The sequence below is a fragment of the Halioxenophilus sp. WMMB6 genome (genome assembly GCF_033283405.1).
Classification (GTDB): domain Bacteria; phylum Pseudomonadota; class Gammaproteobacteria; order Pseudomonadales; family Cellvibrionaceae; genus Halioxenophilus.
Genome location: NZ_JAWMQR010000008.1, coordinates 1 through 57,671 on the forward strand (window position 1 = coordinate 1; position 57,671 = coordinate 57,671).

Genomic DNA, 57,671 nt, shown 5'->3' on the forward strand with positions numbered 1-57,671 from the left:
CAGTCTTTGATTAGGGTTCTTTCTGAATAGGTAAGGTGTTTGTAGCTCATAAAGTAGTTCCGCTGTATAAGACCAGTTGATTACAAAGCTACAGGATAAGGTGGTGCACTTGATTTTAGAAATCGGAAGTACCAGAGCCGTGGGGTCAAGAGGGTCAGGCCTAACATTTTACACTAACTGTCAAATGTAAGGCTTGACCCTATGACCTCCGATCGGCAATAAGTCCCGCAATGTAGTGGAATTACCGGTTAAAAAGTAAATGCATAACAATTGTAGGCACCACCACAGTTGTGCAGGTGCCACATGCGTTATGCTAGGAGTTTCACCGTTAAATATGCGTAGAAAAGACCATAAATTAAAGGAAGATCGCCGCCTATTAATAAGCGCTTCTGGGCTCGAAAATCTTCCCAAGTCGCAACTGAAGTTATTAATACACCGGCTTGCTCGTCGCGAAACAGAGGCAACTCTCAAAGGTGATAGATTTTATCTTTGGCGAGTTAGGAGATTAAGAGCAGCGGATATATATGAGAAGAGGTTTGGTGGAAATCCGGATAAATTTAAATCTAGGAAATATCCGATGCCGATGTTTTACGCCATTAAAAACAGAGTTTATTTGTCGCATCGTCGCCAGCACTTTCAGAGCGAAATAAAAAGCTAACAAATTGCTCCATTTGGCCCAGTTAAATTTACCTTTAGTAAGCCCAAATAACATCCCCGCGCACCATGGCATTAAGCATTGTAATTAGTTTACGCATACCCCCCAGCGCTATATCCACCTTGGCTTTCAACTAACCGCCATTCCCATTGATGAGCCCAGTCAGGCGATACGACTTTTCTTTCTGGATATCCACATCAATCCCATTTTCAAACCACTCCATTCTTTCTCGAGTGGCTTGAAAATGCACTTGAGAGTTGCCGCTTAGGCCTCCCCACCATTTGACTACCGATCTTCTCTTGCACAAGCAGGTCAATCGGCAGCCCAGGGCGAGCGCTTAGCTCTTTGACCATGGGCATTTCGCAAACTAAGGGATAGCTCGGTCTTCAAAAAAGCAATTTTGGATCCAACTTAAGATGGCTTTCCAGTATAGGGTACCTCACCTTTACGGGTATGGCGGCTTGCCAGTGATGCCAAAAAGATGTGCCGTGACCAGGGAAGCATGCATTGTTGCTTGGGTTTCGGGCGGTGTACTGGCCTTAGGCTAGGTGATAGCATGTCGGCCGTCGCAGTAAGCCTAAAGCGCTCGGATGGCTCCTGCGGCAATGGCCACTAGCCATCGCACATGCCCAATAATATCAAGTGGCTTATAACACCAGACTGCTGCATGGCTATAATAATGGCTTACCTCCGGTAGAATACGTTTAATAAAACCGGTGTCGTCTAGTTAACGAACTTTAATTCTGAGAGACAATTGGTTTGATACTCTGTGTATCATAATTTGTGATGGGTGCTTCTATGTGGTTCAGGCACAAAGCGAAAGGCTGTGTTGTTACGCCGGAAATTCCTGTGGGGAGCAGTGATGCCTACAGACAACAATAGGCAAGGTATCCGCATACCAGTCAGCGATATTTCGTCTCTTGCCGGGCTGATTGAAAAAGCGAAACTGTCGATGGCCGATATTTTGGGGCCGCTGGGGTTACCTCAAGATCTATTTGTTGAACCCAAGGAAGCGACTATTTGGCTGTCGGATTACTTTCGTATTCTAGCCCGATTAGCCAAGGTGGCAGGGGACGAAACCTTCCATTTTACCTCCCGCCGGTTGATGCCTGGCAGTACCGATCTGATTATGAGTAGTGCCCTGGGCTGTGCCAATATGCTGGAGGCGGTCAAGGTGATCGCCAAATCCAATAATCTCCTGCATGGTGAAGACTACAACCGCGTTAATAAGCGAGGCAGGCGCCTTCACTATATTATTGACGACCACGACATCAGTTACGCCCTGGATAATCAGTTATACAACTATGTGACCATGGAAGCGGTTACGCTATATATCTTTGGGATGCTTAATTTCCTATCGGGTGACCAGTCGGTACCGTTGCTGAAGGAGGTGCACTCACGTCGTCCGCAATACGATCCAAGCCGGGATGTTCTCTCCTGTTTGGGGGTACCGGTTCATTACAATGCATCGAGCTATATGCTCACCTTCAGTGAAGATTTGGGCTCCATGCCTGTCGCCGGTGTGCCAACCGATGGCATCTCCAAAGAGGTGGCAAGATTTGTAATCAACATGGTTGACCATAATAGCATTCAGCCTGCGGCTCAAAATAAGAGCGCCTCGGCAAGGGTTAAACAAGCCTTAACGCAGGGCTTGGTTGACCAGCAGGATGTGGCAGACTATTGCCATATGAGTGTGGCCACCCTAAAGCGCCATTTACAGCGTGAAGGCACCAGCTTCCGAGCACTGAAAGATCAGGCCCGTAATGAGCAGGCAAAGAAGATGTTGGCCAAGAATTATAATGTGAATGAAGTGGCTGAACTGCTTGGTTTTTCAGAGCCGAGAAGCTTCTATAGAGCCTTCAAAAGCTGGAATGGGTTATCGCCACACGCCTATCAGCAGCAATCGCAGAGTTCTCGTTCGTAGCTCCTCCCCCCTTGCCCTTACGCTTCTGAGCTAATTTGTGCCCTCTTTGATCCGTGTTGTCATGGGGGAAGGACGAGCCGTTTGTTAGCGTTGCTCAAAAAGCTCTCTAGGAGCCGAAGATGGGCAGATCACACTTAATAACAACCCGAGGCATCACCATTGCCTACGAATCCTTTGGCAGGGCCAGCGATGTACCGGTGTTACTGATTATGGGGTTCGCAGGCCAGCTGATTCATTGGCCACTGAGTTTGTGTGAAGAGCTGGCAGCGCGCGGCTGCTTCGTTATTCGTTACGATCATCGGGATTGTGGGCTGTCGACCATTATGGATGATCTGGGCGTGCCTAACTTACTCGACAGCCCGCTCACGCCACCCTATACCCTCGAAGAGATGGCGGCTGACGCTATCGGGCTATTGGACGTACTGGAGATTCCCGCAGCCCATATGGTGGGTGCCTCTATGGGGGGCATGATTGCTCAGTTGCTGGCGATTCACTTTCCAGAACGCTGCCTCTCATTAACGTCGATTATGTCTACAACCGGCGACCCACAGCTTCCTTCGGCAGATCCACAAGCGTTACAAGAGTTAACTCAACCGGTATCGACACCTGGCGACGAGGCCGCCATTATCGAACGCGGCGTGCGCGTTAGTCAGTGCCTGATGAGCCCCGCTTACCCCACCAGCGATGAGGCATTGTACCAACTCGCTGCCGCAGCCACCCGCCGGTGTTATACCGCTGGTGGCCGACTGCGTCAGCTGGCGGCGCTGATGGTGGCCGGTGATAGAACCGGCGCCTTAAGGCAGGTTGATACCCCGGCGGCGGTTATTCATGGCAAGGCGGACAGGTTGTTCCCAGTTGAATGTGGTGTAGCCACAGCGAATGCCATTGCCGGCGCCGATCTGCACTTAATAGAAGGTATGGGGCATGACTTCCCGGAACAGCTAATGCCTCTGTTTGCCGATACGGTCATGTCATTAGTTGAGCGAACACGAGCGCCTATCAACAGCTAAATTGCGGTGAGCTATTTTGCACACCATGAATGACCCTTACGGTCCTCGGCTGAATTAGAGGCTTTGAGTAATCTGGCCATATTGAAGAATGGTTAATCGAATATCGGTTAGAAATCAGTTCTTCAATCTGAATACAAAATAAAAATAAGTGGAGAGGTGGTCATGAACAAAGAGCAAAATCCCCCCCTGAACAACTCATATAAATTGGTGCACAAGGCCGCGTCGCTATCGATTCTGGCCGCTGCCATCAGTTCAACTATTCCTATGCAAACTCAAGCGGCCGATTCATCAGGGTTGGTGCTGGAAGAGATTGTCGTAACAGCACAGCGCCGCAGTGAAAACGTTCAGGATGTACCCATTGCAATCACTGCCGTCAGTGGTGACAGACTCGAGCAGTTGGAAATGGGTACGCCGGTGGATATTTTTGCGCAGGCTCCTAACGTAACGTCACAACTGCCAACCGGGGGCACAGGCTTTCCAATTTTTAATATTCGTGGCGTGACCATGTTGGACTTTACCGACACCAATGAGGCCTCCGTGGCCAGTTATGTCGACGATATTTATCTGGGCAGCCCGGCTATTCAGAATGGCCAGCTGTTTGATATTGATCGGGTGGAAATTCTACGGGGACCACAGGGTACATTGTATGGGCGCAATGCAACGGGTGGCCTGGTGCATTTTATTACTCGTCGCCCGACCGAGGAGTTTAACGCGTATATCTCCGCCGGCATGGGCTCCTATGACGAAATGCGAGTGGAAGGTGCGATTTCCGGCCCTCTGACCGATTCAACCCGCGGTCGTTTGGCGCTCGTTACCAGCCAGCGTGACGGCTGGCAAAAGAACCGGGTAACCGGTGGTGACTTTGGTGATGTCGATCAAAATACCGCCGTTCGCATGACCCTTGAAAGTGACCTGACGGAGGCATTGTCTGTGACAGGCAACCTGCACTATGGCCGTTATGAAGGTGAGACCGATCAACGGGCATTCTTCGGTAAGGGCGAGCCGCCTGTAGGCAGTGGCGGCGTGTGCAGCATCAACGACATTATGGCTTCCAAGTGTGTCGATTATTCCACTGGCCATAGTGATCCAAACCCAGATCCAGAGGTGGTTTATTCTGATCTGAAGGAAGCGCCAATCACCAATGAAAATATGGGTGGCTGGCTGAATGTCGACTGGGATATTGGCGGGATGACGCTAACCTCGATTACCAGTTACGACCAAGTGGATAAAAGCCAGATTATGGATCTGGATAACTCGCCGGCTCCCCTCTACAAAATGTATTTTACGGTCGACCATGAGCAGATGAGCCAGGAGTTTCGCCTGGCCGGCGACACCGACACCATGAATTGGGTGACTGGCCTCTACTACTATCAGGATGATCGCTTCTTCACTGTCGGCTTTCCACAGCTAGGGGGTTATGGCACCTATGCAGAACAGGAAATCAGCACGTCGGCCGCGTTTGCGCAGGCGACCTGGAGCCTGAGTGAGACGGTTAATTTAACCTTGGGCGGCCGTTATACCCGCGACAGCCGCGATCTGACCAGCCTTGCTACCGGCTTGTTCGCTGGGCCAGGCAGCAAACAAGGGCTTGAGTTTTTCAATGTTTCCCGCTCGCTGGATGCCAATAAGTTTACTTGGCGTGCAGCACTGGATTGGCACTTCAGCAAGAGCCACATGTTGTACACGAGTGTCTCCACAGGCTTCAAGAGTGGTGCGTTTAACGCCTTGTATCCGGCATCGGCCGACAATGTCACCACAGCCGACCCTGAAGAGACCACCACTTATGAACTGGGCGTGAAGGGCAATATTGATTCCATTCCCTTGAGCTACAACATTGCTGCCTTCTATAACAACTACGAAAGCGTCCAGGCTCAGGGCTCACTGGTAGTGGATGGTACACCACAGTCGGCCTTGGCGACGGTGGCTGATGCCAAGATCCAGGGCCTGGAGGCAGAGCTGACAGCGATGCCATTAGCAGGGCTGATCGTGACTCTGGGTATGGGTTATCTGGATGCGGAATACGACGCTCCCGCAGATGCACTGTTCAATGGCGTATTGATTGATGGTAATCGCCCGGTGATGACACCCGAATTCAGCTACAGCGGATCTATTCGCTATGAGATGGAATTAGCCAATGCCGGCACCGCCAATGTGATGATGGATTTTCAGTGGGCGGATAAAGTCTATTTCGGCCCGGATAACCTGCCCACAGAAAGGCAAGAGAGCTATGGTTTGATTAACTTGCATGCCGGCTGGGAATCAACGGAAGGAGCTTGGCAGGTAAGTCTGTTTGTCAAAAATGCTACTGATGAAGAGTACTTCACCCACGGCGTAGACCCCGCCATTGCTGCACCCAACCAAACCTCCTTTACCTGGGGAATGCCTCGCACCTGGGGCGCGAAGATCAAACGCTCCTTCTAAGTTGTACCGGCAGGCCCATTGCGGCCTGCCTAATTCCCTGTTTGTTTCTGTAAAGGAGGCTTGTCGTGCTAAAGCCAGCCGAATCTCATCTGGCGGTAAAGAAAGGTTACATCCTGGCCATTCTGGTTGCTGTTTATACCCTCAATTTTGTCGATCGCCAAATTCTCTCCATTTTGCTTGAACCCATTAAAAATGAGATGGGGTTTTCTGATAGCGCGCTTGGCTTTTTAACCGGCTTCGGGTTTGCGCTGTTTTACGCAACGCTGGGGATACCCATGGCGATGTGGGCAGATCGCAGTAACCGACGCAACATTGTTGCCTTGTCGCTCGCCATCTGGAGTGCGATGACGGCGCTGTCTGGCCTGGTACAAAACTTTTGGCAGTTGGCCATTGCCCGCATTGGTGTCGGCGTCGGTGAGGCGGGTTGCAGCCCAGCTTCCCACTCCATGATCGCCGACCTCTATTCGCGGGAGACACGCGCCACGGCACTTGGGTTTTATGCGTTGGGTATTCCTCTGGGTGTGTTATTTGGTTTTATAACCGGCGGTTGGATTAACCAATATTTCGGTTGGCGGGCGGCTTTCTTTGTGGTGGGCCTGCCCGGAATTCTGCTGGCACTGATGGTCCGCTGGACGGTGGCAGAACCTCAGCGGGGCCAATCTGATCAATTGACTGAAGGCAAAGCAGCTGTCGGTGACAGTGAGCCTGCGCCAACGGTGATTCAAGTTGTTAACACCTTGATGCAGAAAAAAGCCTTTGTGCACATGGCACTGGGCGGGTCTCTGACGGCATTTGTCGGTTACGGCGTTTTCAGTTGGGTGCCCTCATTTTTAATACGGTCACATGCAATGGCGACCGGGGAGATAGGCACTTGGCTCGGCTTGATCTTGGGCATTCCTGGGGGCGTTGGTATTTTGCTGGGCGGTTACCTGGCGGATAAGTTAGGTAAGAGAGATACCCGTTGGTACCTGTGGATTGTCTCTGCCGCATTAGTGCTCGCCTTTCCCTTTTCATTGGGCGTCTATAGCGCTGATTCGAAGTGGTTGTGCCTGACGTTTCTCATTGCCCCAGTTGTATTGGGTAATTTTTATCAGGCCACGACCTTTGCTCAAACCCAGGGGATGGTGCCATTGCGCATGCGCGCAACCGCAGCGGCAATTCTGTTGTTTATTTTCAATATCATTGGCTTGGGTTTAGGGCCGCAATTGATTGGTGTGGTCAGTGATATGTTAGCGGCCAGATTTGAAGATGAATCGTTACGCTACAGTCTGTTGCTGTTCTCCAGCTTCAATCTTTGGGCTGCGTATCACTATTTTCAAGCAGGTAAATTACTACCTCTTGAATCATCAATCACTAAAAAGATTGATCTGGAAGACAGATCAAACCTTGCACTGAAAAGTTCGTAGGGAGCCCAATTATGGATTTAGCGATAAGTCAGGCAGATTCCCTGTTCCGGGATGAGGTCCGAGAGTTTATAAATGCTAATCTCTCGCCGAATCTAAAGCGCGCCGGTTTGCGCATGACCAGTATATTTTCCGATTTTGACGCAGCGATGGAGTGGCAAGCAATCCTCTATAGGCAAGGGTGGCTGGTACCCGAGTGGCCCGAGGCGTGGGGCGGGAATAACTGGAGCCTCATGCAGCGCAGTATCTTTCAGGAGGAGAGCAAATTGGCGGGGGCGCCCACCCTGCTGCCCATGGGCATTCAGATGTTGGGCCCTATCCTGCTGAAGTATGGCACCGCCGAACAGAAAGCTGCTCTGCTGCCGCGTATCTTGAGCGGAGAAGATATCTGGTGTCAGGGCTACTCCGAACCAAATGCCGGGTCTGATTTAGCCTCTCTGTCGATGAAGGCTGAGCGCGAGGGTGACAGTTATATTTTAAATGGCACCAAGATATGGACAAGTTTTGCCCATCGGGCTAATAAAATATTTTGTTTGGTCCGTACCGCTAGAGAGGGTAAGCCACAGGCGGGAATCAGTTTTGTGCTGGTTGATATGACGCTGCCTGGTGTCACAGTAGCACCGATTGTATCGCTCGATGGCGAGGTTGAGCAGTGCCAGGTCTTTTTTGAAGATGTCCGGATTCCGGCCTCTTGCCTGGTTGGCCAGGAGAACCAAGGCTGGGAAGTGGCGAAATATCTGCTCGAATTTGAGCGGGGTGGTTACAGTTACTACGTCATGCTCGACAAGCAGCTGGGGCAGATTAGGCAATTGGCTGCACAAACGCTCTGCACCGATGACAAAAACTATTTAGAGGATGAGCTGTTTTCCAATCGCCTGGCGGAGTTGGAAATTGACAAGCTGGCGCTGGAGTATGTGGAGCACAGAATAAAGTCTGCCAGCAGAGAAAATAGCGCTCCTGGCGTGCTCTCCTCAATGGCTAAGGTGGTTGGCACGGAATTGAGTCAACAGCTGGATTTACTCGCTTTGGAGCTGCGCGGGTGCTATCTGGCGCCGGCACAGAATCAGGTGCTGGCTCCGGATTACACTGGCTCCACGGTTGGCCCGGAACAAGGGGCAACGGTGATGAATGCCTATTTAAATAACCGGGCTTCCACTATTTATGGTGGCACCGCTCAGGTGCAGAGAAATATTATCGCCAAGCAGGTGTTAGGTTTATAACGGGGCGCAGCTAATATGAATTTCAGCTTTAGCGAAGATCAGAACCTGTTTAATGACAGCGTCTGTAAGTATTTAAATGATCACTACAATTTTGAAAGCCGCCGCTTACTGTTGGCATCTGATGCGGGCTTCAGTCACAAAGTGTGGAGCCAATGTGCCGAGATGGGTTGGCTGCATCTGCCATTTAGTGAGGCTCAAGGCGGGCTATCCGGCACAGCCGTTGATTCAATAATTCTGTTTGAGTCATTGGGGCGTCATCTGGTGGTTGAGCCATTTTTGGAAACATTGATAACCTTTGGCGGCGTGCTTCGCCGAGTTAATTCAGATGCGGCCAGTGGCTGCATTGGCCCGTTGATGGCTGGCGAATTACAGGGTGCCTTTGCGCACTTTGAAGCCGCCAGCCGAGGGCGAGTTGAACACATTGAAACTCTGGCTCATCCCTGTGCCTCTGGCTACCGATTAACTGGTAAAAAAGCGGTGGTTTATAATGCGCCCAATGCCGACTATTTAATTGTTTCGGCACGCTCGGCCGAGGATGGCGAAATTATGCTGTTTCTTGTTCCGTCAGATACCATTGGCCTCACCAAGGTCTGTTATGCGACGGTGGATGGCCACCAGGCTGCCGAAGTTGAGTTGCAAGGTGCCGAAGTTACTACTCTACTGGCCAAAGGGGACGCGGCGGAATCCATTTTAAGGCTTGTGGTTGATGAAGCCCTAGTGATGATGACGGCTGAGCTGGTTGGCGCGATGGATATTCTGGTGAATATTACCGTTGACTATGCCAAGCAACGCAAACAGTTCGGTGTTGCCATTGCCAAGTTTCAGGCGTTACAGCACCAGATGAGCGATATGTTTATGGCATTGGAGCTCTCCCGGTCGTTGATGTATGCCGCAGCCATTAAATTACGCGACAATGACCGCAACGCATCTAAATTTGTTGCAGCCGCAAAAGTCAAGGCGGATAAGTGCGCGCAACAGGTGGCACATTCTGCCATTCAGATTCATGGTGGTATCGCGACTACCGATGAGCTGAGTGTTGGCCACTACTTAAAACGAATTACAATTTTATCCAACCTGTTCGGCAGTAGCCGCCACCACCTGCAGCGATTCAATGTTTTATCAAATGCACAACCACAATAAGTTAATGATAGAGATTCACCATGAATTCTGTTGCCGATGTAATTAGAGCCCACGCGGCCACACAGCCCGATAATTCCGCAATGATTTTCGGATCAAGAGTGACAAGCTATGCCCGGTTGGACACCTATTCCAATCAAGTGGCAAATGGGCTATTAACTCTGTCGGCGGGTGCGGGCGAACGCATCGCCTATCTTGGTAAAAACAGTGATCACTACTACGAGATCTTCTTTGGTGCGGCAAAAAGTCAGCAGGTATTAGTAGCGATTAATTGGCGCCTGGCCAAACAGGAAGTTGAATATATTATCAACGATTCTAACGTGGGCATCTTGTTTGCCGACTCTGAGTTCCAAGCGCAGGCAGAATCGAGCCTTAAAAATTGTGATTCGCTTTTTCGTATTATTTACGTTGATCAGATAGATGAATCAGGCTTTGAAGCTTGGCGAGACTCACAAGCGGTGAGTGACCCATGCATGCCCGTCAGTAGCCAGGACCCCTGTATACAGATGTATACCAGCGGTACCACGGGTATGCCGAAAGGCGTCGTCCTGCCACACAAAAGCTTCTTCTCACAGCGGCAGTCTGAGCGCAACGTCGGGCAGTGGGCCGATTGGCATAGTGATGAAGTCAACTTGGTTGCTATGCCCATTTTCCATATTGGCGGTACTGGCTGGGGCTTTATTGCTTTTTATCATGGGGCAACCAACATAATCCACCAGACTCCGGATGCCGTGCGTATCGCACACGACATCGTCGCCTTCCAGATCAATCGAATGTTTATTGTCCCGTCCGTATTGCAGCAGATTGTCGAATATGCCCTGGATAATGCGCTCGATTGTCGCTCGGTGAAGTCTGTGGTTTATGGCGCATCGCCCATTTCCGAGCAGCTACTCAAGTCTTCTCTGGCTCTGTTCGGTTGCGATTTTGTACAGCAATACGGCATGACTGAGACCGCCGGTGCAGTGAGCTACCTACCAGCCGAAGATCACGATGTGAACGGCAGTAAAAGGATGTCCTCTTGCGGGATTCCTTTTCCCGGCATTCAAATAAAGATTTGTGATCAGGTTGGGAAGACGCTAACAGCAGGCGAAGTAGGTGAAATTTGTATTAAGTCGCCAGCAATCATGCTGGGTTACTGGAACAACGAAGCTGCCACCAAAGAGGCGATTGTTGATGGTTGGTATCGATCTGGTGATGCAGGCTATCTGGATGAGGATGGCTACCTATTTCTCCAGGATCGTATCAAGGACATGATTGTTTCCGGCGCTGAAAATATTTATCCCGCCGAGATAGAAAAGGCCATGCTTGCCTGTGAGGCGATAAAAGATGTGGCGGTTATTGGTGTGCCGGACCAGCGCTGGGGTGAAGCGGTGAAAGCGCTGGTGGTATTGCGAGAAAATCATACGCTGGATGTTGCAGCGCTGCAGGCGTTTCTTCGCCAACGAATTGCTGGTTACAAAATCCCTAAAAGCATAGAAGCGATTGACACTATTCCAAGGACGGCATCCGGAAAAGTGATGAAGCACATACTCCGGGAACCTTATTGGAAAGGTTATTTACGACACGTTAATTAATTATCAGTCTATAGGTTGTGTATATGTCTGCTGATCAATATCCAATCCATGAAGGCCTATTTATCTGGCCTGATGCATCGCCCTCGCTATTGGGCAGCCGGTGTGAATCTTGTGGTGAGTATTTCTTCCCCTGCCAGCGCGGTTGTTCCAACTGCTCGTCGGATCAGCTTAAAACGGTTGAACTGGGCAATAGTGGCATCCTATGGAGCTGGACGGTGCAATCCTTTATGCCTAAAGAGCCTTACAAAAGTGGCGAAGACAAGGAGTCATTTACACCCTATGGTGTTGGTTATATCGAGATGCCGTGTGGCTTAAGAGTCGAATCGAGACTGACCGAAAATGATCCACAGAAACTACGTATCGGCATGCCCGTGAAATTAAAAATTGAACAATTTCGTACCGATGAGCATGGCAAGGGCGTTATGAGTTACGCCTTCAGCCCAATAGAACCGGAGGACGCGAGATGAGTGATGTAGCAATTATCGGCATTGGTTTGCACAATTTCGGCCGGCACCCGCAATTAAGTGGTCTTGATCAAGGTGTGTTGGCGGTACGAGAGGCGCTGCAAGATGCCGGCCTCGACTGGAAGGATGTCGACGTCGCCTTCGGCGGTAGCCAGGATGCCGGTAATGCCGATGCAATTTGTAACCAACTGGGGCTGACCACGCTGCAATTTACCAATATCTGGAATGGCTGTGCCACGGGTGGGAGCTCATTGAATGCCGCCTGTAATGCCATTCAAGCGGGCGCTGCCGATGTGGCACTGGCTGTAGGCTTTGATAAACATGAGCCCGGTGCATTCAATGCCGAGCCCAGCGATTGGGGCTTGGATGACTGGTATGGGGAAGTGGGGTTGATGCTGACCACCCAATTCTTTGCGATGAAAATACAGCGCTACATGCATGATTATGGTATTTCAGAAGACACTCTCGCCCGTGTCGCACAGAAAGCATTTTACAATGGCTCTTTGAATCCTCGCGCGTGGCGTCGTCAAGCCTTGTCCAAGGATGAGATAATGGCGTCGACCATGGTCAATCATCCCCTGCGCAAGTATATGTTCTGCAGTCCATCAGAAGGTGGTACCGCACTCTTGTTGTGTCGATCCGATCATGCCCATCGCTACACCCGTAAACCGGTCTTTTTAAAGGCCGCGGTCGTTCGCAGCCGCGCTTACGGATCCTTTGAGGTATTTAGCCCCTGTCGCAGTAAAACCGAAGGCAAAAGTGCAACTGAGATTGCCTCGACGGTGGCGTTTGAGCTCGCCGGTGTCGGCCCAAAAGATATGGATGTGCTTCAACTGCAAGATACTGAATCCGGGGCAGAAGTTATTCATATGGCCGAAAATGGATTTTGTGAGCATGGCGAACAGGAATTTCTCATTCAGGGCGGTGCCACAAACATCAACGGCCGCATGCCGGTAAATACCGATGGTGGTTGCCTGGCCAATGGCGAACCAGTGGGAGCCTCGGGGCTAAGGCAGGTTTATGAAATTTGCTTGCAGCTTCGCGGCCAGGCGGGATCTCGTCAGGTACAGAATAGCCCCAAGCTCGGTTACACCCATGTCTATGGCGCGCCCGGTGTTAGTGGGGTCAATATTTTACAGGTGTAGTTTAACGGTTGCTGAGCAACCGACTCGTTTCGATTTGTCTCTATCACTCGTTGAGTGCTTTGCCCAACACATAAAGTCTTATGTGTCGGGCTTTTTTATATAGCTTTTTTGTAAAATCAGCGATGGTAACGGCTGCCAGCATACTGCCGTACTGGCAGGTAAGCTGGCAGGTAAAGGGCGGCATTAAGAGAATCTAGATGGCGTTTAACCAATCCATAATTTGGGCCGTGGCCGAGTGGCGCCAGCCGAGGGTTAGATGATTAAGCGCAAATACAGTACCGCCGCCATTATTGGCAACACCCGTCGTATCGGTGCAGCTATCCAGGAAAATAACACCGTCGGACAGACCGGTATGTTCGTTATGAAAAAGCGGGATGTCAGCCGATGTGCCGCATAGCGTGTGCACGCGCACCGATGACGGAATACCGGCTTGCTGAACCGTATCAACCAGTGACTCACCCATATAAGCATCAATGCCATTCGAATGAGAATAGGCTCCCCAGCCACCATAGTAGGTGGAGTACCAATCAACCTCTGTAGCCAAAAAACCATACTTGTTATCCCACCGTTTGAGCATTTGAGCGGCACCAGGGAAGTAAGAAGAGCTGAAAGTCCACTCGGGCCGGTGGTATAGCCAGCCGTAGCAGGTCATGTAGTCGTGTGCGGTAGGGCCATTGATGACGCCACCACATTCGGAATAGACGCTGACAGAAGAGGTGGTTCCGTGACGGAAGGAACTGTCAAAGCCGCCGTTTGGCCCACCGATTAAAATTAGTCGGCGAACATCGTTCTGGTAGGGAGTACCCCAAGGTTCAGTAACCGACGATACATACATTCGCGCACTGAAGGTTCCCTTGGACCAGGCAACAATATCCACTTCAGACGCGCCTGTAACTGCTTTAATGTGACTGATTGCATCTGCAATTTGCTGTGCCCAAAAGTAGTTGTCACCATTTTTGTGGGGCATTGAAATCGCAAAGACCTTGAAGTCATCGGCTACCAACTCCTGCATAAGCCCAGTACTCGGGCACAGGGTTTTACCGCAGCCATAGGGTCCTGCTTCATTGGGATTGGCCCAGGCAATGTCTGCATTGTGGTTAGAGCCGTGTACGAGTAAGACGGGTACCGATTTGCTGCTGGTCGACCAGTTCGGTGCGTAGTACAACAGATATTTTGATGAATGCGGGGTGGGGTCGTTACCGAAGAAAGTAACACGCTGCCCATCCTGGTCACCGCGCCCATCCGCAGGGAAGCCCTCCTGTATAAAGGCACTGTCTGTGTCTTTCCAGCGTTCCACCTTAACCCAGCCATTGCTAATGCCACTGGTATAGGTTTGTTCAAGCACGGTGCCGGCAAGAGATGGTGGAGCAATGCCTATAGCCAAAACTGCTGTTATGACTAAGGTTGTGATTGAAGATAACATCGATAGGAGATTTTTAATTATCATTTATTTGTCCTCTTGTTTATCTATTTTGTTGTTAGAACATGGTGTCTAATTATGATTTAGGCAGGTTGGCCCTCCCCTAATGTGAGTGAACAATTATTGGATTGTCTGCCTCTACCCTACGAGGTAGATCAGGGCACGATGGGCGTCTGCGAAGAGGTGAAACTTGATACCTCCGCTGTGGGGAGGCGCGCAAATTATAGGCAGGAGGGTGTGTAGCCCGATACGACCCAAATCGTCATTTATGGTGAACATTTTAGCTCACCAAGCAGACTGCTCTTTTTACTGGCAGCTACCAATTGCGTTAACTAAGAGTTATACAATTCGCGAAGCAGCAAGGTCCTGGCTCGGGCAGTGACGCAATATATGTGCGGATGCGCAGCTAACGGACTTATCTGGCAGTTGTTTGGATCTGTTTTTGCTTAAACCAGTGGGCTGAGCTTTGTCGAAATGCCCTGACAGCAAGCCGACAGCCAAAGCGCTCTGTCGCCTCTAAAAGCGAGAGGCAACACTGAAGAGTAATGCTTCAGTCAGGCAAGGCAGTCACCCTACCAGCGTGCCTGCCCATAGGAGCTATCAGCATTACACAAAATAGGAGATTCAAGTGTTTATAGCGGTTTACGAGTTTGACGTTACGCAAGGAAAAGAAGACGATTTTCGACACTACTGGCGAATGGTTACTCAGGCAATCTATAACGAGTGTGGAAGCCTTGGTTCGAGATTACATAAAACCAATAAACCCAACAGCTATGTGGGGTACGCCCAGTGGCCAAGCAGGAAAGCATGGAACGATAACAATCTAACCAGCGCAGAGAGTCGCATCGCACTGGCAAAGATGCGAGAATGTCTCGCTTCATCTAAAACTGTATATGAAATGGACGTAACCGATGATTATCTGCAACCCAATGCGCACAGTCGATAACCAAGGGAATCCCCTCGCTAATTTGTAGAGTTAGCATTTAAATTCATCGTATAAAAAGGAAGTAAGATGGTAGTCCTCAGAGCGATGCGACAAGAAGAGTACCCGGCTTATTGTCACTATTTTATTGACGACTACAGTCGGGAAATCGCTACCAATTATGGCCATCCAATGGAGTTGGCTGTTGAGCTGGCGAAAAAGGATTTAGCAAGTTATTTCCCAAATGGCTTAGAGGATACCGAGCATACGCTGTTGTGCATCGATGCTGAAATTGAGGGGAAACTGAGTTTGGTTGGTTACCTATGGCATTCAGTCAATACCAGCGATAACTCAACATTTATCTACGATTTCTTTATCTCCGGCGAACACAGAAGTCGAGGATTTGGTCGACAAGCCATAGCGGAGTTAGAAAAACAGTTGCAATCCACCGGTGTAAACCAAATAAAACTGAGAGTCGCTTATCACAATGAGCGAGCACTCAAGCTGTACAAAGAGGTTGGTTTTGTCATCACTGGTTTTAACATGTCTAAAACAATATCGGCCTCGTAGCAGCAACAGAGCAAACTCAATCCGAGGACGACAAATCTCTTAACCCCATGTACGCTAGCCGCAGGCTCACATTATCTTATTACCTGCATACAGATCTTTCGTTTACTTGTTTATGCGCCATGATCAAAGCTTCCGAATCCATCTACCATTCACCGGAATTTTTGTCTAACACAGTTCGAAACTGTTGGGTATAGCCACTATCCCGTTGCTCGACGCTTCACCTCAACATAACCACTGCTATTCCACCCCCACCGCTGCGCTACCAGCGGTTGAACCGCGTAGAGCATCTACGCCATCCAATATCACCCAGCACTAATACAAGCTCGCGGATTATCAATACCAAGGGCTATTGCTCACCGCTCAACCGGTTTGTCCCTATTTATTCACGTACCACTAATTGCATGTCATTATTTGCGCGATAGAGCACATTTTCACAGGCCCAACTGTCGAGTTTAAGAGCGGGCGCCTATAGTAGTAACAGCATCTAGTTGTGGCCGCCTGCTGTTAATGAAAAATCCCCTATCGTCTCTGTTCAACCTACCCATCGCGCTGTTCGTGGTGGCGATTCTTGCTGTCTTATACGGCCCCTCTATTGCACCTTTACAGCACCTGGACCGACAGCTTTACCTGCTGGCCGGGGGCGCAAGGAGTATGCAGGCCGGGTACGGTCTTACCGTGCCCATTTGGGGTGAGCTCGCCAATATTGGGCTGTGGATGATGGGTGTTTGCCTTTGGCTATGGCTACTGCCCAGGCCTGGTCTACTTGCGGCGATATTAATCGCATGCATTAGTCTTGCCGGATATACCGGCCTGCAACTCTATGCCCAACTGCAACATCAGTTGTGGCTGCCACAGGGGGTGTTAATTCAGTATTTACTGATAAGCGTTCCGGTGGTGCTGATCAGGGCACAGCAGAAACGCACCTGGGCCGCATTGGTCGGCGAGCGCGACGCCGCGCTGCTGGAGCTGGCCGATATCAAGCTACAGGCCGGCCAACTGGACCAGGCCGCTACCCATCTGCAAACCTGCCAACCCAACCCGGCGGTTACCGAGCTGGGTTACCAGCTGGCGCTACAGCAGGAGCAGCGCCGCGCCTACCAAGCAGCCACCAAAACCTATCAGTGGTTGGCCGGACTGGATCCAAAATATAAAGATGTGTCCGAGAAGGCCAACAGCGTGCTCTCCGCCACCGTCGCCATCAACAGCGACGACCTGCTTGCCACGCAAACGCTGAACATTCCCCAGGAGCAGCAGCGCCAACCAAGATTGGGACGATACCGTATTGAGCGGGAGCTTGGTCGCGGCGCCATGGGTACCGTCTACCTGGGCGTTGACCCCAAAATTGCGCGCCGGGTTGCGATAAAAACCCTCAGCTACAAAAACGTTGCCCCCCACGAACTGGAAGGCGTTAAACAGCGATTCTTCCGCGAGGCCGAAGCGACCGGCCGGCTGTCACACCCCAATATCGTTACCGTGTTCGATGTGGGCGAAGAGCCCGACCTCTGTTACATGGCGATGGATTTTATCGAAGGCGACTCCCTGCGCGTTAATAGTACCGAGGACAACTTGCTGGCGGTAAGCACGGTGTATCAGCTGGTAGCCCAGGTCGCCGATGCCTTGCACTACGCCCACAAGAAAAACATCGTGCACCGCGACATCAAACCCGGCAACCTGTTGTACGATGAGCAGCACGAGCAAGTTAAGGTTGCCGATTTCGGCATTGCTCGCATTGTCGACAGCTCCAGCACCAAAACCGGTGATATTCTCGGCAGCCCCTTGTATATGTCACCAGAGCAACTCAAAGGCCAGAAGGTGACCGGCGCCTCAGACATTTACAGCCTCGGCGTAACCCTCTATCAACTGCTTACCGGGCAGGCCCCTTACTCCAGCGACAGTATCGCCAACCTGGCCTATCAGGTGATTAATAAAAAATGTAAAAGCGTGCGTGAGCTTCGCCCCGCCCTGCCCGCCAGTGCACCACGCATTGTGAACAAGGCCATGGCCAAAGAACCGGATAAACGCTACACCAGCGCAGGCGCTATGGCCGAGGCACTACGTAAGGCGCTGCAGAAAGATTTTGGCATCAGCTAGTTTTAAATAATGGGTATCGGCCTTACCGCCGATTACCCCATCTCTATTTTAAAGAGGAGAACGAACATGACTATTCTGGCACAACTGGTCGACGATGTAGTTGTTAATAAATTTGAACTCACCAAGCCAACCACTACCATCGGCCGTCACCCGGATTCCGATGTGCAGATCAACGATGCGGCAATCAGCGGTCAGCATGCAAAAATAGTGTTGGAACAGAGTAAATACCTGGATGGTGCCATTGAGATCTATCTGGAAGACCTCAATAGCAAAAATGGCAGCTTCGTAAACGGGTTGCAGGTAAAGGGGCGCCAGGCGTTGGGCAATAACGATATAGTCCGGTTTGGCTGGAATGAGTTTAAGCTGATGGATGCCGACCCTAAATCGCTGGAGGCCACGGCGTTAATACTGCAACAGACCCTCTCCTAAGCAAGTAAGCTACCCATCAATAGCGGCCAACACTATTTACCGGGAATAGAGGCCAATATATTCTCACCACCAGGTTGCGCGTCATCTGGTGGCCGCGCCTTCACTCTTACCCGACTAAAAGACCATCTATTGGCTAGCGATAACTGGTTTAAATTGACGGTGACCTATGAAAAACATCGCTTTTTTGCTGTCATCGTCCCTACTGCTTAGCGGTTGCGTTAACGTCACCACCTACGGCCAAAGCCCCAGGCAAGTCGCCGCTGGGCAGTATATCTTTACGCTCTATTACAATGCCTATGCCAGTGACGAGAGTATCGACGAAAAGGCCGCAGAAATTACTGAATCTATTCGTGTTAATAACCATCACACGCACTGCACCTTCAGCCGTCCTGCCAAGGTCAGCCCATGGCAGGTAAAAGAGCTGGAGATTAAAGTCGATTGTGATTAGCTAATCACCTGGCAGGCCGGATAAGATAGCCAGCTCACACCAACCGCGCGACTCTGGTATATTCTCACAGCAGCCTTCAACCCCCCCGCCCCAAAATTGGGGGAGGCAATATTGTTTTCTCGACCATTTCGTGGAGCATAGGCAAATGCCAACCTCTTTCTCTTTTGGTAGCCGCCTTAAAAGTGTCGGTTATGCCGCAGCCGGTATAGTTGAGCTGGTACTCAGCCAACACAACGCCTGGATACACCTCATTGCTACCCTTATGGTGGTGTTAGCAGGCCTATTTTTTGGGGTGAAGCAATTGGAGTGGTGTCTGTTGGTATTTGCCATAATGGCCGTTTGGTTGGCGGAAGGTTTAAACACCGCATTGGAGTTTTTATGCGATGCCGTGACTCACGACTTTCACCCATTAATTAAAAAGTCAAAAGACGTGGCGGCGGGTTCAGTTTTGCTAACCGCCATGGGTGCAGTGATCGTCGGGCTAATTATTTTCCTGCCCTACCTTTCCGCCAGCTTATAGCCACCGGCGCGTACTCTCATCGGAAGGCGGCCATCCGCTGCCGAGAACACTCCGCACTCTCCCCCGCCATTTTGTTACTATGTCGACCACCCGCCTGGCGGGCCAGGCATAAACCAATAAATACAAGGATGGAGCTTTTGAACGTTACCGACGCCATTAACCTGCGCAAATCCATTCGCGCTTTTCAGCCGGACCCCATTGCCAAGAGTGATCTACACGACCTGTTAACTACAGCGCAACGCGCACCCTCTGGCAGCAATGTGCAACCATGGCGGGTTATTGCCGTAACCGGCCAGGAACAGAAGGCGGTGACCGAACTCGCCATGCAGAGCTTTCAGTCCGGCGTTATTGCCACACGCCCCATTGAGCCGCCCTTCTCCCTCAATTACGAAGCTCTCGACCCAATCTATCTTGAGCGCTCGCAACAGATGGGAGCATTGATGACCGAGGCCGCCGGCATTGAACGCAGCGATGCAGAAGGCCGGCAGAAATTGGCTATTCGCAACTTCCACTTTTTTGATGCTCCGGTCGGGTTATTTTTTGTATTGGACAAACGCTTCAATCCAGCCCAGTGGGGGCACACCGGCATGTACCTGCAAACTATTTGTCTGCTGGCGGTGGAGCGAGGCTGGGGCACCTGCATCCAAGAGGCATGGGCCATGTTTCGGCCCGAATTACACCGCCATTTTCGCTTGCAGGAGAATGAATTGGTCTGGTGCGGAATGTCGTTGGGAGTACCCGACCAGAGCGCTAGGGCAAACAGTTATTTTACCTCCCGCGCACCGGTTGAGGAGGTGGTCTCCTTTCTCGGTTTTGAAAACCAATAGGCCCTTTGTGGGCCTATGCTTCCTTCATAACGGTTAGCGCCGCTGGCGATTAGTTCGCGGCTTTAGCGCGCCCGGCCAATAGGCCATGTAAGAGTGCCCCGATAAATATCGCCACCACAGCGATTAACAGATCGGTGTTGCCGGCCCCCAGGCCGGCCAAGGCCGGCGCCGGACAGACCCCGCAAATTCCCCAGCCGATACCAAACAGGGCGCCGCCGAGCAGGCTTTTGCGGTCCGCGTTGAAGGGGCGCTTTTCAAATTCCGCCCCCAGCAGGGCACGCTTGCGCAACCTCGGCAACAGCTGAAAGACCAACAGGTTTAAGCCGGTGGCGGCACCGAGCACAAACAACAGACCCAGGTCATCAAAGGTAAGGAAGGAGATAACCACTTCCGGGCGAATCATGGTGGCCCAGGAGAGGCCAAAACCAAACAGCACACCAGCAACCAGAGTAACAAGCAAAGCAAGACGATTGTGCATGGCTAAACTCCCCAACCCATGGCTTTCAGCAGCAGAGCGGTAGCAAAGCCGGTCGCCATAAAGGTTAATACCACGCTAATTGACCCCAGGTTGAGCGAGGCCATGCCGCAGATGCCATGGCCTGAGGTACAGCCACCACCCAAACGACCGCCGTAACCAATTAACAAGCCACCCACCGCCAACTTCCAGGCGGGCATCTGGCTGGCCGCCTGCGGCAAGCCCAGTGCCAGGTAGAGCAATCCCCCCAGAACAAAACCTATAGAGTAGACCAGCCGCCAGTTACGGCTGCCGAGAAACGCACCCTGCTGAAAGAAGGGCGTTTTTATCAGCCACGACCAGCAGGCGCTAAAAAAGGTAGAGGCGCCGCCCTGACGGCCGGTAAGCGCGAACAGAGTCGCAACACCCAAGCCGATAAAGAGACCACCTACCAAATAGTGGGCTATACCGTTGGGGAATAGAGATTCAATCACTGTGATTTCCAGACTAGCTATTAAACAGGGGCGCGATTATCGCATTTGAGGAGGGGGATGAGAAACCGGACGGCCGGAAAAAGTGAAGCGGCAGCCAGCGACGAAGAGCCAGCAGAGCGCAAAATAATAGCCATAAACCTAAAAAAACCGACCTTTACAGCAGAATAGTCTGCCAGGCCGGTGAGCGATAACGGCATCATGCTCGACACCGGCTTCTTTCGCCAGTTGCTGCTATAGGTTCATTAGCAAAAAAGGATTATTAACAAGAGGCTTGTCACAGAGGGCACTGCGGATAAACCTCACCGCTTAGCGCCGTTTGCTATCGGGTGAATCACCCTCAAATCGAGTACAGGAACGGCTGCTGCTGTCACCACCAGCCATTCCGAGATGACTTAAAACTGCAAACCCACTTCCATGCCATAGGTACGCGGCTCGGCGTAGGTGTTGATATCGAATCCGAAGGTTTCGTAAATATTGACACCATTGTAGTAGTAGCTTTCATCCAACAGGTTTTTACCCCACAGAGAAAGCAGAATGGTGGTATCCCCCGGCCCTTGAATCTCATCCAGGGTGACCTTGGCATTCCAGATGCTGTGCGCCTTTTGGGAATTGCGCTCGGGAATTTGTGCAATGAAGGTATAACCATCTTTCCACGCCCAATCCACACGCGCCCGCACATAACCAAAGCCAAGCTGTTTTTCAAAAGCGAGATTCGCTCCACCGGAGTGCTCGGGGGTATAGACAATGTTGGTGTCGTTGGAGAGATCGAAGGTTTTTGGTGAACAGTCGGGATTGGTTACACAATCGGGGTTGGGTGTGTCGTACTCTTTATACTCCGGTTTTTGATAGCCGTAATAGATACCCAACAGAAAATAGTTATTCAATTGCGCTTGCATCTCCAGCTCCAATCCGTAAGCCTGTACGATACCGGCATTGCGCACTGTGTTGCCCAAGGTTTCCGGGTCGAATTGGTTAACCCGTTTGTCGGTGTAATCACTAAACCAGAGGGCGGAGTTTACGCGCACGCGCTCGCCAATATTGGCTTTTACTCCCCACTCGTAGGCCAGTAATTTCTCTTCATCAAAACCCTTTTTGAAATTCTCCAGGTTCTGTTCGCGAACATTCATACCACCCGATTGAAAGCCGGTACTCACCTTAAAGTAAGTCATGGTATCTGGATTGATATCGTAGGCGAGGGAAACCATAGGCGAGAAGTTATCAAAACTGCGCTTGGCGGTGCCGAAGTCAACACCAGCGGTTGAGCCGCGGCGGTAGAAAATTTTGGAGAGTTCCCGGTCCTCTTCGGTGTAACGGAAGCCAACTGTCACCCTTAGGGCATCGGTAAAGTCGTAGGTTGACTGGCCAAATAGAGCCCAGTTGTCATTTTTAAAATCAGCTGTGGTGCGCTCCGGAAAACCAAAAGCATCCAGGCGCTGATCGACACTGCCCTCTTCCTCCATATAAAAGAGCCCGGCGCTGTAGTCAAAACGCTCACTCCCGCCGGTTAAACGGAACTCCTGTGTAAACTGATCATTTTTATTGGTATCCACCGTTTGAATTATCGACAGTGGTGAGCCATCGGAGTCTGCCGCACTAAAGTTGGTCAATTTACGCGAGGAGGTAATCGATTTAAAACTGAGGGTGTCGGTTAATTCAAAATCCAAATTCAGTGCCTGGCCTTCAACATCGGTTTCGGCCACTTGCGCGCCATTCACCGAAATGGCACTGGGCCGGTCGGCCCGGCCAATATTGTAGGGGGCCAATAACACACCCGCAGTTCTTGCGGGGTTAGCGGTAGTCACCCAGGGGGTATTGGGGATCTCGTCAATTTCTGTTTTATCGTAGCTGTAGCGCGCAGTGATATAGTCGGTGGGCTGCCACTGCAGGTGCACCATTACCGCTTGCCGGTCTTTGGTTTCCAGCTCGTCGGTTTGCTTACGCAGGCGGGAGTCATCATTGCCACCGGTACCAAATAGCTCGGTATTGTAGCTGGGTGAGGCATACGGGCTTGGGCCGGAATAGTTGTTTTTGGTTAAGCCATCGCGGTTAATGGTGGCCGCGGAGACACGCATGTTTAACGCACCGACTGTGCTGCTGGCCGGGACCAGGGGAATATTAAATACCCCTTTTAAATCCTGCTGGCCATAGCGGCCATAATTGGCCACCAGCTTGCCTTCGAACTGATCGGTCGGCTTTTGGGTAACAAAATTAACCGCGCCACCCATAGTATTACGGCCGTACAAGGTACCTTGCGGGCCACGTAATATTTCAATGCGCTCCATATCGACCACATCCAATATCGCGCCCACATTTTTTGAGAGCAGCACATCATCGATGTAAACACCCACCGCGGGGTCGTAGGTGACCAAGGTCTCGTTCTGGGAGATGCCGCGCATATTAATACTCATACCCGACTTGCCCCCCTGATAGGAGTTAACCACCAGGTTAGGAGCAACGTGGCCCAGATCGATACCATTACTAATACCCAGATCCTGAATATCCTGTGCCGACACCGCCGTGACTGATATTTGCGTATCCTGGAGGGAAGCCTCTTTGTGCTCCGCGGTAACCACTATCTCTTCGAGGATTTTACCGCCCTCCGCCATCGCCTGCCCCGCCAACGAGACCGACACCACCAACATCGATTTGGCAAGGTAGCTTTTTTTATTGTGTGCACAATTAGAGATCTTCATCGGTTTCACCTTTTATTGTTTATTCTTAATTTTGTTTTATGGCTACTGGTTTTGTGGCTACTGAACTACGCTGTCGTCTTTTTTAAAGGTACGAATAACCGATACTCCCACCCGCTCCGAAAACGACAAAGCCTTTAGCCAACACCGGACAACCCTGATTAGGGTGACCTAAACCAAATCGGAGGAGAGAACGGCCAAGAGAGCACAGCCAACCATGGACTATCAAACAAGGACTATCAAAAAAATACCGTGGGAGTCGATACACAGTGAGCGCCGATACCACCTTCTCTCTCTTATCTATTTTATTGATTCAGAAAATGGGTCTACTGCATGCCAAGAGATACGGGCTGTATCCATCGGATTTAAATATATTCTTGTATACTCACTAGACATGTGTCAATCTAAACTTATTGACGGCATGGGTTATAGACATAAATTGTTTAAGATGCCAAAACCAAATAACAAAAATTAATGAATCGAGCAGTCGCCAAAACCTCACCCCAACGTCCACAATGTTTAGACACCAGCGGTGTATCAGCACCGACCGGCATTTACTGAATTGCAGCAGTCTGGCAAACAGGGCTATTAAGCAGAGAGGTGTTAAGCAGAGAGGTGTTAAGCAGAGAGATGCTAGCTAGTGAGCTGTTATAGAGAGGTGTGCGATACAGAGGATGGAAGTATTGGGGCCTAAACATAGGCTCAGGGCACAATTAGTCGGCTGGTTACAGCCCCTCACGGCTGCGTGATTTACCCAGTATAGTGCTCAAGCAGACACCCGCCCAACCCTCACCATCGCAAATAAGCGGCTGTTTTTCTTGTGTTTTTCGGTCATCCAGGATCTGTTATTATCGGCCTGATGCCATTACTGGAGCCAGCAGCAGCTGTATTGTGAAACGTATGACGGCCAAGAAGCCAAACCTGCGCCAGGCGCAAAAGCAGCTAACACTTACTTTGATCTGCCAAGCCGCGCGGGAGATGATCTATAGCCAGCCCTATGACAGCATCACCATGGAGCAGATTGCCTCCGCCGCCGGAGTCAGTCGAGCCACGGTTTATCTGCACTTTGCCAATAAAAATGAGCTGCTGCTGAAGATCCTGTCGGAAAACATGGAAGAACAGATGGAGCTCTACGTTGAACTGGCAGAAATTGAGTCACCCAACCTGGATTCCATTCGAGCCTGGCTGCAGCGTTACCGGGAGTTGATGGATAAACACCACAGTGTTCGCCACCTCTTCTCCATTTTGTTTATGCAACTGCCCGACCGAAAAGATTTCGTCAGTAATCACCGGGAGCGGGTTATCGAAATTCTCGGTGAACGATTTCCCGGTTTTTCCCTGAAAGGTTTAAAAGGCAAGAGCCGGGAACGTAAGCGCATCAAATGTTATTTGATGTTGTTTGAACTGGAACACGCGGTCATCAATTTTTCCATAGTGCCCGGCATGCCGGATATTGATATCGCACTGGATCTGTTGGCCGAAGAGCTGCTACAGCTCTACCAGGGTGATAATTAACTATCACCGAGTTGATTCGGTACCGGCTGTAATTAACGCAAACTGCAACCCGTGGGTACCAAACAGAGAGTGATCGGCGGGGTGGTTATTGCTGTATTAAATCAGGGGCTTCTATCCCCCAGCATACGCCCCCAACACGCAGCAAAAAAATAGCCCAAGAAAACTGTTACAACCACAGTAACTCGAGCAACCCATAATAAAATAAATACTTGGGAATTCAACCATGGCCAACCACAATACGGCACACCCCACTGCTTTTCACGGCTGGAAAATTCTCTTTTTAGCAACCTTTGGGCAGTTGGTTTCTGTTGGTTTTACCGTCTACCTGCTCGGTCTCTACTTTGAACCCCTGGCCCAGGCATTCGCCACCACCACCGGTCAGCTGGGCTGGGCATCATCTGTTTTCCTGCTGGTTGCCGCCGGCCTGGGGCCGGTACTGGGTTATTGGGTAGACCGCGGCAAGGTTAAAATTTTAATGACCCTGGGCGCCGTCGCTTTATCCCTGGGTTTTATGCTGCTGTCGGTTTGTAGCAACCTTATTGAGGCCACACTAACCTGTATTTTTTTGATTGCACCCGGCTCGGCGATGATTGGGCTGGTTACCGCCGGCGCCATGCTAAGCCAATGGTTTGAACGGCGCCGGGGGTTGGCCTTGGGTATTGCGGCCGCGGGCATGTCGCTGGGAGGCTTTCTCATGCCGCCCATCGCCGCCTTTCTGTTTGAGACCTTTAACTGGCGCATCGGCAGCTTTATCTTCGGCCTGTTTATTTTACTAACACTCACCCCCTGCGCCTGGTTTATTGCGGTCGCCACACCGGCAGAGGTAGGCCAATACCCCGATGGGGTTCAACCCGGTATTCGCCCGGCCACCCACCAGCAAACCCGCACTGGCGAGACTTTTTTAGCGTTGCTGGCACGCTTGGATTTCTGGTTAATTGCCGTTACCGTCGGCACATTGAGCTTTGCCTCCATCTCCTTTATTACCTATCTCGTTCCCTTTTCCCGCGAGCTGGGTATCGATCTGCAAAAGAGTGCGTTTATGCTTTCGCTCTACGCCGGCACCGCGTTTTTCGGTAAATTTCTCTACGGCTGGCTGGCCGACAAATTTTCGCCCGCTAAATTGATGACCTCGGTTTCCACCGTGATGGCGCTGGGGCTACTGCCCATGCTCTATTTCAAAAGCCTGATTTTTGTGGTGGCCTCTATAGCCGTGGTCGGTATTGGTGTCGGCGGGCTGATGCCCATCTGGGCATCCATTGTGGCCAAGAACTTTGGCCCACAGGCATTCGGTAAAGTGAAAGGTGCTATGAGCTTGGTGTTAACCAGTGTCTCGGTTATTCCCGGCCCACTGGGTGGTTATATCCACGACTGGAAGGGCAGCTATGCCATGACCTTTACCGTGGTGCTTTGGGTGTTGATTTTCGGCTTGGTGGTATCACTGCTAATACCCACCAAACCAAGCACCCCGGCCGGCTTCGCCAGCCCTAAAATTACCCCCTGAAAAGACTCACCCGGGTTTCAATCGATAAACCTTTTTGGGGCGGTTTGCCATTAACGGCGGCAGGGCATAGCTAAATTTAAGCCGAGGTTAGCGCCACAACCAAACCGTTACCAGGTATCACGAAGAGAGGATGACCGTGAATAGCTCGTTAATACACCGCTCCAAATCCATGGCCGAACTGTTGGTCAGTACCCTGAACCGCGGTGGCGACCGCCCCTTGCTACAAATTGTCGATGGCCCCTGTTTGACCGTCGACCAGATACGGGATGAAACCAGCCAATTTTGCCAGGCGCTGGCCTCGCTTGGGGTTAAAGCGGGAACACGTGTGGGCCTGGTATCCCCCAACAAACCAGAGGTGCTGCACGTCAGCCATGCGGTACAACTGTTGGCCGCGGTCTATGTGCCCATGCACCCATTGAGCAGCCTGGAGGACCACCTGTTTGTACTGCAGGATTCCGGCGTTGAACTCCTGGTGTTTGATGCCGTAAGTTACGGCCCCCGCGCCCAGGAGATAGCAGCGGCACTACCCCAATTGCGTATGATCTCCTTTGGAGACACCAGCTTCAGTGAAGATATCTGCCGGCTCAGCTTGGGTTTTACACCCATGCCATTGGTGGCCCCGGCAGTAACACCCACAACCATCATGCGCCTGGGCTACACCGGCGGCACCACCGGCAAGCCCAAGGCCATTGCCAGTACCCAGCGGGCGGGCTTGGCCACTCTGCAAATTATGCTGACCGACTGGGAGTGGCCAAGTACCCCTCATATTCTCTCCTGTACACCGCTCAGCCACGCCGGCTCGGCGTTGATTCTGCCCACTCTGTTAAAAGGGGGCAGCATTATGGCCCTGCCCCGCTTCGATGCCGGCCGGGTGATGCAGCTGATTCAGGAGTATCAGATCAACTGCATCATGTTGGTCCCCACCATGATCTACGCCATTCTCGACCACCCGCACTTTGACCAGTACGACCTCTCCAGTTTGGAGACCGTCTTCTACGGCGCTTCGGCTATTTCGCCCATCCGCCTGCAAGAGGCCATTGAACGCATCGGACCGGTATTCTCACAATTTTATGGCCAGGCCGAAGCCCCCATGGTGATCACCACCTTGCGCAAGGGCGACCACGATAGTAACGACCTCAACCGCCTGGCCAGTTGCGGGTTGCCCTCCCCCTGGCTGGATGTGGAGCTGCTCGATGAACAGGGCAGACCGGTGGCCGATGGCGAACCCGGCGAGATCTGCGTGCGCGGCCCCATTGTTATCGACGGCTATCGCGATAACCCACAACAGACCGCCGACGCCTTTCGCCACGACTGGCTGCACACCGGTGATGTGGCGGTGCGCGACCCGGGCGGTTACCTGCGCATTATCGACCGCACCAAGGATATGATCGTCACCGGCGGTTTTAATGTTTACCCACGCGCGATTGAAGATGTGATCAGTGAACATGAGGCCGTAGCCCAGGTGGCTGTGTTTGGCGTGCCGCACGCAAAGTGGGGCGAAGCGGTCACCGCCAGCATTGTGTTGAAGCCGGGTTTAACCGCCGACGGCAACGACATAGCGGCGCTGGTAGCCAACCGCAAAGGGGCTTTCCAAGCCCCCAAAGTCATTGAATTTATCGATAGCATTCCACAAACCGCGGTGGGCAAACCCGATAAAAAGGCGCTGCGTGCCCGCCATATAGAAATTCAAAACCGCCAGCAACAGACGGTTTAGCCGGCAGCGCCCAAGGCGCTCCGGTTAATATCAGAAGGAGAACAACCAACGCCAAACAGCTGTCTGCTCACGGGCCGGACGCGGTAGTTTGCCGGCCCACCAGCTAAAGCTGGCAGTGGGAAACTCGGCCAGCCACACACGCTAACCGACCGCTTTATCAACGGCCTTCAAAGCGAACAGATGTCCGTTATTAGCGGCCGTTTATCGTCCCCACCCGCGAGCCACTCACTTGGCATCGACCAGCCCGTAATAGTTTGCCAAACTAAATCATTTGACCGGCGAATGACGGCGGGCATCCAGCCCGAATTGAACGGAGCGCAACAACTTGAACCCATCACAACCAGAAGCTAGTGACCGCCAGGGCCCACCCTGGATACAACCCGAGATTCAACAGCAGATCGAGTGGCGCAACGGTGACGTAATCATATCCGTTCCCGCCAAAAGTGGTACCACCTGGACCATGAATATCGTGCACCAGCTATTCGCCGGCGGCTCAGCCGATTTTGATGATATCTACGCAGAGGTGCCCTGGATTGAATTTATCAGCCACCCCGAACAACCTCAGCAGGAGGTGGTCGACCGGGTGGCGGCCATGCCAACCACACGTCCGCGAGCCTTCAAAACCCACTCCGCGCCACCTACTCTGCCATTCATTAAAGCCGGAAGCGGGCCGGATCTGAAATACATTGTTGTCTTTCGTAATCCAGAAGAGGCACTGGTCTCCTTCCGACCATTTTTCGACCAGCACGCCGATGAGTGGTACCAGATGTGGGATCTACCCAAGGCCGCGCTGTGTCGCGATGACTTTCCCAGTTTCTATTACGAGGTTGTTAACAAAGCGCAGATGCAGGGGATGTTTTTCGGCTTTCTGGCCGACTGGTGGCCACTGCGCACAGAGAAGAATGTGCTCTTCCTGCACTACAACGACATGAAACGCGACCATGAGGCAACGCTTAAAAAAATTGCCGATTTTTTAGGAATCGAGCCCACTGCAGAACAGTGGCAGGCGATCGCCACCTACACCTCATTCCCCTGGATGAAACAGCACGAAGAGAAATTTGAAGCCCGCACCGCAGGCTTGGTGCCGATTCTTAAGAGCGGCGCCATGATCCGTAAAGGTGAATCCGGCAAAGCCAAAAGTGAAGGCATGACCGAGGAGATCGCTAAGCACCTGCGTGAGGTCGGCAGTCAGATTTGTAACGACCCAGTGGCACTTGATTGGTATTACAACGGCGGTGATCTGCCCTGATCTCAAGCGTCACAAGGAGACGGCAAAATGGTGTTACGGCAGGCAACTCCGTTGCAACACCAAAGCGGTAACGGTACCGTTTAGAGTTTTATTCAACACCACCACTTGGCGGCCAGGCAATTTTTGCCGGGGAATTTTTCCACTCGGCATTAATCACTTGCGCAATGTAACAAAAGGATTAATTGGTTGTCTGGTAACCCATGTTATTCAAACAGATAATCGGGTTATCGATTTAGCGCAGCACATTTAATGACCCACATAGCACTACACTTTCTGGTACCGGCAATCATCAGCGGGCTCTTTTTCCGCAAACAGTGGCTGGCCGCCTATCTCACCATGATGGCCACCATGCTGGTCGATATCGATCACCTGCTGGCCAACCCTATCTACGACCCCAACCGCTGTAGCATTGGCTTTCACCCACTGCATCGAGCTGGATTTATTGCCCTCTACTTTGCCCTCTGTTGGCTTCCAAAATGCCGCTGGCTCGGGCTCGGGCTGGTGGTGCACATGGCACTGGATTCGGTGGATTGCAAACTTACCAACGGTATCTGGATAAGCTAGCACCGGCCCACCGAAGATATTGTTTGCGCGCTGACGGCGATACAGTATTGTGAGCAACCAATAATAATTATCTGGGTAAAACCCGGGAGGTTCACATGACATTGAAGGTAATTGGCGCGGGCTTTGGCCGCACCGGCACTATGAGCATGAAAGCCGCATTGGAGCAGCTTGGCCTGGGGCCCTGCTACCATATGGTGGAGTGCCTGCCTCAAGGGCCTGAACACTGGCAGCAGTGGGTTAACGCTCTTCAAGGCAACCCAGATTGGCCCACCCTCTTCAAGGGCTTCACCTCAACCGTCGACTTTCCAGCCAGCACCAGCTATCAGGCGCTGGCAGACTATTACCCCTCGGCCAAGGTCATTCTTACCGTGCGTGACCCAGAGCGCTGGTTTGAATCCACCCAGGAGACCATCTTCGCCCCACACTGGATCGAATATCAAAGGAAGGTGGAGATGGGCAATTTCCTGAAACTGACCATCAACGACTACTTTCAGGATCGGATGCACGATAAGACGTATCTTATTGAGCGCTTTCACGAACACGTCGACGCGGTAAAAGCAGCCATTCCCGCCGACCGGCTGTTGGTGTTCGAGGTGAAAGATGGCTGGCAGCCTTTGTGTGACTTCCTCGAAGTGCCGGTACCCGCTACCGACTTCCCCTATATCAATGACACCGAGGCGACCAAGGCCATCATTAATAAAATTATTGCCGAGGGCTTTGAGGCCGCCTTTGGTTATACCGGTGTTTAATTAACACGTAGGCAATGTTTGGCAACCAACGATCAGGAATTAACTAATCACCCTCCGCTCGAAACAGATATAAGGAGAATAAAAAATGTTTTCGATTCAAGGCAGCAAGGCATTCGTTGTTGGCGCCGCCGGCGGTATTGGCCGTGCGCTCGCGTTGGAATTTTCCCGACGCGGTGCCGAGGTTGCCGCTGCCGATATCGACGCAGCAGGTGCCGAACAAACCGCTCAACAGATCACCGAGCGGGGCGGCCGGGCAATTGCGTTGCAATGCAATCTTGCCGACCAGCAATCTTTGGCTAACGCTGTGGCCGAGGCGGAGGCATTTTTAGGGGAGATTGATATCTCGGCCAATGTGGTCGGGGTACTGTTAAGCGGCAATGCAGAGGATATTCCGCTGGCGGAGTGGGAGAGAATTTTTCAGATCAATTTTTTTGGCGCAGCGCGACTGACCGAACTGATGCTACCCAGAATGTTGGCGCGGGGTAAGGGCTACCTGGTGAATACCGCCTCTGTCGCCGGCCTCTACCCCTTTGCCATCACCCGCATTCCCTACGCCGCCTCCAAGGCAGCGTTAATCTCCATGACACAAAATCTGGCGATCTATCTTAAGCCCAAAGGGATTTCGGTCAGCTGCCTTTGCCCCGGCCCCACCGCCACGCCGATCGGCGAGAAATCCACCACCTGGACCGAGGGTGCCCCCGTGGTCGGCCCTGGCCGCGCTTACACTTTAAAAACAGCCCAGCAGGCGGCCCAGGCTTTTTGCGATGGCATGGAGTTACAGCGGGTGATCATTCCCTCGGAAGAGGCTCCAACCTTGGCCTACATGCAGCGCTACGCCAACTCACCGGATAATTTTATTTACGAACGCATCGGCCAGTACGCCTGCGCTGATTCCGGCCGGCCAATAGTCGATTTTAGCAACCCGGAAATACTCGCCATTGTGCAGGGGGTTGATGCCAGCATGCAGGAGAGACCACTACCAGGCGCTACGAAGCCCGCCAAAGACAGCTGACGGCTCCCGCTACTGCAGCCACTCCACCACCTGTTGCTCATGGGGGATTGAACCGGAGTGCACCAGCTTTTCATCAATCACCACCGCAGGCGTACGCATTACCCCGTAGGACATAATCGCCTGCGGGCTGGTCTCTTTAATTATCTGGGCGTCCACCCCCAATTTGTTCGCCACAGTGGTAATAATTTCTGCCGTTTTTACACACTTGGTGCAGCCACTACCTAACACCTTAATCTCTCTCATATCGCTCAACTCCTTCTAAATTATTCCTTACAGGAATGGGGTAAAGGCGTTAAATATCCACCCTACCAGCGTAAAGGCAAACAGCAGCAGGGCAAAGAGTATGGCCAACAAGCGCCACTGCATTACCTGCTTCAATAGAATAAACTCCGGAAAACTGGCCGCCACCGTGCTCATGCAGAAGGCCAGCGTTGTACCCACCGGCAACCCTTTGGTGATCAAGCTCTCCATTACCGGGATCACCCCGGTGGCATTGGAGTAGAGCGGAATGCCCAACAGTACCGCCGCCGGCACCGACCACCACTGGCCATTGCCGAGGTGATCCTCCAACCATCCGGCCGGCACAAAACCGTGCAGGGCCGCACCCAGTCCAACACCGATAATCACCCACTTCCAAACCCGGCTGAAAATATCGATGGTTTCATCTTTGGCAAATTGATGCCGCTGCTGCAGCGTTAACACCTCCGGCTCGCTGGCCTGGGGCTGGCCACTGCGTTGCCGGGCCTCGGCCAGTGCCTGGGCGGCAAACGAGAGCAGCCAACGCTCTGCTTTAATGGCATCCAAAAAGAGCCCAGCCAGAATTCCGACCCCCATGCCCACCACCACATAGAGCAGGGTGAATTTCCAACCCAGCAGGCTGAGCAGCAGCAGGACCGCCACCTCGTTAATGAGGGGCGAAGTCATCAGAAAGGCCATAGTAATACCTACCGGAATACCGGCCGAGGTAAAACCGAGGAACACCGGAATACTGGAACAGGAGCAGAAGGGGGTAATGGCACCAAAGCCTGAGGCCAGCAGATAACCCACCCCCCGCGCCCGGCCCGCCAGAAAATCACGCACCCGCTCCACATTAAGGGAGGCCCGAGCCAGAGCGATCAGGTAGATCATGGCCAGCAGCAGAGCATAGATCTTGGTGACATCTTCAATAAAGAAGTGGACGGCATCGGCCAACTTGCTACCCGCAGGCAGGGAGAAAAGCGTGTAGGTAAGCCAGTCGGCCAGGCGGGTGAAGATTACAAACATAGACAAACGCCGTGAAAATTGCGCACCGAAAAAAGGTGCCAGAACAGAGAGCTCGAATCTACACCGATTGCCTCCGGCCAGCCACCCCTACCAAGGTGGCGTTTGATCCGGCGAGTTGACCCAGTGGTTAATTGGAGTCGATTGCCCGCAATGGGAAGCCGCAAACATCGCCACGGGGGCAGCACATCTGCACCCCCTCCCCCGTAGGCAATTGCTCAACATTTTTGTGCTTAAAAGCCCTTAGCCGACAACACGAGAACCGCACTGGACAAGGCGTTTACTGATAGCGCCACGCGGCTGCACTGTCGTTGGTTGGCGTAGCGGCAACCAATACCTCGCGCATGATTGATCAATCGCAATCATTGGCTGTAAATGTAAAATTACCGCCAGTGCAACCGTAGATTCTGCGTGACTATGGCACAATGCCCAGGTCACTTGGCGCTTTGCCTAGGGCCTGTTAACACTAATTTAGCACCTCTGTTGAGCTTGAAATGAGCTCGATCTAGGCGCGAGCCGCGTAGTTTGGTGGGCCCAAATCAGCGGTGAGCAACAACGAGCGAGCTCATTTCAGGCTCAACCCTTCGGGCTGGGGCCAGTTTTTTGTCCAGCAGTGGTGCTAAATTAGTGTTAACAGGCCCTAGTGACCTTCGTATTCAGATACCCAGTAAATCGTGAAAGGGGGGAGTCGTTATGGGGATAATATCCTGGATAATCATGGGCTTGATCGTTGGTGTGCTGGCCAAATTCATCATGCCAGGCAGAGACCCCGGTGGCTTAATTGTCACCATTCTGATTGGTATTGCCGGGGCATTTGTCGGCGGCTTTATCGGCTCTTTTTTTGGCCTGGGCAAGGTTACCGGTTTCAACCTCGTCAGCCTGGCTCTGGCCGTGGGTGGAGCCTTAGTACTTTTAATAGTATTCCGCTTGGTCAAAAAATAGTTTTATCACGGCGGGGTTAGCGCCTACCATGGCGATTGAATTTGCATAACCGGCAGCACTACTTTCATTAACGGATTGTTTATTACACTGAGGTGAACCCATGAGCAACAAGGTGTTACTGATCATTCTCGCTATTCTTCTGCCGCCGCTTGCGGTTTTTTTAAAGAAAGGCGTGGGCGTAGACCTAATTATCAACATTGTGCTCTGTTTTGTATTTTATATACCGGCCATTATTCACGCGCTTTGGCTGGTGACCAAATAGTACGGCACTACCCTATCCACCCAACCGCTCGAAACACACCCATTTGTGGGTAATGCTCTCCACACAAATGGGTGTGCACAAACACAGCACGACCACAATGATAAAGAAACTGTTTACCGCTGATCTCTACATCAAAATCAGTATCAATAAATTTCTGATTAAAAATCTCTCTACCGGTGACGATTGGATTACCGAACACCCGGCACAGCCGTTTACCAACGATCGTCTGCTGGTGGCCAATTTTTCCGTGGCGGAGCCGGTATTACGTAATCTGCTCAAATCCTGCATTGGCGGCATGTTGCTAAAAAAGCAGGCGCGGGTGCTGATACAACCGCTGGCACTGGTTGATGGTGGCCTGTCGGAGGTGGAAGAGAAAGTACTGCGCGAGTTGGGCTTGGCGGCCGGCGCCTACAAGGTGGTACTGCATGTGGGTGATGAGCTATCCAACGAGCAGGCCCAGGCCCGATTGGAGAAAGGGTAGCGGTGGGAGAAAGGATAGCGGTGGGAGAAAGGATAGCGGTGGGAGAAAGGATAGCGGTGGGAGAAAGGATAGCGGTGGGATATAGGCCGGCTGTTCGTAGGGACTGAGCGGGCTATTTTCTATTGGATTCATCGCGAATCCGCCCCAGGCTTGGTAATCGCTCAACTGGCTGGTACCGACAGCGCCGGCTGAACCACCGCCTGTTTCGAATCAAAGCGGCAATATTGTCGGTCTCTTCCACTTCGCACCAGGGCCAAACCCAGCGGACAAAAACTGTCTACTGGCAGTCATTAACCCGGCCGCACTCTGCCGGGCCAATAATCAGTTGGCTTTCATTTTCAGCTGTACCGGCAGACTTTTCAGGCCACGCAAAATCACCAGGCTATCGCTGTAGTCGAGGTCGCTTACCGGCTGAGCCAATTCAACCGACTCCACCGCATTGATAAATTGCCGCAGTGCCGCCTTCACTTCGTTGCGTGCGAGCATAGCACCCAAACAGATATGCACACCCACACCAAAGGAGAGGTGCTGGGTGGAACCTTTGCGATCAATATTAAACTCGTTGGGATTTTCAAACCGCTCCGGGTCGCGATTGCCGGAAGCCCAGCAGAGGAACACCAGTGAATCTTTGGGAATTTTTTTGCCGCCGAGCTCGGTATCTTCCAATACCACCCTGGGCAGAGCCGGTACCGGCGCGTAGTAGCGCAGGGTCTCTTCACACAGGGCGGAGATCTCCTTGTCCTGATTTTCCGCCTGCTGCAGCCGCTGTAACAGTTCTGGCCGGGTAGCCAGGGTGTAGAGGGCGTAGGCGATGGTATTGCGTGTGGTATCAACACCGCCGGCGATGGAGACCGAAATAATCGACATCAGCTCCTGCTCGGTTAGCTGCTCGCCCTCGGGATTGTCGGCACCGCTATTCACCACCTGGGAGATCAGGTCGTTGGTCGGCGCTGTGCGACGCTGTTCGATGGCATCGCGGGCAAACTGCTGCAGCATCATGATGTTATCGGCATGCTGATAGGCCTCATCCCGCGTAGCTCCAGAGCCGGCACGGGCGACCATGGAGTCAGCCGCGCGGCGTACATCTTCGATGCGGTCCAACGGCAAGCCCAGCGCGTCACAGATCACCTTGATGGGTACCGGAATGGCGTACTCTTTTACCAGGTCGACCACGCCATCTTTGCTGAAGCTACTGAATTGAGCCTGGCAGAGCTCCGCCACCCGGTCGGCCATGGCTTCCACCGCCTGTGCGGTAAAGGCGTGTGCCACTAATCCACGGCGGCGCTTATGCAGATCGCCATCGACCTTAAAGCTGTCGGACGGGTCGAGCAGATAGAAACCTTTGCTTTTGATGTATTCGTTGGCTTCGTCCTGGTAGGGGGAACGCACCGAGGCGGCTACACGCATCTCATCCGAGAAAACAGTGGTGTTGCGAGCGGCCTCGATAATGTCTTTATGCTTGGTGACCAACCACGCGCCCAGTTTTTCGTCGAAGTGAACAGGATCTTCGTTGCGCAGGCGTTCGTAGTAGTCGTAGGGATCCTTAATATTTTCGGGATCGACAATGGTCATTTCAGCTAAAGACTTCATATTATTGTGTCCTGTTCTTATCTGGAGACAGGTTACTTGCTCACTATTAGGCAGGCAACCTTACAGCTGGCCGTGCATCAGCTAGGCAATTGTGTGTGCTGTAAGCGGCAAATTTAGCGTAATCGCAACCAAAAAGATGCGGCCAAACACGAAGAGTTTTTGACACTCGATGCCCTTTTTTCTGGGCACAGGAGGGTGAAGGCCAGCCTTGGGAAGCGGCTTGATCCAGGTAAAACGACAGCGCCTTGGAAGTGGTAGCCTCAGTAGTTTTTTGTGCCGCTGGTAGAGTGACTTTTACGCCCTGACAGCGTGCCGGAAGAAGAGGAATTGCCATTTATAAACGGTTATACGCGGCTAAAAGAGTGGTGTTTCAAAACCTGAAAAAATAGTCATCTCGCTTGGTTTTGTTCAATAAAAAATTCGGCCTGAAAACCTCTCAACTTTTTATTAGCCGCCATTTAATAGGCGTCTATTAAATTCGCTAATGCGCCTACAGGTTACTCAGAGCGCCGTATAACAACCCTTTTTCAAATACAGCTCACCACCATGGGCGTCGCCACCGAGTTGGCCGCTAGGCTTTGGTTAAAAAGTCTCGGGCATAATCAAACACGGCCTGCGCCGCCGGCGACAAATGGCTCCCCTCACGAGTGACCATAAACACCTCGACGGTGGTTTGCAGTGGGTCATCTACCACCGCCAACACCTGCAAACGGCCTGCCTCAATATCCTCCCTCACCAGCGCCGGTGACGATACCCACACGCCGTCGGTGTTGAGGGTGGTATCGCGCAGAATATGGTAGTTATCACAAACAAAGGTGGCGCGTTGGCCCTGGGGACGGCCCCGGTTGGGCTCGGCACCAATCAGGGTGGGAAAGCCTGCCAAGTCACGCAAATAGAGCTCGGCGTGGTTGGCCAGGGGGTGGCCGGCACGCACGATGTTGGCGATCGCCACGTCGCCCACTACCCGGCCACTCACCCCGGCCTTACCCGCCAGCTGGTTGGCACTGCAGAAGAGGATCTCAATGTGATCGGCCATCAGCTCCTCGTAGAGCACCGCCGCCGAACGGACTACCGCATGCAGATCCAGCTGTGGCCGCTCCTGCAAAAAGTGAACACTCAAGCCCGGCAGTAACAGGCTCGCAATCAGCGGCCCCATGCCAAAGGCAATCTGCCCCGCCTCGCCCGATTGATAGAGCTTGAAGTTGTGGTCGGTGGCGAGGGCATGCTGCAGCAGCGCCTCCGCCTCCTGCACCACCGCCCGGCCTACGGGTGTTAACGCGGCACCACCGCGGCCACGCTCAAAAATGCGAAAGCCGTAGCGCTCCTCCAGCGCGGCAATGCTGCGACTCAAGGCCGGCTGGGTCATGTGCAGCTCCTCCGCCGCCTTGGAGATGGTGCCGGTGCGCACCACGGCGAGCACCTGCTGCAAGCGCTTAAGGTCCAATTCCATTACATTTTGGCATCTTTATTCATATTTATATGCATTTTACACATAGCATCAATTCCGGCAAGCTGGCCTACGTGAACAACCATTCCACGCCAAAGGTGATACAGATGAAAGAGGGTATAGTTTGGGTGCTCGGCTTAACCGTGGCACTGCTCATAATGGAGATACTCCTCGGCCGCCATAAAGGGGTCTACCGCAAGGGCGACTTCCTCATTTTACTGGGCAGCTTCTTTGTTGGCCGCACGCTGCTGGCGCCCGTGGCGATTTTTCTAATTGCCAACCTCTACCGCTTGCTATTGCCCGCGAACTGGGCCGGCAGTCTCGCCGAAACCCCCTTTTGGATCGCCTTTCCAGCGCTGTTACTGGCCGGTGAATTTGTTTTTTATTGGGTTCACCGCTGGGCACACCAGCCGTTGCAGCACCCTATTCTCTATAAGATTCACCGCACCCACCACACCGCCAAGCACATGAATGTGTTGCTCGATTTCCGTCTTAACCTGAGCTGGTTTTTTATTATCCCCTCCGGTTGGATCAACGGCTTGGCGCTCTACCTGGGTATGACCGAAGCGGTCACCAGCTATGTATTGCTATTGATGCTCTGGAACACCATCACGCACAGTAATTTCCGCTGGGACGATGCTCTTCGGCGCCACGCGCTATTTGGCCCGCTGTTTCGCGGCCTGGAGCATGTGGTTGTCTCCCCAGGCATTCACCATACCCATCACGGCTACGGAAAAGATGGCAAAAATTACCGCAACTTCTGCACGATTCTCTCCTTCTGGGATTGGCTGTTCGGCACCCTGCACATTCCCGATGGCCGCCCCGCCCACTACGGCCTGATGATAAAAAGCCCACACTGGACGGAAGAGCTCTTCTACCCGCTGGTGCGCAAGAAGAAGCCGCAGCCGGCACCCGTCACCGAATAGGATCCACCAGGCTCTCCTTCAACCAAGGAGGAGAGCCTGTCTATTTAACCATCCGTAATTGATAGCCTGCCAACCTCATTAATACCCTTTAACACCGCGCTCCCGTCCTGCCGGGCAATTGAACCTGGCCCGCCGCCGAAAAACTTCTCGTTCGTGAATCAGCATTGCCACCACTGAGTTCTTTTTAAGAACCTTCCACTGTGGCTGGGATGAGTAGTGCCTGCACTGATAGTGCTGTGTTCAGATCGCGATGGCCCGGCAATTGGCTTTTAAGGCGATTGGTTGCCTACCATTTACAACAATCGGGCTGAAAACCACAATCGCGATAATCGCGCACCGCTATCTTGTTGCGCAGCCCAAACGAAGCACCCAGGATCAGAAATGGACATTGTTTTAGTACACGGCTTTATGGACCGTGGCCATAAATTTGACCCCCTTAACCGCGCCCTCACCGCCGCCGGCCACCGCTGTTTTGCACCGAGCCTGACTCCCAGGGATGCCCGCTTGGGTATCGTTGACTTGGCCGGCAAGCTGGAACGCTATATCGAATCCACCCTGGTTGCTGAGCAATCCTTCGCTCTGGTGGGCTTTAGCATGGGCTGTTTGATCTCCCGCTATTACCTGCAGGAGTTGGCGGGTGTTGAGCGCTGCCGGGCTTTTTTCGCCATTGCCGGTCCGCTGCAGGGCTCGCGCATGGCACACCTCTATTTTGGTCGCGGTGCCGCCGATATGCGCCCGGGCAGCCATTTTTTGCTGCAGTTGCAGGCCGGCGAACATAAGTTGGGTAACCTGCCGATTCACAGCTATCGCACGCCCTACGACCTGATGATTATCCCCTCCATAAGCTCGCATTGGCCGCGGGCGGAAAATCATATCAGCAGCGCCCTCGCCCACCCGCTGATGTTGCGCAACCGCTTGGTAACGCAACACATTCTGCAAACCCTGGCGGATCTCGCCGTTTAGCGTGACCGCGGCCATTGGCCGGTCGAGCATCGCTGCTTTTCGCTGGCCGGTTACCGCGCAACCGATTGCGGCAGACCAAAGATGCGGTCAAACGCCCAGGTAAAGACAATGGCGTAAATAAAGAAATAGGCCAGCAGGCCCATCTCCGCCAGCAGCGCAACATAAAGCGAAGTCTCCAGCCACCAGGCCGTCAGCGGCACCAGCAGGATCACCAGCCCCCCTTCAAATCCCGCACCGTGGGCAAGACGCCAGCGCCAGGAGCGATGGGCAACGGCTGCACGGCTCTCACACAGCTCGAACAACAGGTTAAAAAGATAATTCCAAGCGAGCGCAATAGCGGACATGGTCAGCGCCAACAGCGTGGTGGACGCCAGTGAGGCGGTAAAAAAGAGGCTCAACACCGGGCCGACAAAGGCCACGGCCAGGGTTTCGTAGAGCAGCGCCTGCAGAATGCGGCGGCGAGTGGGTGTGAGCGTGGTTCTGTTTGCCACTGGGCTATTGCTGTTCATCTTATTTTTACCAACGTGGCAATTGACCACGGTTTATCGCTGCCGGCAAAAATTGTAAGGGGCATTGCATCAGGCCTGTGGCGGCACAAACTGCTTGCGCGCCCGGGCCACCAGTTTGCGGGTAACACAGCCTTCGGCGTGATCATTCACCAACCCCATGGCCTGCATAAAGGCGTAGACGGTGGTGGGGCCGACAAACTTCCAACCCATTTTTTTCAGCGCCTTGGAGAGCGCCACCGACTCCGTTGAGGTACTCACGGTTTGTGGCGCGGCCTGCTCTATTGGATCGGCTTCAAACTGCCAGAAATAGGCGGCCAACGAGCCCTCCTGGTCAATCAGTTCCAGTGCCCGCTGGGCGTTGTTGATCACCGCCTCGATTTTGCCGCGGTGGCGGACAATGCCCTCATCCTGCAGCAGCCGCTCGACATCGCGCGCCTTAAAACGGGCTACTTTGGCAATTTCGAAATTGTTAAAGGCTTTACGAAAGTTTTCCCGCTTGGCCAAAATCGTGCGCCAGCTGAGCCCGGACTGAAACCCCTCCAACGAAATTTTTTCAAACAGCCGGCGATCTTCCGCCACCGGATAACCCCACTCGTTATCGTGATAGGCGACATACTCTTCCGTGGCACCGCACCAACCACAGCGGGGCTTGCCATCGACTCCAGTAAATAGATTACTCATATTAAATCTGCTCCTTGCTCAGCCGGCTTTTAAAAAGGCCAAACGGGGATCGGTCTGGTTGGGCTCCACGACCACCAGCTCGAGCGTGACCACACCTTCAGCCACAAAAGGATCCTGCCGCAGGCGTTGCTGCAATTGCGGCTCACTTTCGCCGCTCGCCAGAATAAAACCACCGGCGCCGGGTTTGATACTGCCCACCGCCAAAAAGATACCCGCGGCCAGCCCCTGCTCCAGCCACGCCTTATGCGCCGCCATTAATTCTGCGGCTCGCGCTTTCTGTTCGCCAAAGCGTAAAAATACGATAAACATCTTCTTACCCTGCCACTTATCCAATTATTTTTAAGAGCACAACCGTGGCAACGGCCTTAGCTGGCAGCCGCCAATCCCTGCACCCAGTTACACATCTCCTCAACCTCCCGCTCAACAAACTCATCATCCTGCAGGGCGTTATAGAGGGTCGCCACCCCTTGGCTCCAGGCGAGCACCTTCAACGCCCGCGGCCGAGCCTGTTGGCCCTGGCCAAGGGCGCTAAATTGCTCCGTCAGCCAATCGGCAAACAGACCAAATACCCGATTGGCCAAGGGCAACGAAGGGTGCTCCAGCTTGGCCAGCTCAGCGCACAGGGTTCCCACCGGGCAGCCATGCAGTTTTATCTGGGTGCGGTTGCTAATAACAATCTGGATATAGGCGCAGATGCGCGCGGCCGGGGATTCAGAACCGGCAGCCCAAGCCGAGAGCAGCTGCCGGGTGGCCGCTAAGCGCTGTTCAATCACCGCCTGCAACAGCTCCTCTTTGCTCTTGAAGTGGTGGTAGAAGTTGCCGCGCGAGATACCCACCTGGCTGGCGATGTCGGCAAAGGAGGTGTGATAAAACCCCGCCTCGTAAAAGAGCTGGTCGGCGACGGCAATAATCGTTGAACGTGTAGACTGGCGCATGCATGGGCCATAGTTGCACTGTTATTTTGGGCGAGATTAGGACGATTGTCCTAGCCTGTCAACCGGCCACAACCAGCAGGCAACCTCCAACCACAAACCAACAGGGTGTGGCTACAGCCAGCCGCGGTTATCGCTCAGGTTGACTCGCCCTCCCGAGCCTGCTGATATACGCCAACCCTATTCGCCACCGTTACCGAAAAGCGCCGCATTATGGATAACAACATCTACAAATCACCGGACTCCAATGTCGAGCCACCCAGCACCGGCCCCAAGGATAAGAAAGATGCGCCGGTGCTGGGCGTAGTGCTGGGGGCGGCGGTGGATATTGGCGGTACCGTCGCCTTCTCTACCTTCTTTGTCATTGGCTTTACCATTTTCGAACTGTCGCGCGGCGTGCCCAGCGCTCAGGTGGAGCAGCTCTTCGAGAGCATGAGCCCCTACTCCGGCATCAATATTTTTCTCACCCTGGTGGGCGCCTGCTTCTCGGTGGCCGGCGGTTACGTCTGCGCCAGCAAGGCCAATCGCAAGGCCGTGCAGGCCACACTCAGCTTAATGGCCATCTCCTCCGGCCTCGGCTTTCTGGTCAGCCTCGACAGCTACTCGCTACCCGCCAACCTGATCTTTTCCATCATCACCGCGGTGTTGATCTGGCTGGGCGCACTGGCCTGGTCCCGGCGCAACCGGCCAAAGTTTCTGGCTTAAAAAAGCGGGGAAATGAACGAAGGGGGAAACGCCCCCTGCACCCTTGATGGCATGCAGGGCGGCGAACGTGCGCGCTAGGCGGGGAGCTCTTCTTCGACAACCGCCAGCGGATTTTTGGCGTAGTCGCGGCCAATAAAGAGGTAGACCGCCGGCAGCACATAGAGAGTAAAGGCGGTACCGATGGTCATACCGGCGGCAATCACCAAGCCCATGGAGAAGCGTGAAATCGCCCCCGGGCCGCTGGCCACCAGCATCGGCAGCATGGCCAGCACCAGCGCCGCGGTGGTCATCAGTACCGGCCGCAGGCGAATGGCGGCCGCCTCTTCGATCGCCTGACGCTTAGAGCGCCCTTCGGACTGCAGCTTGTTGGCAAACTCCACAATCAAAATACCGTGCTTGGAGATCACCCCAATCAGAGTCAGCAGGCCGATCTGGGTATAGATGTTGAGCGTTGCCCCAGGCACCCGGAACAGCCCCAGAAAGTTCAATACCAGCAGCGCGCCACAGATCGACATGGGCACGGTCACCAGCATGATAATCGGGTCGCGGAAGGACTCGAACTGAGCCGATAACACCAGATAGATCACCACCAGCGCAAAGAAGAAGGTAACCACCAGGGCCGAGCCTTCGGTTTTGAACTGGCGCGACTGGCCGGCGTAATCGACGGTGTAGCCTTTGGGCAGCACGTCAGCGGCGATATCCTCCAACATACCCAGGGCATCGCCGTAGGCGATATTGGGCCGCGGCACGGCACCAATGGTGACACTGTTCAACTGTTGGAAGCGGCTCAACACCTGCGGCTGCACCGAATCCTTTAACGAGACGATGGTCGACAGTGGCACCAGCTCCCCGGTTTGGGTGCGGGTGTAGTACTGCTCCAGCTGCTGCGGCGTTAAACGTTCGGCCCGCTCCACCTGTGGCACCACTTTATAAGAGCGGTTATCGAGCGAGAAGCGGTTGACGTAACCGCCGGAGAGCATGGCCGACAGGTCCGCCGACAGCTGCGCCATGTCGATCCCCAGCTGCGAGGCCTTGTCCCGGTCGATCAAAATATCGGTGCGCGGTTTGTTAATTTTCACATCGGTGTTGAGGAAGATAAATTTCTTGCTGTCTTTGGCCCGGTTGACAATCTCATCGGCAAACTCCTTCACCAAGGTGGTTGGTGCGGTACTGACCACCACAAACTCAATGGGCATACCGGTACCCCCCGTGGGCAGCGCCGGTGGGATCAACGCCGCCACCTGCAGGCCACTCACCTCTGAGAAGCGCGGTGTGATCAGATCGTTGAGCACATCCTGCATGGCCACGTCACGCTCGCTCCAGGGGGCGAAGATCAAACCACCAAAGGCACCGTTGTGCGAGCCTGGCGCGGTAACACTCATACCGTTGAACTGGAAATCGCCGGCGATGGCATCGCTGGCCTGGTGTATCTCCCACGCCTCCAGCGAGAAGCGCTCCACATACTCCAGCGAAACACCCGGGTCGGCCTCGGCAATGTAGAAGGTTAGACCCACATCCTCCGTCGGCGCCAACTCGGTGGGCGACATGACAAACAGGAAGTAGCAGGAGACCAGCACAATGACTCCAAAAATGGCGATACCAAGGCGCTGATCGAGCATGACGTGCAGGTCACGCTGATAGGCATGCTGCAACTTCTCAAACTGGCGGTCGAGCCAATTCTCCAGGCCACCCTCCTTGTCATTGCGCTTGGCGCGCAGCAGTTTGGCGCACATCATGGGCGACAGGGTCAGGGCGACAATACCGGAGATGAGCACGGCACCGGCGAGGGTGAAGGCGAACTCAACAAACAGCACCCCAGTGATACCACTCAGGAAACCGATTGGCAGATAGACCGCCACCAGGGTGGTAGTCATCGCCACCACCGGCCAGGCCAGCTCGCGGGCACCGCGCAGGGCCGCCTGCTTGGGTGTCATGCCGTGCTCGATATGGCGATGGATGTTCTCCAGCACAATAATGGCGTCGTCCACCACAATACCGATGGCCAACACCATCGCCAGCAGCGTCAGCAGGTTGAGCGAGAAGCCCATCAACAGCATCAAAAACAGCGCCCCCACCAGCGACAGCGGCACTGCAACAGCGGGCACCACCACCGAGCGCATAGAGCCCAGGAAGAGGAAGATCACCACAATGACGATCAGAATTGCTTCGGAGATGGTCTGTTTCACCTCGGCGATGGAGTCGCGAATGTAAATCGAGCTGTCGTAGCTGAAATCGGCTTTCAACCCTTCCGGCAGCTGCGGCACCACTTCGTCGTCCCACACCTTGCGCAGGTTGGCGAGCACCTCCACGGCGTTGGCGTCCGGCGTCAGGTAGATGGCAAAGAAGGTCGCCTGCTTGCCGTTAAAGCGAGCCGAAGTGGCGTAGTTTTCAGAGCCCAGCTCAACCTCGGCGACATCTTCCAGGCGGATAATCGAGCCCCCCTCTGAGCGCACGATCATGCGTTTGAACTCATCGATACTGCGCAGGTCGGTGTCGGCCTTAAGATCGATCTCGAGCATCGCCCCTTTGGTAGCGCCCACAGCAGAGAGCACGTTATTACTGCGCAGAGCGTTGGCAATATCCGATGCCGTCAAACTAAAGGCGCGCAGCCGTTCCGGCTTCAGCCAAGCGCGCACCGCGAAGGTACGGCCGCCGCTGATATCCGCCCGCTGCACGCCCGGCACAGTCGACAGCCTCGGCTCCACCTCGCGAATGAGGTAGTCGGTAATCTGGTTGGTGGTGAGCGATTCACTGTAAAACGCCAGGTAGGCGTGTGCCGCCGGGTCACCCACGCGCAGTTCTATCACGGAGTTCTCAGCAGCGGCAGGCAGCTCGCCGCGCAGTTTGTTGACCTTGGCAATCACCTTGGTCAGCACCTTGTCGGGGTCGGCATCCAGGCGCACATGGGCACTAACGGTGGAGATACCCGCCACACTCGACGACACCATGTAGTTAATGCCGTCCACCGTCGCCACCAGGCGCTCAATGGGGGTTGTGATAAAGCCCTGCACCAGGTCGGCATCGGCACCGATATAGGCGGTGCTGACGTTAATGACGGCATTTTGCAGCTCGGGGAATTTGCGTACGTTCAGTTCGTTGCCGGCGCGCAAACCCAACAGCAGAATAATCAGGCTGACCACGGTGGCCAGCACCGGTTTATTAATAAAGATGTCGGTAAATTTCATCGCTCAGGCCTCAACGGTTTTCCGGAGTAGGCGCGACATTGGCGTCCGGCTGTACGCTGTTGTTGATGAAGGCGGTACCACCACTGCGCAACTTCAACAGGCCGCTGGTGGCCACCACCTCGCCCAACGCCAGGCCGGAGTCGATAGCGATCAGGTCGCCGCGCTGCTCACCGGTATGCACAAAGCGCTGCTTAACCGCCAGCAGCGGTTTGCCCTCGTCACTTTTCTCGTCGGTTCCGGTAAGTACGTAGACGGAGTTGCCGTAGGGTTTGAAGCTGATGGCCGACACCGGCACCACCAGCACATCGCGCTCCTCGCCGACATTGAGCGCGATGCGGGCAAACATACCCGGGCGCAGCAGCTGGCCGGGGTTTTCGAAGGTGGCCTGCACCTTGAAGTTGCGGGTATTGGCATCGATCTCCGGCTCGATGGCGGTGATGGCGCCACTGAATTCGGCATCGGCCAGGGCATCCATCTGCGCGTTCACCACCATGCCGACACCCACCGCCACATAGCGCTGTTCGGGCAGTGTGAAATCGACATATACCTTATCCAGCGCCTGCAGGTTGATCATCGGGTCGCCGGCACTGACAAACTGGCCAACGTTCACCCGGCGAATACCCAGGCGGCCGGCGTAGGGAGCACGCAACTGCTTTTGCGCGATGCGCGCCTGTTGCGCGGCCACCCGGGCGCGGGCCTGCTCCAGTTCGCTCTGGCGCTGGTCGTATTCAGATTTGGAGATACTCTTGCGCTGCAGCAGCTCTTGAACTCGGTCGCGCTCCAGCTCGGCGAGCCGTTCGGCGGCCTGCAGGGTTTTCAGTTCGGCAACGTCGGTGGCGGCATCCAGGGTGATGATCAGGTCGCCCTTTTTCACCTCGCTGCCACTCTCAAACAGGATCCGCTCGACAATACCACCCACCTGGGTGGTGAGGTCCGCCCCCTGCACCGGTACCACCGTACCGACCGAGGTGACTTCACTGATCCAGTGGTCAGCGGTACCCGCGCTGGTCGAGACCGCAGCCGGCGGCACCGGCATGTCGTCGAAGAACTCGTTCATCAGCTGGTTTATCACCAGCTTGCCACCAAGCACTACACCAAAAACCAGTACTGTTACAGCCAACAGTACAATCATGCGTTTACTCATTATTTTAACTTCCTGTCCTACTGGTCGCCGGGTTGGTTCTCTGTCGCCTGGCAGGCGGCAATGGGAACCTCTGGAAAAACTTCGCGCAATATGCGCTCGAGCAGCGCCTGCTGCTGATCAAAATCGTTGAGTGGCATAATCGGCTGCCAACCAAGGCCATTAAGCAAGGCGTGGGCATGTTTGATTAACAACCGGTAGGGCCTGGGCACCGAGTGGGTCTCCAGTAGACCAGAGGCGCTCACCAGTGAGTGCATACCCTCGGTCATAGCCCAAATACCACTGCACATCTCCTGGGTGGTGAGCCCAGAAGACGCCACATCACCCGACCGCATCGCCTCCTCAGCGATATCACGCACCGCCTCGCCCACCGGGCGGGAAGCCTCCAGAGCCGCCTCCCGGCGCGCCTCTGAAGCCGCCACCCAGATGGTGTGGGTAGAGACATACTGCGCCAGGCGAAAATACTCCGGGGCCCGTTGCGAGAAGATGACATCGGCCACCACCACCGCTAACATCCGATCGCGGGGGCAAGCCGCCCAGGCAGCAGCCCGCAGAAACAGCTCCAGACGATCACTGACGTTACGGGTGGCCAAAGCCACCAACAGATCTTCTTTCGAGGAGAAGTGCAGATAGAGGGTACCGACGGCGTATTCACACTCGGCCGCCAGGCGAGACATCTGCAGGTTGAGCACCCCCTCCTGCTGAATCAGAGTCCACGCTTTATCGAGAAACAGCTGCTCCCGTTCCTCCAGTTGGCGCTTTTTGCGATCTTGAATTCCCAAGCTTTTTACCTGCCAAATGAAAAGTGCGGCAGATTATGAATGAGATTCAAATTTTATCAAGCTGTCATTTTCAGGCCCCAGCAGGCGCTGCAGAGCCCGTATTAACCCCACTCTACGGCTTGGCGTTGTCGCCCAATCAAGAGCTCGCTATGCTCACCCCAACCCCCGAACAGCCCAGAGAACGGATACCAACCTATGAGTCAGCGCAAGCCCGCAGACCCGCTGCGACTGGAGATCGTCGACTACCACAATCCACACCAGGCCAATGCCCTGGTGACCCTGCTCAACAGCTACGCCCTGCACCCCATGGGCGGCGGCAAAGCCCTGGCGGAGTCTGTGCGCCGCGAGTTACCCGAGAGGCTGGCCGCCCTGCCCCACGCCTTCTCTATTCTCGCCTACCAAGATGACCAAGCCATTGGCCTGGCCAACTGCTTTGACGGCTTCTCCACCTTTAGCGCGCAACCGCTGATCAATATCCACGACCTGATCGTGGCCGAGGAGTTTCGCGGCCAGGGCGTTGCGCAACAGCTGCTGGGGAAGATAGAGGCCATCGGCCGAGCCAAAGGCTGCGGCAAGATCACACTGGAGGTGCTGAGCAACAATGCGTCAGCGCAAACGGCTTATAGGAAATTTGGCTTTCAGGGCTATGAGTTGGCGCCCGAGGCCGGGCAGGCGCTGTTTTGGCAGAAACCACTCATCTGATTAGCAACGGCCAGCGCCCTGACGGGCAATTCTGGCTGAGCCGGTTGACCGCGGCACAGACGGACTAGACCGTCGTGCCGCCATTCACCCCCAGCAGCTGGGCGGTGATGTAGGAGGCCTCTTCCGAGGCAAAAAAGGCGGTGGCCGCGGCCACCTCTTCCGGCCGCCCCATGCGCGGAATCGGGTAGCTGCCCACCATGGCATCGACATCGATACCCAATTTATTGCCTGCAATGGTGCGCCGCGCCATGGGGGTATCGATAAAACCGGGGGCAATGGTATTGACCGTGATGCCGCAGCGGCCCAACTCCATAGCCAGGGAGCGGGTCATGGCAATGATGCCGCCCTTGCTGGCGGTGTAGTGCACCATACCCGGCGCACCCACCTGGGCACCAAAGGAGGAGATATTGATAATCCGGCCATAGGCCTGGGCCAGCATATCCGGTAACACCACCTGGGTGACGATATAGGCACCCTTTAAGTTGGTGTCTATCTGCCGGTCCCAATCGTCATCGGTCAGATCCTGGAAGCGGGCAAAGTGCTCCACGCCGGCGTTGTTGACCAGCACCGAGACCGGCCCCAACTGCGCCCGCACCTGTTCGATGGCGGCCGCCACCTGCTCGCGCTGGGCGATATCGGCGGCCACCGCCAGCGCCCGGCCACCCGCTGTTGTGATTTCGGCCGCGACATCTTCCGCCGCCGCCTTGTTGATATCCAACACCGCCACGGCAAAACCATCACGGGCCAGGCGCCGGCTGGTCGCCGCGCCCATACCCACACCACCACCGGTTACCAAAGCCACTTCTGAATAGTTGGCCATCTCCGCCCCTTTATCGTTGTTATGGAGGAGGGCATGTTACTGGTTTTTATTGCCGGGGGTCACGCCTCTTCGACATAGGCTGTGAAGAGTGACACCACCGCTTCAAACTCCTGCTGTACCTCCGGCCAGTGCTGGCTGAGCTGCGCCAGATCGGCTTTTTTCGCCACCTCTTCCAGCGCTTTAAAGCCCTCCGACAGTCTCCCCAGGCTCAAATTGGCCGAGGCCCCCTTGCAGGTGTGCAGTAGCGCGGAGACCGCGGCAACATCGCCGTCGGCAATCGCCATTTCCAGCTCCTCGATACGACCGGGCATCTCCTGCAGATAGAGACGCACCAGGCGCTGTAAGCGGTCCTCCCGCTGCTTCACCCGGGCCATCAGTTTCTCTTTGTCCCAACGCAGATGAGCAGCGGCAACACCGGCCAAGCCGCCTTCGGCCGCGCGCTTGCTGGTTCGCTCGTAACTCAGCCACTGCTGCAAACAGAGCCCTAGCGCCTCGGCGTCGATGGGCTTGGTCAGGTAGTCGCTCATACCGGCCGCCAAACACCGCTCCCGGTCACCCTGCATGGCGTTGGCGGTCATGGCGATAATGGGAATGGCCTGGTAGCGATCACCCGCCCGGCCCGCGCGAATGGCGCGGGTAGCCTCATAGCCATCCATTTCCGGCATCTGGCAATCCATCAAAATGGCGGTATAGGGGTGATTCGGGCCCGAGGCCTTCAGTTTTTGCAGGGCATCCAGCCCCTGGCTGGCGATATCGGGCACCAGGCCAAAATCGGAGAGCACCAGCGCCGCCACCTCCTGATTGACGATATTGTCCTCCACCAACAGCAGTCGCTCCTTGGCATCGAAGCGCAGCTCAAAGTCGCGCTCGGCGTCGGGCTCGCAGGCCGCCGCCGCAATCAACGGCAACTGGGCCGGCCCGGCAGTCGGCGCGACGGGAAAGATCAACTTCTGCAGTTCACTCTTGCAAAGCGGTTTGGCCAGCACCAGATCAAACCCCGCCGGTGGCTCGCCGGCCACGCCAGCGCTGATCAACCCCCAGGCAGCCTTCCCGGTATCCAACCCAGCGCCCAGGGCCGGACCATCTGCCGGCGACAATCCGGCCTCAACCAGTACCGCCACAAGCGTGCCGGCAACACTGGCAACTGTGGTGGCGAGCTGATCGAGCCTGTCGCAGGCGACCACCGTCACACCCCATTGCCGCAACTGCTTCTCGAGCACCATGCGCTCGCTACCGGGCGCCATCGCCAGCACCACCCGGGGTTGATCCAACCGCGCACACGGCGGCGCGGGGTGGGGCTCTCGGCAGGCCTGGAGAAACAGATCGAAGTAGATCGCCGTGCCGCTCTGGGGTTGGCTTTCCAGCGAGATTGAGCCACCCATCAACTGGCACAAGCGCTTGCAGATAGCCAAACCCAGCCCGGTACCACCGTATTTGCGGGTGGTGGAGGCGTCGCCCTGGGTAAAAGAGCTGAATAGCAGCTTCTGCTTGGCTTGCGGTATGCCAATTCCGGTATCTTTTACCGAGGCGTAAAGCCGGTAGCCGTTGGCCTCCGGCCGCACTTCAAGGGTGACCAGCACCTCACCAGCCTCGGTAAATTTGATGGCATTGCTGATCAGGTTGGCAAAAATCTGATTGAGCCTGACCGGGTCGCCCCGCAACCAGCAGGGCTCCACCGCCGCCAGATCCAGCACCACCGCCAGCGCCTTCTCCTGAGCCCGCGATGCCTGGCTGATCACCAACGCCTCCAGGCTCTGGCAGAGATTGAAGTCAACCTCGTCCAGCTCCATCTTGCCGGCATCCACCTTGGAGAAGTCGAGAATGTCATTGAGCAGAAACAGCAGATTCTTGGCGCTGGACTCGGCTATCTGCAGCTGGTGGCGCTGCCGCTCGGCCAGATTGCCGCGGTTCAGCAGATTGAGCATACCCAAAATGCCGTTCATGGGGGTTCGGATTTCGTGACTCATAATGGCCAGAAACTCACTCTTGGCCTGGGCTGCGGTCTCCGCCGCCTCCTTGGCCTTGAGCAGCTCCGTCTCCGCCTGGCGCTTCTGACCGGCCTCCACCAGCCCAAAAATCATGGTGGCAATGGAGGTGGCAAAGGAGATCTCCGCCGACGACCACTCGCGCACGCCGCCCACATGCTCAAAACAGACCACACCCACAATGCGCCCGCCACCGGTGATGCTGGCATCCAACATGGCGGTGACACCCTGGGGCTTTAAGTAGCCCTCGGTAAACTGGTTGGTGCGGGGGTCGGCGCAGGCATCGCCGGCGGCTATAAACGTCTGCTTGGCGACAGCATCGAAGTAGCGGTCGTAGTCCTGCTTCTGCAACACCAAGCCGGCGCTGTGCACAGCCGCCGCCCGACAAAAAAGATCACAACACTGCAGTGCGGCACCGTCGTCGGCAAACAGCCAGATACCCGCTCGTTCAACCTCCAGGGCTTCACACATGCGTTCGGTCAACAGGCCCTGCGAGGCCTCCAACGAGCCGGACATTATCGGCCCGGCCACGGTCAGCTCCGCCAATATGCGGTTGTAGCGCAGCGCCTTCTGGCGCGCCACCTGGTTGAGGTGACTCTCTGTGATGTCGCTGATCATGGTCATGTAGCCCTGATTACGACCCTGCTCATCCACCAGGTTATTGCTGCTCACCGCCAGCCAGATCTCTTCGCCGGCGCAGTTCTTCATTTTAAGCTCTTCCTGAAACTGCCAATTCCCCCGGGCCGCCGACTGCACCTGCCGACGACTCTGCTGATCGACCCCCTCCCAATAGAGCAGCTCACTGGCGGGCCGCCCCTTTAAATCGTCGAGGGTGAAGCCGGTGATACGGGTGTAGCCCTCATTGAGCCACTCCACCCGGTGGTCACTGCCACACACCAGTACGCCATTACTGGTTTGGCTGGCAATCAGTGACAGCCGCTTCAACTCCGACTCCTGCGCCTTGCGCTGGGAGATATCCTGGGCGATACCCAGGTAACCGACGATGCCTCCGGCCGCATTGCGCATCACCGTCACCGTCAGCAGCGCCGCCAAGCGGCTGCCATCCTTGCGGACATAGGTCCATTCGCGGGTTTCAGACCCCGCCCGTTCGGGCACCTCCACAAAGATTCGAAAACCTGTAATTGGCCGGCCCAGCTGTTCGGACAGCTCCTGGCCGCGCTGGGCCAGCTCGGACTCCAGATGGAAGAGCACCGGTGTCTGCTGGCCCAGCACCTCCTCTGCGGTATAACCCAACATCCGTTCGGCACCGCGGTTGAAGGTGGTGATCAGGCCGTTGCCATCGCCGGAGATAATGGCCGACTCGGTGGCGGCCGCGAGCAGGTTTTGCACAAAGCGGTTGCTCTCCTGCAGCTCGAACTCATGGGACTGCAGCGCGGCCAGCATGGTGTTGAAAGCCCGCGCCAGGGTGCCCACCTCGTTGTCCTCGGCAACCACCAGTGGCGCCAACGTCTGGCCATCTGCCAGGGCCAGGGCGGCCCCCGCCAGCTGTTCGATGGGCTGAGTGATGCGCCGGGCCAGCATCCGAATCACAAACACCGCCGCCAGAGTGGTAAGCAGTAACACCACCAGGGTAATGCCGGTGATGGTACGGGCGACCTGTAGCGCCACCTTGATCTCCCGCTCGCTGACCAGCAACCAACGTGAGTTGGCCACCGCAATATTGCTGACCGCGGTCAGCACCTGTTCGCCACTCAGACCGACAGAACTTTCACGAAAGCTCTGCTCCGGGTGTATCCCGGGGCTGGCCAGCCATGCCTTGACCAACATCGAATGCGACATCTGGTCCGCCGGCGCCGGTAGCTGCTCAGGAATGTAGAGGCCGCCGCGCTCGTCCACCATATAGCGCAACTGATGAAACTCCCGAAACTGTTGCAACGTGGAGATAATCTGCGTAGGGCGATACTCCATAGCCAAGGTGCCAACCACACTATGCTGATCGGCGCCAAACACCGGTGTGGCGAACAGCAGTGCCCATTGGCTGGTATCCCCGCCGACCACCTCGCCGGTGACGGCCACCTGATCGTTCGAGGCACTGGTGATGAGAGCGTCGGCTAAGGCCGGCGCAACAGCCGGGTTGGCCAGCAGATTATGGCCAACATAGGTGGAAGGCTTGGCGGAGTAGAGCAGATTGCCCCGGGTATCAAACAGATAGATGTTACTGACATAGCTGTAACGCAGGCCAAAGCCGGTAATCAGACTGGCACCATCGGCGGCAGCACCCGCCAAAGGGGGGCGCCGCTTAAGGTAGGTTGGCAGGTCATCAGTGGCAGCGGCAAAGTCCTGCGCCAAATAGCTGGTTAAGGCGACCACATGGGGAGACCGAGCAATGGTGACGGTATCCCACTCCCGCTCAGCCAGCCACGCCTGAATCTGGCTGGCGGTGATATCGGTCGACTTCTGCAAGCCGCGCAAGGTCTCCACCCGCAGGCTGCCCTGCAGCAACCGATAGGAGAAGAAGCTGATCAAGATACAGGGTACCAGCACCAGCAATAACATCTGCCAGGTCATGGTGCGGCGGATTGTGCCGGAAGGGTGGCGGCTCGAATTCGGCATAGCGGTTCCAGCCCCAAGTCCGTCAATCAGACTGGGCGATTGTTATCGGAATAGATGGCTTGGGCTCCTGCTCGCCAGGGTGGCGCCTAGAAGCACAATGCGAAGACAACATTCAAAGCTTAGCCAAGAAAACAGAGACTCGCCGATCGTCAGGCAAGCTAAACGGAGCGAATTGTTACGCCATCGGTCCGGCCAGAGCCAAACAGGGCTGTTAATAGTGAGGGCAGCGCTCGTGAAAGATCGGAAAGGGGTGTGCAGGCCGCCATAGCAGCCGGAGGCGATTACCAGAGCCAGCCCGAACGGGCCGGCTGGTTCAGCCACAATTAACCAACGCGTTTAAGCTTATTGCTGTCGCCGTGATCGAAGGCACTTTTGCCATAGATATCCAGAATGGTCGACTCCGAATAACTCATCTCGTCGCCGGTCACCTCCAGGCGGTGACTGAAAGAGACGGTCTTGGCGAACTTCTCCATAAAGGGGGACTGCACCACCCCATAGGTGGTATCGCCAGCCTTGGCGCTCACCTCCAACACCGTGGTACTGCCGGTGACCGTGGCCTTACCGCCCGCCAACAGACAAACACCGCGCGGAATGGTCAGCGTCTGCATAATGGAGCCATCGGCGGCATCGTAGAGCCAGTAGCCGAACTGGTGATGGAAAACCTCACCATTGGATTTACGGCTCACCACCTGAGTGTAGGGGACAATTGCCAGGCGCTGGGTTTCGGCGTTCTGCAGATCGCCACCCGCCTCAAAAGTGATGGTTTCAAAGTAGGGCGACTCCTCAATGCCATCCGGCTCCGGGGCGATATCCATACCACTATCACCTTGCCATACACCAATCAGCGCCGCCAACGGGCCGTAATCAACTTCATCAGTCATCTGTCTCTCCCCAAGGATCAATTTTTAAAATCTGGTGCACAGCGCGGGCCACACCCATAACAGCTTAGAACCGTTAGCCGGGCATCCCCCAGGCGCCACCAACAGCGCCACTGAACACAAAGGCACTAACTATATCAGCCTTAAAAAGGGAGAGAAACGCCACCACCCGGGGCCAGGCAGAAGACAAATCAAATTGCGGCCCATCAATCAACCGTGTCGATCAATACACAAGGAATGGCACCATATAAGATCACATACAATATTTATGAATTAATTAAATGCAAACATTGATTAAATATATGCACCATAAATAAACACAAAAGACTGATAAGCAATTAATTACGTGTGTTATCTGTGCGTTTTTAAAGGGTTTTTTGAATAAATATGACTATTTTTAGTGCTTGGCGAAACAATGGGCATGAATCTTGAAGATTTTTTGGCCAAATTCTAATCAACCCAGGATCTTTCCATGTCCGCTGAAAAGTTTAATCTGCTCGCCTTTACCGGCAAGATGAAAGTTCTGCATCTAACCTGGTTCGCCTTCTTCATCACCTTTGTGGTCTGGTTTAACCTGGCGCCCATGCTGCAAGCCATTAAAGCGAGCCTGGGGCTGAGTGATGCCGAAGTGAAAATGCTGCTCACCCTGAACGTGGCTCTGGCCATTCCCGCGCGCGTGATCGTTGGCATGCTAACCGACAAATATGGCCCGCGCCTGGTCTACTCACTGCTGCTGGCCGTGTTTGCCATCCCCTGCTTTACCTTTGCCCTGGCCGACAACTTTGTGCAGGCGGCTATCTCACGCTTTATGCTGGGCGGCATCGGTGCCGGCTTTGTGATCGGTATCCGCATGGTCTCCGAGTGGTTCCCGCACAACGAACTGGGTACCGCCGAAGGCATCTACGGCGGTTGGGGCAACTTCGGCTCCGCTGCCGCCGCCTTCACCCTGCCAACCTTGGCCCTGCTGTTTGGTGGCGACGACGGCTGGCGCTACGCCATTGGCTGCACCGGCTTTATGTCGCTGATCTTCTCGTTTATCTACTACCGCAATGTCAGCGACACCCCCAAAGGCTCCACCTACTTCCGCCCAAAAAACCTCGGCGCCATGGAGGTAACCAGCAAGGGTGATCTGCTCTTCCTGCTGCTGATGAAGATCCCCATGTACGCCGTACTGGCGCTGCTCACCTACAATCTGTCACCCGCCAAAATGGGTATGTTCAGCGAAACCGCCGCCATCGCCATCTGGGTTGGCTTAACCGCTCTCTACCTGGTGGAAGTGAAAAAGATCTGGGACGTAAACAAGGAGATACTGCACAAGCCGGTCCCCGAGATGCACCGCTATAAGTTCAAGCAGGTGGCGGTACTGAACGTGCTCTACTTTGCCACCTTTGGCTCCGAGTTGGCGGTGGTCTCCATGCTGCCACTTTTCTTTGCCACCACCTTTGAATTGAGCCCGGTGGTGGCCGGTATGGTGGCCTCTGGTTACGCCTTTATGAACCTGATGTCGCGCCCCGGCGGCGGCTGGCTTTCCGACCGCTTTGGCCGCAAATCGGTGTTGTTGATCCTCACCGCCGGCCTGGCCGTTGGCTACTTCCTGATGGGCCAGGTGGATGGCAGCTGGCCGCTCTGGATTGCCGTAGTTGCCGCCATGGCCTGCTCTTTCTTTGTTCAGGCGGGCGAGGGCGCTGTGTTTGCCGTGGTGCCGTTGATCAAACGTCGCCTCACCGGCCAAATCGCCGGCATGACCGGCGCCTATGGCAATGTTGGCGCGGTGACCTACCTGGCGGTGTTTGCCGCGGTTGATGCCGCCACCTTCTTCTACGTGATTGCCGCCACCGCAGTACTCGGTTTTGTCGCGCTGCTCTTTCTGGAAGAGCCGCAGGGGCAGATGACCGAGATTCGCGAGGATGGCAGCGTCGAATTAATCAGCGTTTCCCATTAGTCGATAGCGAAAGGTATGCTTAACAGGGCGCGAACTTCCGCGCCCTGTTTTTATCACGATCGCCTGTGACCGCTGCCTGGTTTGAGCCCCTGTCTATGTCCACCACCACACCGTTAGAGTCCACCATCTTCGATAGCGGTTTAGTGCAGGCGGGTAAACTTTGCATCAATTTTGGCGGCTACAGCAGTGCCGGCAAAAAGGCGCGCAACGAGGATGCCTTTGCCGCACACGCCCCCCAGGGCACCACCAGAACCATAAAAGGCGCCGCCGCCTGCATCGCCGACGGTGTCAGCAGCAGCGACAACGCCCAGCAGGCCAGCGCCCTCAGCGTTACCAACTTTATTGAAGACTATTACGCCACGCCCGATAGCTGGTCGGTGAAAAATTCCGTCGGCCGTGTGCTCGCCTCGCTCAACACCTGGCTCTATGCCGAAGCCAACCGCAGCCAGCGCAGTCAGGACGCCTTTGTCACCACACTCACCGGCCTGGTGTGCAAATCCACCACCGCCCATATTTTTCATGTCGGCGACAGCCGCGCTTACCGCCTGCGCGACAATCAATTGCAGCCGCTCACCAAGGACCACAGCCGAATTCTGGCGGGCGCCAAGGCGCAACTCACCCGCGCCCTCGGCATCGACACCCACCTGGAGGTCGATTACCAGGCGTTCGACCTGGCGCAGGGTGACCTCTTTTTACTCACCACCGACGGCGTGCATGACTTTATTGATAACGCCACCATGACAACCATCCTGCAGGCAGCAGAAACCACACTGGAGGAGCGCAGCAAAGCGATGGTCGAGCGCGCGCTGGCCGCCGGCAGTGACGACAACCTCACCTGCCTG

51 protein-coding genes (1 of these 51 running past the window's edge) are annotated in these 57,671 nt (G+C 54.4%); 33 read left to right on the top strand and 18 right to left on the bottom strand.

Going from position 1 to position 57,671, the window contains the following annotated elements; all coding sequences use genetic code 11:
* Nucleotides 1–334: 334 nt before the first annotated feature.
* The 10 genes from SBL51_RS17205 (at nucleotide 335) to SBL51_RS17250 (ending at nucleotide 12,953) form a co-directional block, all read left to right on the top strand.
* The gene (locus SBL51_RS17205) at nucleotides 335–658 is read left to right on the top strand and encodes a hypothetical protein (RefSeq protein WP_317932337.1); all 324 of its coding nucleotides are present in this window, start codon (nucleotides 335–337) and stop codon (nucleotides 656–658) included.
* Between the two features lie 859 nt (nucleotides 659–1,517).
* Nucleotides 1,518–2,579, top strand: coding sequence for a helix-turn-helix transcriptional regulator (locus tag SBL51_RS17210; protein ID WP_317932338.1), 1,062 nt, complete (start codon nucleotides 1,518–1,520; stop codon nucleotides 2,577–2,579).
* A 119-nt stretch (nucleotides 2,580–2,698) separates the two neighbouring features.
* Entirely contained in the window at nucleotides 2,699–3,589 is an 891-nt protein-coding gene (locus SBL51_RS17215) for an alpha/beta hydrolase (RefSeq protein WP_317932339.1), read from the top strand.
* Between the two features lie 162 nt (nucleotides 3,590–3,751).
* Nucleotides 3,752–6,010 carry a TonB-dependent receptor gene (locus SBL51_RS17220; protein WP_317932340.1) on the top strand — a complete coding sequence of 753 codons (2,259 nt, stop codon included), beginning with the start codon at nucleotides 3,752–3,754 and terminating at the stop codon, nucleotides 6,008–6,010.
* Nucleotides 6,011–6,075: 65 nt separating this feature from the next.
* Complete coding sequence (locus SBL51_RS17225) at nucleotides 6,076–7,416, top strand: MFS transporter (RefSeq protein WP_317932341.1); 1,341 nt, start codon at nucleotides 6,076–6,078, stop codon at nucleotides 7,414–7,416.
* 11 nt (nucleotides 7,417–7,427) lie between these two features.
* Nucleotides 7,428–8,633 carry an acyl-CoA dehydrogenase family protein gene (locus tag SBL51_RS17230; RefSeq protein WP_317932342.1) on the top strand — a complete coding sequence of 402 codons (1,206 nt, stop codon included), beginning with the start codon at nucleotides 7,428–7,430 and terminating at the stop codon, nucleotides 8,631–8,633.
* Between the two features lie 15 nt (nucleotides 8,634–8,648).
* Nucleotides 8,649–9,773, top strand: coding sequence for an acyl-CoA dehydrogenase family protein (locus SBL51_RS17235; RefSeq protein WP_317932343.1), 1,125 nt, complete (start codon nucleotides 8,649–8,651; stop codon nucleotides 9,771–9,773).
* Nucleotides 9,774–9,793: 20 nt separating this feature from the next.
* Nucleotides 9,794–11,344: a long-chain-fatty-acid--CoA ligase gene (locus SBL51_RS17240; RefSeq protein WP_317932344.1), complete on the top strand. Its 1,551-nt coding sequence runs from the start codon at nucleotides 9,794–9,796 to the stop codon at nucleotides 11,342–11,344.
* Nucleotides 11,345–11,367: 23 nt separating this feature from the next.
* Nucleotides 11,368–11,811, top strand: coding sequence for a Zn-ribbon domain-containing OB-fold protein (locus tag SBL51_RS17245; RefSeq protein ID WP_317932345.1), 444 nt, complete (start codon nucleotides 11,368–11,370; stop codon nucleotides 11,809–11,811).
* Nucleotides 11,808–12,953, top strand: a complete 1,146-nt coding sequence (locus SBL51_RS17250) for a thiolase family protein (RefSeq protein ID WP_317932346.1) — start codon at nucleotides 11,808–11,810, stop codon at nucleotides 12,951–12,953. The genes SBL51_RS17245 and SBL51_RS17250 overlap by 4 nt, the downstream gene beginning before the upstream one ends.
* Before the next feature lie 193 nt (nucleotides 12,954–13,146).
* Here the strand turns inward: SBL51_RS17250 and SBL51_RS17255 are convergent, their stop codons facing one another.
* Entirely contained in the window at nucleotides 13,147–14,400 is a 1,254-nt protein-coding gene (locus SBL51_RS17255; protein ID WP_317932347.1) for a lipase, read from the bottom strand.
* Nucleotides 14,401–15,001: 601 nt separating this feature from the next.
* On the opposite strand from SBL51_RS17255, the gene SBL51_RS17260 reads away from it, so the two are divergent.
* The 7 genes from SBL51_RS17260 (at nucleotide 15,002) to SBL51_RS17290 (ending at nucleotide 20,180) form a co-directional block, all read left to right on the top strand.
* On the top strand, nucleotides 15,002–15,319 hold the full coding sequence (locus tag SBL51_RS17260) for an antibiotic biosynthesis monooxygenase family protein (protein WP_317932348.1): 318 nt from the start codon (nucleotides 15,002–15,004) through the stop codon (nucleotides 15,317–15,319).
* Nucleotides 15,320–15,385: 66 nt separating this feature from the next.
* Entirely contained in the window at nucleotides 15,386–15,865 is a 480-nt protein-coding gene (locus tag SBL51_RS17265; protein WP_317932349.1) for a GNAT family N-acetyltransferase, read from the top strand.
* A gap of 507 nt (nucleotides 15,866–16,372) precedes the next feature.
* Nucleotides 16,373–17,956, top strand: coding sequence for a serine/threonine-protein kinase (locus SBL51_RS17270; protein ID WP_317932350.1), 1,584 nt, complete (start codon nucleotides 16,373–16,375; stop codon nucleotides 17,954–17,956).
* Nucleotides 17,957–18,022: 66 nt separating this feature from the next.
* Nucleotides 18,023–18,385: an FHA domain-containing protein gene (locus SBL51_RS17275; RefSeq protein ID WP_317932351.1), complete on the top strand. Its 363-nt coding sequence runs from the start codon at nucleotides 18,023–18,025 to the stop codon at nucleotides 18,383–18,385.
* 166 nt (nucleotides 18,386–18,551) lie between these two features.
* Nucleotides 18,552–18,833: a hypothetical protein gene (locus SBL51_RS17280; RefSeq protein ID WP_317932352.1), complete on the top strand. Its 282-nt coding sequence runs from the start codon at nucleotides 18,552–18,554 to the stop codon at nucleotides 18,831–18,833.
* A 145-nt stretch (nucleotides 18,834–18,978) separates the two neighbouring features.
* Complete coding sequence (locus SBL51_RS17285) at nucleotides 18,979–19,353, top strand: diacylglycerol kinase family protein (protein ID WP_317932353.1); 375 nt, start codon at nucleotides 18,979–18,981, stop codon at nucleotides 19,351–19,353.
* A 137-nt stretch (nucleotides 19,354–19,490) separates the two neighbouring features.
* Complete coding sequence (locus SBL51_RS17290) at nucleotides 19,491–20,180, top strand: nitroreductase (protein ID WP_317932354.1); 690 nt, start codon at nucleotides 19,491–19,493, stop codon at nucleotides 20,178–20,180.
* Between the two features lie 49 nt (nucleotides 20,181–20,229).
* On the opposite strand, the gene SBL51_RS17295 is transcribed toward SBL51_RS17290, so the two are convergent.
* The 3 genes from SBL51_RS17295 to SBL51_RS17305 all read right to left on the bottom strand — a co-directional run bounded on the left by SBL51_RS17295 (nucleotide 20,230) and on the right by SBL51_RS17305 (nucleotide 23,821).
* Nucleotides 20,230–20,658 carry a DUF6691 family protein gene (locus SBL51_RS17295; protein WP_317932355.1) on the bottom strand — a complete coding sequence of 143 codons (429 nt, stop codon included), beginning with the start codon at nucleotides 20,656–20,658 and terminating at the stop codon, nucleotides 20,230–20,232.
* A gap of 2 nt (nucleotides 20,659–20,660) precedes the next feature.
* Nucleotides 20,661–21,128: a YeeE/YedE family protein gene (locus SBL51_RS17300; protein WP_317932356.1), complete on the bottom strand. Its 468-nt coding sequence runs from the start codon at nucleotides 21,126–21,128 to the stop codon at nucleotides 20,661–20,663.
* Between the two features lie 392 nt (nucleotides 21,129–21,520).
* Nucleotides 21,521–23,821, bottom strand: a complete 2,301-nt coding sequence (locus SBL51_RS17305; RefSeq protein WP_317932357.1) for a TonB-dependent receptor — start codon at nucleotides 23,819–23,821, stop codon at nucleotides 21,521–21,523.
* A gap of 897 nt (nucleotides 23,822–24,718) precedes the next feature.
* On the opposite strand from SBL51_RS17305, the gene SBL51_RS17310 reads away from it, so the two are divergent.
* The 7 genes from SBL51_RS17310 to SBL51_RS17340 all read left to right on the top strand — a co-directional run bounded on the left by SBL51_RS17310 (nucleotide 24,719) and on the right by SBL51_RS17340 (nucleotide 32,122).
* On the top strand, nucleotides 24,719–25,333 hold the full coding sequence (locus SBL51_RS17310; RefSeq protein ID WP_317932577.1) for a TetR/AcrR family transcriptional regulator: 615 nt from the start codon (nucleotides 24,719–24,721) through the stop codon (nucleotides 25,331–25,333).
* Nucleotides 25,334–25,556: 223 nt separating this feature from the next.
* Nucleotides 25,557–26,834, top strand: coding sequence for an MFS transporter (locus SBL51_RS17315; RefSeq protein ID WP_317932358.1), 1,278 nt, complete (start codon nucleotides 25,557–25,559; stop codon nucleotides 26,832–26,834).
* Between the two features lie 136 nt (nucleotides 26,835–26,970).
* Nucleotides 26,971–28,548 (top strand): AMP-binding protein, encoded by a 1,578-nt coding sequence (locus SBL51_RS17320; protein WP_317932359.1) that lies wholly within the window; start codon nucleotides 26,971–26,973, stop codon nucleotides 28,546–28,548.
* A gap of 325 nt (nucleotides 28,549–28,873) precedes the next feature.
* Nucleotides 28,874–29,797 (top strand): sulfotransferase domain-containing protein, encoded by a 924-nt coding sequence (locus tag SBL51_RS17325; protein WP_317932360.1) that lies wholly within the window; start codon nucleotides 28,874–28,876, stop codon nucleotides 29,795–29,797.
* Between the two features lie 249 nt (nucleotides 29,798–30,046).
* The gene (locus SBL51_RS17330) at nucleotides 30,047–30,361 is read left to right on the top strand and encodes a DUF6122 family protein (RefSeq protein ID WP_317932361.1); all 315 of its coding nucleotides are present in this window, start codon (nucleotides 30,047–30,049) and stop codon (nucleotides 30,359–30,361) included.
* 95 nt (nucleotides 30,362–30,456) lie between these two features.
* Complete coding sequence (locus SBL51_RS17335; RefSeq protein WP_317932362.1) at nucleotides 30,457–31,110, top strand: sulfotransferase family protein; 654 nt, start codon at nucleotides 30,457–30,459, stop codon at nucleotides 31,108–31,110.
* Nucleotides 31,111–31,195: 85 nt separating this feature from the next.
* Nucleotides 31,196–32,122: an SDR family oxidoreductase gene (locus SBL51_RS17340; RefSeq protein WP_317932363.1), complete on the top strand. Its 927-nt coding sequence runs from the start codon at nucleotides 31,196–31,198 to the stop codon at nucleotides 32,120–32,122.
* A 9-nt stretch (nucleotides 32,123–32,131) separates the two neighbouring features.
* Here SBL51_RS17340 and SBL51_RS17345 read toward each other — a convergent pair whose 3' ends face one another.
* Nucleotides 32,132–32,365 (bottom strand): thioredoxin family protein, encoded by a 234-nt coding sequence (locus tag SBL51_RS17345; protein ID WP_317932364.1) that lies wholly within the window; start codon nucleotides 32,363–32,365, stop codon nucleotides 32,132–32,134.
* Nucleotides 32,366–32,392: 27 nt separating this feature from the next.
* Nucleotides 32,393–33,385 (bottom strand): permease, encoded by a 993-nt coding sequence (locus SBL51_RS17350; protein ID WP_317932365.1) that lies wholly within the window; start codon nucleotides 33,383–33,385, stop codon nucleotides 32,393–32,395.
* Nucleotides 33,386–34,075: 690 nt separating this feature from the next.
* On the opposite strand from SBL51_RS17350, the gene SBL51_RS17355 reads away from it, so the two are divergent.
* From SBL51_RS17355 to SBL51_RS17365, 3 genes are all read left to right on the top strand, one after another.
* Nucleotides 34,076–34,324 (top strand): GlsB/YeaQ/YmgE family stress response membrane protein, encoded by a 249-nt coding sequence (locus SBL51_RS17355; protein ID WP_317932366.1) that lies wholly within the window; start codon nucleotides 34,076–34,078, stop codon nucleotides 34,322–34,324.
* 100 nt (nucleotides 34,325–34,424) lie between these two features.
* A complete protein-coding gene (locus tag SBL51_RS17360; RefSeq protein WP_317932367.1) occupies nucleotides 34,425–34,586 on the top strand; it encodes a YqaE/Pmp3 family membrane protein in 162 nt (53 codons plus the stop codon).
* Between the two features lie 97 nt (nucleotides 34,587–34,683).
* On the top strand, nucleotides 34,684–35,067 hold the full coding sequence (locus tag SBL51_RS17365) for a hypothetical protein (protein ID WP_317932368.1): 384 nt from the start codon (nucleotides 34,684–34,686) through the stop codon (nucleotides 35,065–35,067).
* Nucleotides 35,068–35,388: 321 nt separating this feature from the next.
* Here SBL51_RS17365 and SBL51_RS17370 read toward each other — a convergent pair whose 3' ends face one another.
* A complete protein-coding gene (locus tag SBL51_RS17370) occupies nucleotides 35,389–36,657 on the bottom strand; it encodes a cytochrome P450 (RefSeq protein ID WP_317932369.1) in 1,269 nt (422 codons plus the stop codon).
* Between the two features lie 571 nt (nucleotides 36,658–37,228).
* Nucleotides 37,229–38,107, bottom strand: coding sequence for a LysR family transcriptional regulator (locus tag SBL51_RS17375; RefSeq protein WP_317932370.1), 879 nt, complete (start codon nucleotides 38,105–38,107; stop codon nucleotides 37,229–37,231).
* Nucleotides 38,108–38,211: 104 nt separating this feature from the next.
* On the opposite strand from SBL51_RS17375, the gene SBL51_RS17380 reads away from it, so the two are divergent.
* Nucleotides 38,212–39,030 (top strand): sterol desaturase family protein, encoded by an 819-nt coding sequence (locus SBL51_RS17380; RefSeq protein WP_317932371.1) that lies wholly within the window; start codon nucleotides 38,212–38,214, stop codon nucleotides 39,028–39,030.
* 381 nt (nucleotides 39,031–39,411) lie between these two features.
* Nucleotides 39,412–39,993 carry an esterase/lipase family protein gene (locus SBL51_RS17385; RefSeq protein ID WP_317932372.1) on the top strand — a complete coding sequence of 194 codons (582 nt, stop codon included), beginning with the start codon at nucleotides 39,412–39,414 and terminating at the stop codon, nucleotides 39,991–39,993.
* 50 nt (nucleotides 39,994–40,043) lie between these two features.
* Here SBL51_RS17385 and SBL51_RS17390 read toward each other — a convergent pair whose 3' ends face one another.
* The 4 genes from SBL51_RS17390 to SBL51_RS17405 form a co-directional block, all read right to left on the bottom strand.
* Nucleotides 40,044–40,502, bottom strand: a complete 459-nt coding sequence (locus tag SBL51_RS17390) for a PACE efflux transporter (RefSeq protein WP_317932373.1) — start codon at nucleotides 40,500–40,502, stop codon at nucleotides 40,044–40,046.
* Between the two features lie 69 nt (nucleotides 40,503–40,571).
* Complete coding sequence (locus SBL51_RS17395; protein WP_317932374.1) at nucleotides 40,572–41,183, bottom strand: DNA-3-methyladenine glycosylase I; 612 nt, start codon at nucleotides 41,181–41,183, stop codon at nucleotides 40,572–40,574.
* 18 nt (nucleotides 41,184–41,201) lie between these two features.
* Nucleotides 41,202–41,492 carry a YciI family protein gene (locus tag SBL51_RS17400; protein ID WP_317932375.1) on the bottom strand — a complete coding sequence of 97 codons (291 nt, stop codon included), beginning with the start codon at nucleotides 41,490–41,492 and terminating at the stop codon, nucleotides 41,202–41,204.
* A gap of 56 nt (nucleotides 41,493–41,548) precedes the next feature.
* Entirely contained in the window at nucleotides 41,549–42,118 is a 570-nt protein-coding gene (locus SBL51_RS17405) for a TetR/AcrR family transcriptional regulator (RefSeq protein WP_317932376.1), read from the bottom strand.
* Between the two features lie 210 nt (nucleotides 42,119–42,328).
* On the opposite strand from SBL51_RS17405, the gene SBL51_RS17410 reads away from it, so the two are divergent.
* Nucleotides 42,329–42,820 carry a hypothetical protein gene (locus SBL51_RS17410; RefSeq protein ID WP_317932377.1) on the top strand — a complete coding sequence of 164 codons (492 nt, stop codon included), beginning with the start codon at nucleotides 42,329–42,331 and terminating at the stop codon, nucleotides 42,818–42,820.
* Between the two features lie 74 nt (nucleotides 42,821–42,894).
* On the opposite strand, the gene SBL51_RS17415 is transcribed toward SBL51_RS17410, so the two are convergent.
* Genes SBL51_RS17415 through SBL51_RS17425 form a run of 3 tightly spaced genes read right to left on the bottom strand, consistent with a single transcriptional unit; the run spans nucleotide 42,895 to nucleotide 47,928 of the window.
* Nucleotides 42,895–46,005, bottom strand: a complete 3,111-nt coding sequence (locus SBL51_RS17415) for an efflux RND transporter permease subunit (protein WP_317932379.1) — start codon at nucleotides 46,003–46,005, stop codon at nucleotides 42,895–42,897.
* Nucleotides 46,006–46,015: 10 nt separating this feature from the next.
* The gene (locus SBL51_RS17420; protein ID WP_317932380.1) at nucleotides 46,016–47,149 is read right to left on the bottom strand and encodes an efflux RND transporter periplasmic adaptor subunit; all 1,134 of its coding nucleotides are present in this window, start codon (nucleotides 47,147–47,149) and stop codon (nucleotides 46,016–46,018) included.
* A 17-nt stretch (nucleotides 47,150–47,166) separates the two neighbouring features.
* Nucleotides 47,167–47,928 carry a helix-turn-helix domain-containing protein gene (locus SBL51_RS17425; RefSeq protein ID WP_317932381.1) on the bottom strand — a complete coding sequence of 254 codons (762 nt, stop codon included), beginning with the start codon at nucleotides 47,926–47,928 and terminating at the stop codon, nucleotides 47,167–47,169.
* Between the two features lie 195 nt (nucleotides 47,929–48,123).
* Here SBL51_RS17425 and SBL51_RS17430 point away from each other — a divergent pair, with 195 nt between their 5' ends.
* Nucleotides 48,124–48,630 carry a GNAT family N-acetyltransferase gene (locus SBL51_RS17430; RefSeq protein ID WP_317932382.1) on the top strand — a complete coding sequence of 169 codons (507 nt, stop codon included), beginning with the start codon at nucleotides 48,124–48,126 and terminating at the stop codon, nucleotides 48,628–48,630.
* A gap of 64 nt (nucleotides 48,631–48,694) precedes the next feature.
* Here the strand turns inward: SBL51_RS17430 and SBL51_RS17435 are convergent, their stop codons facing one another.
* From SBL51_RS17435 to SBL51_RS17445, 3 genes are all read right to left on the bottom strand, one after another.
* Nucleotides 48,695–49,450, bottom strand: coding sequence for an SDR family NAD(P)-dependent oxidoreductase (locus SBL51_RS17435; protein WP_317932384.1), 756 nt, complete (start codon nucleotides 49,448–49,450; stop codon nucleotides 48,695–48,697).
* A gap of 59 nt (nucleotides 49,451–49,509) precedes the next feature.
* Entirely contained in the window at nucleotides 49,510–54,009 is a 4,500-nt protein-coding gene (locus tag SBL51_RS17440) for a PAS domain S-box protein (RefSeq protein ID WP_317932385.1), read from the bottom strand.
* Between the two features lie 323 nt (nucleotides 54,010–54,332).
* On the bottom strand, nucleotides 54,333–54,890 hold the full coding sequence (locus SBL51_RS17445) for a heme-binding beta-barrel domain-containing protein (RefSeq protein WP_317932386.1): 558 nt from the start codon (nucleotides 54,888–54,890) through the stop codon (nucleotides 54,333–54,335).
* A gap of 469 nt (nucleotides 54,891–55,359) precedes the next feature.
* On the opposite strand from SBL51_RS17445, the gene SBL51_RS17450 reads away from it, so the two are divergent.
* Together SBL51_RS17450 and SBL51_RS17455 are read left to right on the top strand one after the other, a co-directional pair.
* On the top strand, nucleotides 55,360–56,829 hold the full coding sequence (locus tag SBL51_RS17450) for a NarK family nitrate/nitrite MFS transporter (RefSeq protein ID WP_317932387.1): 1,470 nt from the start codon (nucleotides 55,360–55,362) through the stop codon (nucleotides 56,827–56,829).
* Between the two features lie 95 nt (nucleotides 56,830–56,924).
* On the top strand, nucleotides 56,925–57,671 hold the 5' portion of the coding sequence (locus SBL51_RS17455) for a bifunctional protein-serine/threonine kinase/phosphatase (RefSeq protein ID WP_317932388.1). The gene runs 1,029 nt beyond the window's last position; the window shows 747 of its 1,776 coding nt (coding positions 1–747); it begins with the start codon at nucleotides 56,925–56,927; its stop codon lies beyond the right edge, outside the window.

Bases quoted from the DNA above. Each gene is read 5' to 3' on its own strand.
- SBL51_RS17230 (WP_317932342.1), top strand. From the start codon at position 7,428: ATGGATTTAGCGATAAGTCAGGCAGATTCCCTGTTCCGGGATGAGGTC.
- SBL51_RS17445 (WP_317932386.1), bottom strand. From the start codon at position 54,890: ATGACTGATGAAGTTGATTACGGCCCGTTGGCGGCGCTGATTGGTGTA.
- SBL51_RS17450 (WP_317932387.1), top strand. From the start codon at position 55,360: ATGTCCGCTGAAAAGTTTAATCTGCTCGCCTTTACCGGCAAGATGAAA.
- SBL51_RS17345 (WP_317932364.1), bottom strand. From the start codon at position 32,365: ATGAGAGAGATTAAGGTGTTAGGTAGTGGCTGCACCAAGTGTGTAAAA.
- SBL51_RS17420 (WP_317932380.1), bottom strand. From the start codon at position 47,149: ATGAGTAAACGCATGATTGTACTGTTGGCTGTAACAGTACTGGTTTTT.
- SBL51_RS17220 (WP_317932340.1), top strand. From the start codon at position 3,752: ATGAACAAAGAGCAAAATCCCCCCCTGAACAACTCATATAAATTGGTG.
- SBL51_RS17405 (WP_317932376.1), bottom strand. From the start codon at position 42,118: ATGCGCCAGTCTACACGTTCAACGATTATTGCCGTCGCCGACCAGCTC.
- SBL51_RS17340 (WP_317932363.1), top strand. From the start codon at position 31,196: ATGTTTTCGATTCAAGGCAGCAAGGCATTCGTTGTTGGCGCCGCCGGC.
- SBL51_RS17370 (WP_317932369.1), bottom strand. From the start codon at position 36,657: ATGAAGTCTTTAGCTGAAATGACCATTGTCGATCCCGAAAATATTAAG.
- SBL51_RS17310 (WP_317932577.1), top strand. From the start codon at position 24,719: ATGACGGCCAAGAAGCCAAACCTGCGCCAGGCGCAAAAGCAGCTAACA.
- SBL51_RS17255 (WP_317932347.1), bottom strand. From the start codon at position 14,400: ATGATAATTAAAAATCTCCTATCGATGTTATCTTCAATCACAACCTTA.
- SBL51_RS17390 (WP_317932373.1), bottom strand. From the start codon at position 40,502: ATGAACAGCAATAGCCCAGTGGCAAACAGAACCACGCTCACACCCACT.
- SBL51_RS17215 (WP_317932339.1), top strand. From the start codon at position 2,699: ATGGGCAGATCACACTTAATAACAACCCGAGGCATCACCATTGCCTAC.
- SBL51_RS17400 (WP_317932375.1), bottom strand. From the start codon at position 41,492: ATGTTTATCGTATTTTTACGCTTTGGCGAACAGAAAGCGCGAGCCGCA.
- SBL51_RS17385 (WP_317932372.1), top strand. From the start codon at position 39,412: ATGGACATTGTTTTAGTACACGGCTTTATGGACCGTGGCCATAAATTT.
- SBL51_RS17240 (WP_317932344.1), top strand. From the start codon at position 9,794: ATGAATTCTGTTGCCGATGTAATTAGAGCCCACGCGGCCACACAGCCC.
- SBL51_RS17365 (WP_317932368.1), top strand. From the start codon at position 34,684: ATGATAAAGAAACTGTTTACCGCTGATCTCTACATCAAAATCAGTATC.
- SBL51_RS17435 (WP_317932384.1), bottom strand. From the start codon at position 49,450: ATGGCCAACTATTCAGAAGTGGCTTTGGTAACCGGTGGTGGTGTGGGT.
- SBL51_RS17210 (WP_317932338.1), top strand. From the start codon at position 1,518: ATGCCTACAGACAACAATAGGCAAGGTATCCGCATACCAGTCAGCGAT.
- SBL51_RS17355 (WP_317932366.1), top strand. From the start codon at position 34,076: ATGGGGATAATATCCTGGATAATCATGGGCTTGATCGTTGGTGTGCTG.
- SBL51_RS17375 (WP_317932370.1), bottom strand. From the start codon at position 38,107: ATGGAATTGGACCTTAAGCGCTTGCAGCAGGTGCTCGCCGTGGTGCGC.
- SBL51_RS17250 (WP_317932346.1), top strand. From the start codon at position 11,808: ATGAGTGATGTAGCAATTATCGGCATTGGTTTGCACAATTTCGGCCGG.
- SBL51_RS17295 (WP_317932355.1), bottom strand. From the start codon at position 20,658: ATGCACAATCGTCTTGCTTTGCTTGTTACTCTGGTTGCTGGTGTGCTG.
- SBL51_RS17235 (WP_317932343.1), top strand. From the start codon at position 8,649: ATGAATTTCAGCTTTAGCGAAGATCAGAACCTGTTTAATGACAGCGTC.
- SBL51_RS17280 (WP_317932352.1), top strand. From the start codon at position 18,552: ATGAAAAACATCGCTTTTTTGCTGTCATCGTCCCTACTGCTTAGCGGT.
- SBL51_RS17270 (WP_317932350.1), top strand. From the start codon at position 16,373: ATGAAAAATCCCCTATCGTCTCTGTTCAACCTACCCATCGCGCTGTTC.
- SBL51_RS17305 (WP_317932357.1), bottom strand. From the start codon at position 23,821: ATGAAGATCTCTAATTGTGCACACAATAAAAAAAGCTACCTTGCCAAA.
- SBL51_RS17380 (WP_317932371.1), top strand. From the start codon at position 38,212: ATGAAAGAGGGTATAGTTTGGGTGCTCGGCTTAACCGTGGCACTGCTC.
- SBL51_RS17205 (WP_317932337.1), top strand. From the start codon at position 335: ATGCGTAGAAAAGACCATAAATTAAAGGAAGATCGCCGCCTATTAATA.
- SBL51_RS17330 (WP_317932361.1), top strand. From the start codon at position 30,047: ATGACCCACATAGCACTACACTTTCTGGTACCGGCAATCATCAGCGGG.
- SBL51_RS17285 (WP_317932353.1), top strand. From the start codon at position 18,979: ATGCCAACCTCTTTCTCTTTTGGTAGCCGCCTTAAAAGTGTCGGTTAT.
- SBL51_RS17275 (WP_317932351.1), top strand. From the start codon at position 18,023: ATGACTATTCTGGCACAACTGGTCGACGATGTAGTTGTTAATAAATTT.
- SBL51_RS17395 (WP_317932374.1), bottom strand. From the start codon at position 41,183: ATGAGTAATCTATTTACTGGAGTCGATGGCAAGCCCCGCTGTGGTTGG.
- SBL51_RS17265 (WP_317932349.1), top strand. From the start codon at position 15,386: ATGGTAGTCCTCAGAGCGATGCGACAAGAAGAGTACCCGGCTTATTGT.
- SBL51_RS17410 (WP_317932377.1), top strand. From the start codon at position 42,329: ATGGATAACAACATCTACAAATCACCGGACTCCAATGTCGAGCCACCC.
- SBL51_RS17245 (WP_317932345.1), top strand. From the start codon at position 11,368: ATGTCTGCTGATCAATATCCAATCCATGAAGGCCTATTTATCTGGCCT.
- SBL51_RS17360 (WP_317932367.1), top strand. From the start codon at position 34,425: ATGAGCAACAAGGTGTTACTGATCATTCTCGCTATTCTTCTGCCGCCG.
- SBL51_RS17335 (WP_317932362.1), top strand. From the start codon at position 30,457: ATGACATTGAAGGTAATTGGCGCGGGCTTTGGCCGCACCGGCACTATG.
- SBL51_RS17440 (WP_317932385.1), bottom strand. From the start codon at position 54,009: ATGCCGAATTCGAGCCGCCACCCTTCCGGCACAATCCGCCGCACCATG.
- SBL51_RS17415 (WP_317932379.1), bottom strand. From the start codon at position 46,005: ATGAAATTTACCGACATCTTTATTAATAAACCGGTGCTGGCCACCGTG.
- SBL51_RS17315 (WP_317932358.1), top strand. From the start codon at position 25,557: ATGGCCAACCACAATACGGCACACCCCACTGCTTTTCACGGCTGGAAA.
- SBL51_RS17430 (WP_317932382.1), top strand. From the start codon at position 48,124: ATGAGTCAGCGCAAGCCCGCAGACCCGCTGCGACTGGAGATCGTCGAC.
- SBL51_RS17350 (WP_317932365.1), bottom strand. From the start codon at position 33,385: ATGTTTGTAATCTTCACCCGCCTGGCCGACTGGCTTACCTACACGCTT.